Origin of the sequence: Streptomyces sp. NPDC006544 (assembly GCF_040611715.1) — a bacterium.
Taxonomy (GTDB): domain Bacteria; phylum Actinomycetota; class Actinomycetes; order Streptomycetales; family Streptomycetaceae; genus Streptomyces.
In genome coordinates this window covers 1-56,486 of record NZ_JBEXOV010000050.1, presented here as the reverse complement: position 1 = coordinate 56,486, position 56,486 = coordinate 1, and the positions used below count along the sequence as shown (strand labels likewise).

Genomic DNA, 56,486 nt, shown 5'->3' with positions numbered 1-56,486 from the left:
CCTTTGTGAAGGGCGTGTTGCCCGAGTGCGAAGGATTCCGGCCGTTGTCGGTGCCGGGGGTTATGGTCGCTCATACGTACGTTCAGGTGACGGGGGTGAGGTGCGGATGGCCGGGCAGAGCTGCCTGGTGGCGAACGACTGGATCTGCTGGGAGTACGTCACGTCCCGGTCCCAGGAGCTCACCGACGCCACCCTCGAACACGTCTGGATCACGGCCGTGTCGGTGCTGATTGGCATCGCCGTGTCCCTCCCGCTCGCGCTGCTGGCCCGCCGCGGACGCCGCTGGGCGGCCCCCGTCCTCGGCCTCACCACCCTGCTCTACACGGTCCCCTCGCTCGCCATGTTCTCCCTGCTGCTCCCGGTGTTCGGACTGTCGGCGGCGCTGGTGGTGACCGGCCTGGCGCTGTACTCGCTGACCATCCTGGTCCGCAACGTGCTGGCCGGTCTGGAAGCCGTACCCGAGGAGGTGCGGGAGGCGGCGCGCGGGATGGGGTACGGCGCGGGCCGGCTGCTGTGGCAGGTCGAACTGCCGCTGGCGCTCCCCGCCCTGCTGGCCGGGGTCCGGATCGCGACGGTCTCCACGGTCGCGCTGACGACCGTCGGGTCCATCGTCGGCAAGGGCGGCCTCGGCAACCTCATCGCACCCGCCGTGAACAGCTCCTTCAAGGCCCAGGTGCTCACTGCCTCGGTGCTGTGCGTGCTGCTCGCGCTGGTCGCCGACCTGCTGCTGCTCGGCCTCCAGCGGCTGCTCACGCCCTGGACCCGCGCCACCCGCGGCGGCCGGGGCGCGCGCGCCGCGCGCGTGCTCCGCACCGCCCGCGTCGCCGAGGTGACCTGATGGGAGTCCTCGGGCAGGCCTGGGACTGGCTGGCGGACGGCGCCAACTGGTCGGGGGAGAGCGGCGTCTGGCACCGGCTCGGCGAGCACGTGTACGTCAGCGGGGTCGCCCTGGCGCTGGCCTGCGCGGTGGCGCTCCCGGTCGGGCTGGGGCTCGGCCACCTCGGGAAGGGCGGCGGCCTCGCCGTCAACGTCTCCAACGTCGGCCGTGCCGTTCCGGTCTTCGCGGTGCTGGCCCTGTTCATGGTCTCGCCGCTGCGCAATGCGGGCTACGTGCCCACCATCGCCGCGCTCGTCCTCTTCGCCGTACCGCCGATGCTGACCAACGCGTACGTCGGCGTGCGCGAGGTCGACCGTTCGGTGGTGGAGGCGGCGCGGGGCATGGGCATGTCCGGAAGCCAGCTCTTCTGGAGGGTGGAGCTGCCGCTCGCACGCGGCCTGGTGATGACGGGTCTGCGCTCGGGCGCCGTCCAGGTCGTCGCCACGGCCACCATCGCGGCCATGGTCGGCCAGGGCGGCCTCGGCCGGATCATCACCGCCGGCTTCAACACGTACAACACCCCGCAGGTCGTGGCGGGCGCCCTGCTGGTCGCCGCGCTGGCCCTGCTGGTGGAGGGCGCACTGATCGCGGCGGACCGGCTGCTGCCGGGCGGGGCCGCTCGCTGACCCCGTGACCCCGGCCCCGCGGCGCACGCCCTGGCGGCTTCCCCCATCCCCTCGAAGGAGCAGACACATGAGCAAGTCCACGCGCGTCCTCGGCGCGGCCCTGGGTGCGGTCGCCCTGACCGCCTCGCTCACCGCGTGCGGCGGCGACAGCCTGGAGAAGTCCAAGGACGGGGACTCCTCGGCGTCCGCGCCGGGCGCGGCCGGCGGCAAGGGCGGCAAGCTGGTGATCGGCGCGGCCGGCTTCACCGAGTCCAACGTGCTGGCCGAGCTGTACGCACAGGTGCTGGGGGACGCCGGCTACTCGACCTCGATCACCACGGTCAACAACCGCGAGCTGTACGAGCCCTCGTTGGAGAAGGGCGAGATCGACGTCGTCCCGGAGTACGCGGCGACCCTCGCGGAGTTCCTCAACGCCAAGGTGAACGGCTCGCAGGAGGCCACCGCCAAGCCGGTCGCCTCGAGCGACGTGGCGGCGACGGTGACGGCGCTGGAGAACCTGGCGGGCCCCCTGGGTCTGAAGGCGCTCGCGGCGGGCTCGGCGGTCGACCAGAACGCCTTCGCGGTGACCAGGGAATTCGCCACGAAGAACAATCTCAAGACCCTTTCCGATCTCGGCACGTCCGGGCTCAAGGTGAAGATCGCGGCGAGCGACGAATGCGCCGTGCGGCCGTTCTGCGCACCGGGCTTGAAGAAGACATACGGAATCGACATTTCCGGTATCGACCCCAAGGGTGTCGGAACCCCGCAGGCCAAGCAGGCGGTCAAGGACGGCGTCGACCAGGTGGTCCTCACCACCACCACGGACGCCACCCTCGACGCCTACGGCCTGGTCCTGCTGGAGGACGACAAGAAGCTCCAGAACGCCGACAACGTGCTCCCCGTGCTCCACGCCAAGGACGCCGGCGCTCCCGAGATCGCGGCCGCCCTCGACAAGATCACCAAGGCGCTGACCACGGCGGACCTGGTCGAGTTGAACCGCAAGGTCGACGCCGAACGGGCCAAGCCGGCGGATGTGGCGAAGGCCTATCTCGAGTCCAAGGGCCTCGTGAAGAAGTAAGAGGTCCGCCTTGGGTGAGGAAAGGACGGTAACTGCTCGGAAACAGATTGCCGGGCGGTTACCCCACACCCTGTCCACGCCCTGTAAATTTCAGGCCATGCCCCGTGGACGCCACCGCAATCCCGAACCTCTTCACCGGCTCCTCACGCCGTCGGCCGTTGCCGGTGTGTCCGTCGCCGCCGCCGGCGCGGCCTGGCTCCTCGCCGAACCGCTGCCGCTGCGCCTGCTCGTGGCCCTGACCGCGGCCGCGGGCGTCACCGGCTCCGTCGTCATGCGGTCCTGGGACCGCGCGGCCGGGCGCCGGGTCGCGGAGCTCGGGCGCGAACGGGTCAAGGACGAGTGGCGCACCGACGAACGGATAGCCGAGCTGGAATCCGACCTTGAAGAGGCCCGGATGCTGCGCGGCAAGCTCGACGCCAAGCTGCGCGCCAAGCGGGTCGAACTCGCGGGCCTGCGCGGCGAACACGCGGCGCTGCTGCGGCGCTACGCGACCGCCGAGACCGAGCGCGCGAGCGCCTTGGAACGCCGGCGCCTGCTGGCCATCGAGGCCGCCGCGGCCCCGGCCGCCCCGGCGCCCAAGGAACTTCCCGCCGTCTCCGAGGAGCGCACGGCTTCCGGCGCGCCCACGCCGGTCGGCTTCGCCCGCGCCCACGCCGCGCTGGGGGCCCTGGCCCGCAGGGCGGAGGCGTCGCCGCAGGGCACGCCCGGGCCGGGATCCGGACCGGGATCCGGGCCGGTGAGGTCCGCCTCCACGAAGTCCGCGTCCGCGAAGCCCGCGTCCGCGAAGTCCGCCTTCGCGAAGTCCGCGTCCGCGAAGCCCGCGCCGGAGGCGCACGCCCGGCCCGCGCTGGCCGCGCTTCCCGCGCGCCGTCCCGCCGCCGCGGTGGCCCCGTACTCCCAGCAGCGCCGCTCGGCCTCGCGAGTCGAGGGCGGCTTCGACTTCTTCGGCACGAAGGCGGGTGCGCAGGCCCGCGCGGCCATCGAGTCCGTCCAGAACGAGGACCTGGCCGACGTGGTCGGCGCGGAGGTCCTCGCCGCACACAAGGCGGAGTCCGACCGGGGCGGCGCGGAGCCGGAGTTCAAGCAGGCCACCGCCGAGCACCGCGCCGTGGGCCAGGTCATCGACCTGACGGCCCACGACGAGACGGAGCCGATCGACGTGGCGCAGCTGCGTACGGCGATCTCCTAGCCGTCCGACCCCGCTCCGCCGGCCACGCCCCGGCCGAGCGAGTCGAACCAGCGGACGGCCTGGGGCGCCGAGCGGATCGCCGAGGTGAAGTGGTCGGCGTCCGGGCCCTGGTCGACGATCCTCGCCCGGACTCCGTGGCGAGCCAGGTCGGCCGCGCAGGCACGGGTGTTGGCGAGGGGCACGTCGGTGTCGCCGGAGCCCGCGTAGAGGCGGACGGGTGCCGGGGGCTTCCAGTCGCAGGAGCCGTCGACGGCCTTCAGGGCCGTGAGCAGGGCGCCGTGCGGGTCGCGGACGTTCTCGGCCCACCGGGGCGTGAGCAGCTCCTCGGGAGTCGCCGGGAGCGCGGCGGCGATCTCCTCCACCCCGTGGTTCCCGTCGAACAGGGTTTCCACAGCCTGTGCATAAGGCGCGCGGAACACCTCGGCCGGGTCCTCGTAGAGGGGGTGCAGCCGGTTCTGCGCGGTGAGGAAATAGGAGAGGTAGAAGACGGCGGTGCGCGGTGCGACCCGGCCGTCGGTGATGCCGGGCAGCTCGGAGCCGGTCAGGTCGTACGGGCCGGCGATCGGGGCGAGCCCGCGCAGCCGCAAGCCGTCGCGGCCGAGCGAGAGTTCGCGTCCCAGCGCCATCGCCACCTGGCCGCCCTGCGAGAAGCCCGTGCCGTAGACGTCCCGGGTGACGGTCCGGCCGAGCCGGGCGGCCGCGGCGCGCGTGGCCTTCAGCATGTCCACGGACGCGGTGACGGAGGAGGCGGTGTCCATGTACGGGTGGCTGCCCGGCCCGCCGCCGAGGCCGAGGTAGTCGGGCGCGGACACGGCGCGGCCGGCGGAGGCGTGCAGGTACGGCGTGAGCCGGTTGGAGCCCGCGCCCCCGGACGGGGCGTCGTCGCGGGTGGCGATCGTGCCGTGGGTGTCGGAGACCAGGTCGAGGCGGTACACGCCCTGGCGGGGGAGGACGGGGAGGACGAGGAGGCCGGTGGCGGTCGTCGGGCGGCCCCGGGGGTCGACGGTGGCGTAGGCGAGGCGGTAGGCGGCGACGCCGTACCGGACGGTGGAGGTGTCGAAGCCGAGGGCGGCGAGCCGGGCGACGACCTCGCCGCGGCCGATGGTCTCCAGGGGGGTGACGCCGATGAGGGTGCCGCGGGCGCTCCGCGCGGCGGACGCGGCGGAGGTGCCGGACGTGGCGGGCGCGGCGAGGGCCACGGGTGCGGTGATCCCGCCGAGGACGGCCGCGAGGGCCACGGCGGCAGCGCCGCGTCGGAGCAACTGGCGCGGGCGGACGCTCTGTTGGATCGTCATGGCCCGAAGCTACGGCCGCTCCGGGCGCCCCGACATCCGGCCGCCCCGACCCTGTGGGGGGTGCTACCCCCCCAGGCCTACTTGTCGATGTCACCGACGACGAAGAACAGCGAGCCGAGGATCGCCACCATGTCGGCGACCAGCTGCCCCGGCAGCAGGACCGCCAGCGCCTGGATGTTGTTGTACGAGGCGCTGCGCAGCTTGAGCCGGTACGGGGTCTTCTCGCCCTTGGAGACCAGGTAGTAGCCGTTGAGGCCGAGCGGGTTCTCGGTCCACGCGTACGTCTCGCCCTCGGGGGCCTTCAGCACCTTCGGGAGGCGCTGGTTGACCGGCCCGGGCGGCAGCTCGGCCATCCGGTCCAGGCAGGCGACGGCCAGGTCGAGCGCGTTGTGGGTCTGCTCCAGCAGGACCTCGAAGCGGGCCAGGCAGTCGCCCTCGGTGCGGGTGACGACCTCGAGCACGTCCTGGAGCTCGCCGTAGGCGAGGTACGGCTCGTCGCGCCGCAGGTCGAAGTCGACGCCGGAGGCGCGGGCGATCGGGCCGGAGACCCCGTACGCGTGCACGGCCTCGGCGGACAGGATGCCGACGCCGCGCGTGCGGCCCCGGAAGATCTCGTTCCCGCGGACCAGCTTGTCGTAGACGTCCATGCGGGTGCGGACGTCGGCCACCGCCTCGCGGGCACGGCCGAGCCAGCCGGCCGGAAGGTCCTCCTTCAGGCCGCCGACCCGGTTGAACATGTAGTGCATGCGGCCGCCGGAGATCTCCTCCATGACGGCCTGGAGCTCCTCGCGCTCGCGGAACGCGTGGAAGATCGGGGTGATCCCGCCGAGTTCGAGCGGGTACGAGCCGAGGAACATCAGGTGGTTCAGCACCCGGTTCAGCTCGGCGAGCAGGGTCCGCATCCACACGGCCCGCTCGGGGACCTCCATGCCGAGCATCCGCTCGACGGCCATGACGACGCCCAGCTCGTTGGAGAACGCGGACAGCCAGTCGTGGCGGTTCGCGAGCATCACGATCTGGCGGTAGTCGCGGGCCTCGAAGAGCTTCTCGGCGCCGCGGTGCATGTAGCCGACCACCGGCTCGGCGCTGACGATCCGCTCGCCGTCCAGGACGAGCCGCAGGCGCAGCACGCCGTGCGTGGAAGGGTGCTGGGGGCCGATGTTGAGCACCATGTCGGTGCTCTCCGCCGCGCCGCCGATGCCGACCGTGGTCTCCGTCATGGCGGCATTCTCGCAGCCGGGGGGGCCGCTCGGCCCACCCCCCTACGCTGGGGGAATGGAAACGGGGACAACGGGTGGGACGAGCGGACCCGAGTGGGTGGGCCTGCCGGGCGGGCTGCTCACGTTGCGGCGGCTTCTGCTGGTGTTCTGGACGGGGCTGTTCGCGCTGGTGACGGCCCTGGTGCTGGGGCTGGCCGCCGGTCCGGCGTGGGCGGCCCTCGCGGGGGTCTGGCTGCCGGTCCTCGCCTGGGGCTGGTGGCTGCTGGGCCGCAACTGGCTGTCCTGGCGCTACGCGGAGCGCGCCGACGACCTGCTGATCAGCCGGGGCGTGATGTGGCGCCAGGAGACCGTGGTCCCGTACGGGCGGATGCAGCTGGTCGAGGTGGCCTCGGGGCCGCTGGAGCGACGCTTGCGGCTGGCCTCCCTCCAGCTGCACACGGCCGCGGCGGCGACCGACGCGAAGATCCCCGGGCTCGCGCCCGCGGAGGCCGAGCGGCTGCGGGACCGGCTGACCGAGCTCGGCGAGGCAAGGTCGGCGGGCCTGTGACCGCCGAACCCGCGGCGGCCTCCGCCGACCTTGCGGCGGCCTCAGCCGAGCGGCGGCTGCACTTCCTCACGCCCCTGCGCCGCGCCTGGGTGCCGATCGCCGCGACCATCGGCGTCGCCGCCCAGCAGGGCGAGAACGTGGCGGAGTGGGTCACCGGCCTCTCCACCCTCCTGCGGGCCCTCGCGCTGGCCGCGCTCGTCCTCGTCTTCGGGGCGTACGGCTTCCTCAGCTGGTGGTTCACGCACTACGCCGTCACCGACGCCGAGCTGCGCATCCGCAGCGGGCTCCTCTTCCGCCGTACCGCCCACATCCGCCTCGACCGGATCCAGGCCGTCGACGTCACCCGCCCGCTGCTGGCCCGGCTCGCCGGCGTGGCCAAACTCCGCCTCGACGTCATCGGCACCGAGGACAAGGACGAACTGGCCTTCCTCGGCGAGGACGAGGCCGTCGCGCTCCGCGCCGAGCTGCTGGCCCGCGCGGCCGGCTTCGCCCCGGCCGAGGCCGTCACGCTGGGCGAGGCCCCCGAGCGGCAGCTGCTCCGGGTGGGCCCGCGCGACCTGGCGATGTCGCTGGTGCTGACCCTCTGGGCCCCGGCGGCCGTGGCCGGGGGGCTCGCCGCCCCGTTCGCGGTGTGGTGGTTCAGCTCCAGCCCGTGGGTGGCCGCCTTCACCCTCCTCCCGGTCCTGGGCGCGGTCTGGAAGGGCACCGCCGGCCGGTTCCTCGCCGAGTACGACTGGACCGTCGCCGAATCCCCGGACGGGCTCCGCCTCGACCACGGGCTGCTGGACCGCGCCCACGAGACCGTGCCGCCGGGGCGCGTGCAGACCGTACGGATCGTCGAGCCGCTGCTGTGGCGACGGCGCGGCTGGGTGCGGGTGGAGCTGGCGGTGGCCGGCTCGAAGAACGACGTCCTGGTCCCGGTGGCCACCCGCGCCGCCGCCCACGCCGTCGTCGCGCGCGTCCTGCCCGGCGTCGACCTGACGGGGCTGGCCTTCGTCCCGTCGCCACGGTCCGGATCCCGCTGGGTGGTGCCGGTGTGGTGGAAGGGGTACGGGCTGGCCGTCTCCGAGGACGTGTTCGCGGCGCGCCGCGGCCGCCTGTGCCGGCGGACGGAGATCGTCCCGCACGCCAAGGTGCAGAGCGTGCGCCGCTCCCAGGGCCCCTGGGAGCGGGCCCGCGGCGTGGCCGACGTCCATGTCGACACCGGCGCGAACGCCACGGTCACGGCCCGCCTGCGCGGGACGGCCGAGGCCGCCGAGCTGCTCGACGCGCAGGCGGCCCGCTCCCGCACCTCCCGCGCCGCGGCCCGCCCCGACCGCTGGATGACCGGAGGCCCGGCCGCCGGCCAGGCCTGAGGCCCGGCGCGCCGGCCCGGCCGCCGACCGGCCGCCGACCGGCCGGCGGTGCGTCCGGTCCCGGTCGGGTCAGGCGCCGCCGCCGCCCGCGCGGACCAGGCCCGTCTCGTACGCGAGGACCACGACCTGGACGCGGTCGCGCAGGTTCAGCTTGGTCAGGATGCGGCCCACGTGGGTCTTCACCGTGGCCTCCGAGAGGACCAGGCGGGCGGCGATCTCGCCGTTGGACAGGCCCTGGGCGACCAGCATCATGACTTCGCGCTCGCGTTCCGTCAGCCGCTCGACGTCCTTGTTCCGCGGCTCGGACGAGGTCGCCGGGAGCATCGGCGCGAAGCGGTCCAGGAGCCTGCGGGTCGTGGACGGGGCGACGACCGCGTCGCCGCTGTGCACCGAGCGGATCGCGGCCAGCAGCTCGCCCGGCGGGACGTCCTTGAGCATGAACCCGCTCGCGCCCGCCTTCAGACCCGAGAACGCGTACTCGTCCAGGTCGAAGGTGGTCAGGATGATGACCTTGGGGTGCTCGGCGGGCTCACAGATGCGGCGCGTGGCCTCGACCCCGTCGAGCCGGGGCATGCGGACGTCCATCAGCACCACGTCGACCTTGGTGGCCCGCAGCACCTCCAGCGCCTCCAGGCCGTCGCCGGCCTCGGCGACCACCTCCATGTCGGGCTGGGCGGCGAGCACCATCCGGAAGCCGGTGCGCAGCAGCACCTGGTCGTCGACCAGCATCACGCGGATGGAGGAGCCGGTGGGGAAGGACATCGATCACCTTTTCTTGAGCGGGAGCAGGGCACTGATCCGGAAGCCGCCACCGGGCCGAGGGCCCGCGTCCAGGGTGCCCCCGACCATACCGATGCGTTCGCGCATGCCGATGAGTCCGTGTCCGGCACCGTCGGCTCCGCCGTCCTGGTACAGCTCGTGGGCCGCGCCGCGGCCGTCGTCCTCGACGAGCAGGCCGAGTCCGTCGTCGAAGTAGACGAGGCGCACGCTGGCCCTCGCGTCCGGGCCGGCGTGCTTGCGCGTGTTCGTCAGCGCTTCCTGGACGATCCGGTACGCCGTCAGCTCCAGGCCGCTGGGCAGGGGGCGCGGGGTGCCCTCGACTTCGAAGTCCACCGCGAGTCCGGCCGCCCGCACCTGCTCGACCAGCACGTCGATCTGCTCCACGTCGGGCTGCGGCACGTAGTCCTCGGACTCCTGCGGCTCGCCGGTGCGCAGGACGCCCAGCAGCCGGCGCATCTCGGCCAGCGCGAGGCGCCCGGTGCCGGAGATGGTCTGGAGGGCTTCCTTGGCCTGCTCGGGGGCCGAGTCCATGACGTAGGCGGCGCCGTCGGCCTGGACCACCATCACCGAGACGTTGTGCGCGACGACGTCGTGCAGCTCGCGGGCGATCCGGGCGCGCTCGGCGGCGACGGCCACCTGGGCCTGGGCCGCCCGTTCCTTCTCCAGGCGCTGATTGCGCTCGACGAGCTGGGCGTAGTAGGCGCGCCGGGTGCGCAGGGAGTCGCCCAGCACCCAGGCGAGCGCGAAGGGGACGATCATGAAGAGGGAGTAGGCGAGGGTCTCGAAGCCCGTGGTCCCCTTGTCCACGCCGAAGCGCAGGAAGTAGAGCGGGGCGGCCGCGAGCCCCCAGCCCAGGGCGGTGCGCGACACCAAGCGAGGGACGTCGCTCGCGGCGACCGTGAAGAGGAGCGCGAACATCGCCAGGTCCCACGTGCCGGCCGTGACGGCCAGGGCCAGCTGGTAGATCCCGGCTCCGAGGACGAGCCAGAACATCTGCTGGGTCCACTTGCGGCGCAGTGCCACGGCCGTGCTCAGCGCGACGGCCAGGGGTACGGCGGCCAGCTTGAGCCCGGTGTCCAGGGCGGGCTCGCCCACGACGTTCGTCATCGACACCCCGAACAGGAGGACAGCCCAGAAGCTGTCGACGCCCGTCGGGTGTCTGCGGAGGAAGTCGTAGAGACGCTGCACGTAACCCAGAGTAGGGACAGCGGATAGGTGCTGGAGTCAACCAGAGGGGCGATCCGGATGCGGGGGGAGTACTACCGGAGGTGGAGGCGCCATAACCTTTCCGCGATGAGCACTCAGGGTGAACGCACGGCAGACGGAGCGGAACGGGCGCGGCCCGTCCGCTGGCGGACGGCGATGGAGCGCGCGCTGTACGGGCCCGGGGGGTTCTACGTCCGCCCCGGCGGGCCCGGTCCCGCCGGGCATTTCCGCACCTCCGTGCACGCCTCCCCGCTCTACGCGCGCGCCGTGGCCCGGCTGCTGCTGTGGGTGGACGAGGAGCTCGGCCGCCCGCAGGAGCTGGACCTGGTCGATGTGGGGGCCGGGCGGGGGGAACTGCTGGCCGGGGTGCTGGCGCAACTGCCGGCGGGTACGGCGGCGCGGGTGCGGCCGTACGGGGTGGAGCGGGCCGGGCGGCCGGACGGCCTCGACGGGCGGATCCGGTGGACCGACGAGCCGCCCGGGGGGACGCGGGGGCTGCTCTTCGCCAACGAATGGCTCGACAACGTCCCGGTGGACCTCGCCGAGGACGGACGGTACGTCGAGGTCGCGCGGGACGGTACGCAGAGCGCGGGCGGCCCGGTGGACGGCAGGGACCGGGCCTGGCTGGACCGGTGGTGGCCCGGCGCGGGCCGGGCGGAGATCGGCAGGCCGCGCGACGAGGCCTGGGCGGCGGCCGTCGCGACGGTGGACCGGGGTCTCGCGGTGGCGGTGGACTACGCCCACACCCGGGACACCCGGCCGCCGTACGGCACGCTGACCGGGTTCCGGGCCGGGCGGGAGGTCGCGCCCGTCCCCGACGGCAGCTGCGACGTCACCGCCCACGTGGCGCTGGACGCGTGCGCGGGGCCGGGGGCCGCGCTGCTGACCCAGCGCGAGGCACTGGGCGCCCTCGGCGTCTCGGGGGCGCGGCCGCCGCTCGCGCTGGCCTCGAGCGACCCGGCGGCGTACGTCCGCGCGCTGTCCCTGGCGGGGGAGGCCGCCGAACTCACCGCCCGCGGCGGGCTCGGCGACTTCGGCTGGCTCGTCCAGCCGGTGGGCGTCGGCCGCTGGCCGGGCTAGGCACACTGCCCCGGGCGGCTGGGGTCGCCGGGCCGCACGGGACGGGATCCTCCGCCCGCGCCGCCCGCACCGCCCGCACCGCGTGATCGTCGAATCGCGGCCGGCCCTCCCGTGTCGGACCAGCCCTTAGGCTGCCCCGCATGACTTCCGGCATAGCCGACGCCTACTCGGCCTACCTGCGGCGGCTCGGTATCACCGAGCCCCCCGGCGCCCCCTCCGCGGAGGGGCTGTTCGCCCTCCAGCGGGCCCACCTGGAGCGCATCGCGTACGAGAACCTCGACATCCAGCTCGGCCGGCCGGCCGGGATCGACCCCGAGTTGTCGGTGCGCCGCTTCGCCGCCGGCCGCGGCGGGTACTGCTTCCACCTCAACGGCGCCTTCGCGGCGCTCCTCGGCCGCCTCGGCTACGACGTCACCCGCCATCTCGGCGGCGTGTACAAGGAGTCCGAGTCCGCGTCCGCCGAGCGGGGCGTGAGCGGCGACCACCTGGTGCTCACCGTCCGGGTCGACGGGGCGGAGTACTACGTGGACGCCGGCCTCGGCGACGGCCCGCACGAGCCGCTGCCGCTGCGCGAAGGCTCCTACGGACAGGGCGCGTTCGGCTACTCCCTGGAGCGGCCGGAGCCGGCGGGGGGCGAGGACCGGCCGGCGTGGGTCTACCGCCACCCGGGCAGCTCCGCCCCCGTCGTGAGCTTCCGCGCGGAACCCGCCGGGACGGCCGACTTCGAGGCCGAGCACGTCCGGCTGTCGACCTCCGAGGACTCCGGATTCGTACGGGCCTTCGCCGTCCTGCGGCGCGACGCGGACGGCATCGACGCGCTGCGCGGGCGGGTGCTGAGCCGGGTCGACCCCGTGAAGGGGAACACGGAACGGGTGCTGGACGGCCCGGAGGAGTTCTACGCCACCCTGGAAGGCCTCTTCGGACTGGAACTCGACGACCTGACCCCCGCCGACCGCGCGGCGCTGTGGGCCCGGGTGAGCCGCGCCCACGAGACCTGGCTGGAGACTCGGCGCGGCTGACGGGGCGCGAGCGGGGGCGAGGGCGGGGCCGGGGAGAGGGGCGGGACGAGGAGGAGCGCGGCCGGAGGGCGGCCCGGACGTCACGACGGAGGGCAGACTGGGGGCATGTCCCACTCCCCGCGCCGAGCCTGTCCCTCCTGCGGCCGCGACTGCGCCGTGACCGCAGGGCGGATCGCCCGCCACGACCCGCCGGCCGGGCGGGGGCGCGGAGACCTGGTCTCCTGCCCCGGTTCCCGGGCCCGTGTGATGCTCGGCGCGGCCGCCCCGACGCTCGACGGCTTCACGCTGGGCCCGCATCCCGGCCAGCTCCCGCTGTTCTGAAACACGCGGGTGGGGGCGGCCGGTCCGTACCCGGCCGCCCCCACCCGTACCGCCCGTCGGCTGCCCCTACGGCCCGACGGTCACCGCCCGTCGACTACGAGGTGGCGTCGTGGTCGTGGCCGGGGCGCAGGCCGCCGCCCGTGCCGGATCCGGTGCTGGGCTTCGACACCACCGGCTGCGCCAGCGGCGCCAGGTCGTACGCGTAGTGGCCGACCGCGTTCGCGATGACGTCGACGTTGATGTCGAGCGCCTTCTGGTCGATGTTCGCGATCGTGTCGCCCTTGCCGTGGTAGTTCACGTCGTACGCGACGTCCGCCTGACCGCCGAACTTGGCGGCCTGCGCGGCCGTCTTGATGCCCTCCGCGCCCGTGTCCGTACCCCCGGACGGGATGCCGGCCTCGATGAACGGGCCGTAGTCCGAGCGGCCGGTGAAGTCGGAGCCCTCGTGCGGGATGCCGCGGCCGTCGAGGAAGTCGGTGATGCCCTTCTCCAACTGGGCCGAGCCCTCCGGGCCGGGGCCCGAGCCGACCTTGTCCGAGTCGTCGCCGTCGTAGACGAAGTACGCGGCGTTCGGCGAGGCGATCATGTCGAAGTTCAGGTAGAGCTTGATCTGCTTCTTCTGCGCGTCGCTCAGCCCGCTGACGTACGCGTCGGAGCCGAGCAGGCCGAACTCCTCCGCCGACCACCAGGCGAACTTGACCTTGTTCTTGATCTTCGTCTGGCTGCTCGCGAGGCGCTGCGCGACCTGGAGGATGCCGGCCGAGCCGGAGCCGTTGTCGTTGATCCCCGGGCCCGCCGCGACGGAGTCGAGGTGCGCGCCGAGGAAGACGGTGTTGTCCTCGTCGCCGCCCCGCGATTCCGCGATGACGTTGAACGTCTTGCGGTCCTCGTGGAACTCGCGGATGTCGAGGGTGACCTCGACGGGTCCGGCCGCGGCCTCGGCGGCGAGCCGCTCGCCGTCCGCCTGGGTGACGCCGCCGGTCGGGACCTTGCCCGCGTCGGCCGCCCCGAGGGTGCCGTTCAGGGCGCCCGCGGTGTTGTTGTAGATGACGGCGCCGACCGCGCCGGCCGTCGCCGCGTTCGCCTGCTTGACCGCGAAGGTGCAGCCGCCGCGCTTGATCAGGGCGACCTTGCCGGTGAAGGCGCCCGCGGCGAAGTCGCCGGGCTCGCAGCCGTTCGTGCCGTCCGCGTCGACGGGGGCGACGGCGACCGGGGCCGTCACGCCGTTCTCCGGGCCGCTGGCGGTGTACGTCATCACCTTGATCGGGACGTCGCGGCCCCCGGCGCCGTTGACCTTGAGGCTCTCGGCGATCGCCTCGACGTACACGAAGTCGAATTCGTTCCTGGTGACCTTGTAGCCGGCCGCGCGCATCACGGCCTCGACGTACTTGGCCGACTGCTCGTGGCCCTTGGAACCCGCCACGCGGTTGCCGTTGTTGTAGTCGGCGATGGCCTGCAGGACCTTCAGGTGGTTGTTGGCTCCCTTGCCGGTCGCCTCCTTGACCAGCTTCCTGGCCAGGGCGTCACCCTTGGCGGCGTCGCTCTGCGGGTTGCCGGTGGCACCGGCCGGACCGGCGAGCAGCAGAGGGGAGACGAGTGCCGCGGCTGCCAGGGCGGCGGTGGCTGCGGCTATACGGCGTGAGGGCATGCAAGGTCCTTCCACGACGGGTGCGAGAGCGAGTGCTGGTGCGGGTGCTGAGGCAGTTCGGGCGCGTTGCGTGGGGGGAGTGGTGGACGCACGTTAGACAGCAAGTAGCGGCCGTGGCCAGAGTTTTCGCTGATTCCGGTTTGTGAAATCCGTATATCGGTGCATCCGAGCCGTCGAAATCCGGCCAATGACCGCTGTGGGTACCGCCGCGGGACTACCGCAGGATGCCCTCGATGAAGTCGGAACCGATACGGGCGACCGCAGCCAGCTCCAACTGGTGCTGTACGTAACGGCCTTGCCGGCGCGTCTGGAGCAGCCCGGCCTTCTTCATCACCGCCAGATGGCGCGACACTTCCGGCGCGGTGATCCCGTACGCGGCCGCCAGCTCGCCGGTCGTGTACGGGGCACGTGCCAGGCTGCGGCACAGCATCATCCGCATCGGATGGGCCAGAGCCTCCATGCGCCGCTGGAGCAGCTCCACCGACCCCGGGGACGAGGCCAGTTCGGGAGAGCCGAGCGGGTAGTGGACGACCGGCCGCCAGCCGGGGGCGTGCAGCACCAGCAGGTGCGGCCAGCCGAAGTTCGTCGGGACGAACAGCAGGCCGTCGCCTATTCGGGGATCGGTGGCGGTCGTGGAGCCGTGCACCATCTTGTCCACCGAGAGGGTGGTCAGCCCCTCGTCGAGGCTCAGCGCCGAGGAGACCTCCTTGAGCGTGGCCGGGAGCCCCTTACGGCGCAGCAGCTCCGTCTTGTGGCGGGCGTCCGCGCTCTGCCGGGGCTCGATCCGGTTCCAGGTCTCCGCGAAGAAGGCCTCGTCGCAGTCCTCCAGCAGCCGGCGCAGCCACACCCGGACGCCGGCGGTGTCGTCGAGCACCCGCACGGCGAAGGCGAGCTGCTGCGGCCCGCGCGCCGAGGCCGACTCCAGCGCCTTCGCGCGGGCGAGCGGATCCGCGAGCGGCGAGTGTGCGACGCCGCCGTCGTACATGGTCAGCCGGCAGTGCTCCAGGGCGGCCGACACGAACCGCTCGTCGTCCAGCCGGTCCAGCAGGTCGAGCTCCTCGGCCAGCGTCGCGCCGGGCCGGCCGGAGCCGCCGGGGATCCCGGCGAACGGCATGAAGATGTCGGCGAAGGAGCTGCGCCACATGAAATCGCCCTCCAGCAGCCGGTCCGCGATGCAGGGGTCGAGCGCGGCCGTGGTGGCGGAGGTCCAGGAGGCCAGCCCGGGGTGGTGGCCGGGCTGTGAGAGCGCGTGCAACGCCATGCAGAGCTCCGCGAGCGGCGACGGCGCGAAGCCGATCCGCTCCGCGGGGAGCCCGGTGATGTCGATGGTGACGCTCATCGCATCATTCTGCCCGGGCGCGGGCCACGCGGTTGACGGGACCGGGCGGCCGGTGCAGGGGGCCTCTCCCGTACGGGTGACGGGCCGCTGCTCCCGTACGGGTGACAGGCAGCCCCGTCCGGACGGGTGACCGGGAGCGGGGGTCACGGGCGGCGGGGACGAGCCGCCGGCGCGTCGGGCGCCGGATCCCACCGGCCCGCGGACGGGCTCCGCGGCGGCGCTCCGCAGTACGCCGGTTGACGGGCTCGGCCGACCGGTGCGCCCGGCGCGGCCGAGGGGGTGAGTCCGCGCCTTGCGCCGTCGGCCGCGCCCGTCCGGGCCGCCGGGCCGGCGTCACCGGATGCGGGCCACGAAGTCGGTGACGGCCCTGGTCACGTCCGCCTCCGTCCACGACAGCCCCGGCTCCGTCACCTCCACCTCCGTCACCGAGAGGCCGGGCGGGCCGTCGGGGGACCAGCGGCGGAAGAGGACCGTGCCCGTCTCCTCCGCCAGCCGGACGCCCGCCTCCGTGAGGCGGTCCGCGTCGTACGGGAGCCAGACCTGGAACTGGTGGGTGTGCGGAGCCCGCGGGTTGACCCGGAACCAGGGGACCTCGCAGGCGGCCAGGGCCGCGGACAGCGCGGCCGCGACCCGCCGCGCCTGGGCGACGTAGGACGGGAGCTTCGGCAGTTCCCGCTCCAGCCCGGCCAGGGCCGAGAGCGCGGCGGGGAACTGGCGGAAGACCTGGCCGCCGTACCGGTGGCGCCAGACCCTGGCCTCCGCGACGAGCGAGGCCGGACCGGCGAGGGCCGCCCCGCTCAGGCCGCCCAGCGATTTGTAGAAGGAGACGTAGACGGAGTCCGCCAGCGCGGCGATCTCGGGCAGGGACCGCCCGAAGTGCGTGGTCGCCTCCCACAGCCGGGCGCCGTCGAAGTGGACCACCGCGTCCCGCTCCCGGGCGGTGGCCACCAGCGCCGACAGTTCCTCCCAGGTGGGCAGCAGGAAACCGGCGTCGCGCAGGGGCAGCTCCAGCATCAGCGTCCCGAACGGCTCCGCCAGCTCGGCGATCTCCGAGGCCGTCGGCTGGCGCGGCTCGCCCGTGGGGTGCACGGTCCGCAGCCCGGAGACGACCGACACCGCGCCCCCCTCCCAGCGCTCCGGATGGCTCATCGGATGCAGGGCGACCACCGGGTTCCCGGTCCGCCCGGCCCAGCAGCGCAGCGCGATCTGCTGGGCCATGGTCCCGGTCGGGAAGAACGCCGCGTCCTCGGTGCCCAGGAGCTCGGCGACCCGGCGCTCCAGCCGGGCCACGACCGCGTCGCCGTAGACGTCGGCCGGCTCGTCCGGGTCCGGGGCCAGCGCGCCCAGCTCCGCCAGCAGCCCGGCCATGGTCGCCTCCCGCAGGCTGTGCGACAGCTTCCGCCGGGCGGCCCGGCCGGCGGCCAGGAGCCGCCCGGAGAACTCCTCGGCCCGCTCCTCGGCCGCCCGCGCGGCGATCTCCTCGGCGGCCTCGGCCACGGCCGACTCGTCCGCGGCCTCCGCGGCCTCCTCGGCGCCCTGGCCGCGGGCCTGCGCCGGGGTCCGCTCTGCGGCCTGCTGCGGGGCCTGCTGCGGGGCCGGCTCCGGGGCCGGCTCCGGGGCCCGCTCCGGGTCCCGCCCGGCGCTCCCGTCGGAGTCCCGGCCGGCGTACCGGCCCGCGGCCCCTTCCGCGCCCCGGTCCGCCGTCCCGCCCGGATCCCGCCCGGCCGCCCGACCCGCCACCGCTTCCGTGTCCTCGTTCATGCCCCGATCATCGCCGACCGGCCAACACGCCCAGGGGCTAGCATGGCGACGTATCGTCCGGTACCCCCTGCGGACTGGAACGGAAGGCCTTCCCCGCGTGAACACATCTCCTCAGGCGGAGCGCCCTGCCAGGCTCTCCGTCGGCGTCGTCGGAGCCGGCCGGGTCGGCCCCGCGCTGGCCCGCGCCCTCCAGCAGACCGGGCACCGGCCCGTCGCCGTGTCCGGGGTCTCCGACGCCTCCCGCCGCCGCGCCGAGCGCATGCTGCCGGGCGTGCCGGTCGTCCCGCCCGCGCAGGTCCTCCAGGCCAGCGACCTCGTCCTGCTGACCGTCCCCGACGACGCGCTGCCGCCGCTGGTGCAGGGCCTCGCCGAGACCGGGGCCGTCCGGCCCGGACAGCTCCTCGTGCACACCTCCGGGCGGTACGGGGTCTCCGTGCTCGACCCGGCCCGCCGCGCGGGCGCCCTGCCGCTGGCCCTGCACCCGGCGATGACCTTCACCGGCACCGAGGTCGACGTGCAGCGCCTCGCCGGCTGCTCCTTCGGGGTGACCGCCCCCGACGAGCTGCGGCTCGCCGCGGAGGCCCTGGTCATCGAGATGGGCGGGGAGCCCGAGTGGATCGCGGAGACGAACCGCCCGCTCTACCACGCGGCCCTCGCCCTCGGCGCGAACCACCTGGTCACCCTGGTCGCCCAGTCGATGGAGCTGCTCCACAAGGCCGGCGTGGAGCACCCCGACCGGATGCTCGGCCCGCTGCTGGGCGCGGCCCTGGACAACGCCCTGCGCTCGGGTGACGCGGCCCTGACCGGACCGGTGGCCCGCGGCGACGCCGGTACCGTCGCCGTGCACGTCTCGGAGCTGCGCAAGCACGCCCCGGCCACGGTCGCCGGCTACCTCGCGATGGCCCGCTCGACCGCCGACCGGGCCCTCGCGCACGGCCTGCTCAAGCCCGAGCTCGCCGAGGACCTCCTCGGCGTCCTCGCCGACGGCGCCGAGGACCCGGGCCTCGACGGCCGCGACGGCCCCGGAGGCGGTGACCGGTGATCCTCCTCGACACCGCCGACGAGCTGCACGAGCTCCCCCGCACCGGCCGCCGCGCCGTGGTCATGACCATGGGCGCCCTCCACGAGGGCCACGCCACCCTGGTCCGCGCCGCCCGCGCCCAGGCCGGCCCCGACGGCCAGGTCGTGGTCACCGTCTTCGTCAACCCCCTCCAGTTCGGGGCGAACGAGGACCTCGACCGCTACCCCCGCACCCTCGACGCCGACCTGGCCCTGGCCGAAGAGGCGGGCGCCGACGCGGTGTTCGCCCCCGCCGTGGAAGAGGTCTACCCGGGCGGTGACCCCCAGGTGCGGATCAGCGCCGGCCCGATGGGCGAGCGCCTCGAAGGGGCCACCCGCCCCGGCCACTTCGACGGCATGCTGACCGTCGTCGCCAAGCTGCTCCACCTCACCCGCCCCGACCTGGCGCTCTTCGGCCAGAAGGACGCGCAGCAACTCGCCCTGATCCGGCGGATGGTCACGGACCTGAACTTCCCGGTGGAGGTGGTAGGCGTGCCGACCGTCCGTGAGGACGACGGGCTCGCGCTGTCCTCCCGCAACCGCTACCTCTCCGGCACGGAGCGGCACACCGCCCTCGCCCTCTCCCGCGCCCTGTTCGCCGGTCGCGACCGGCTCGCGGCCCAGGCCGCGCTGCGTGCCCGCGCCGAGGCCCAGGCCCCGCCGGCCGGCGACGAGCGGGCCACCGCTCTGGCCCGGCTCGGCGAGATCCGCGCCTCCGCCGACGCGCACGCCGTCTCCGCGGCGGGCGCCGGACTCCCCGACGCCGTACGTGCCGCCGCGCGGCACGTACTGGAGGAGGCGGGCCGCCACGACCCGCCCCTCGTACTGGACTACCTGGCGCTGATCGACCCCCAGGACTTCACCGAGGCAGGCCCCGGCTTCACCGGGCAGGCCGTGCTGGCCGTCGCCGCGAAAGTGGGCACGACCCGGCTGATCGACAACATTCCATTGGAGTTCGGAGCACACGCGTGAGCACCCCAGGCAGAGGTCCCGCAAAGGCGGGCACCACCACCGGCACCGGCATACGGCTGCACGCCCAGGCCCCCGGCTGGGCCGTCGACGCCGACGTCGTGGTCGTCGGATCCGGAGTCGCGGGCCTGACCGCCGCACTGCGCTGCGCCGCCGCGGGCCGCCGTACGGTCGTGGTCACCAAGGCCCGCCTCGACGACGGCTCCACCCGCTGGGCCCAGGGCGGCATCGCCGCGGCCCTCGGCGACGGGGACACCCCCGAACAGCACCTCGAGGACACCCTCGTCGCCGGTGCCGGCCTGTGCGACGAAGCCGCCGTACGCCTCCTGGTCACCGAGGGCCCCGGCGCCGTACGCCGCCTCATCGAGGCCGGAGCCGTCTTCGACACCTCGGCCGAGACCGGTGAGATCGAGCTGACCCGCGAGGGCGGCCACCACCGCCGCCGCATCGCGCACGCGGGCGGCGACGCCACGGGCGCGGAGATCTCGCGGGCGCTCGTCGAAGCCGTCCACGCGGCCGGCATCGAGACCGTCGAGAACGCGCTCGTCCTCGACCTCCTCCAGGACGAGCGGGGCCGTACCGCCGGCGTCACGCTGCACGTCATGGGCGAGGGACAGCACGACGGGGTCGGTGCGGTCCGCGCTCCCGCCGTGATCCTCGCGACCGGCGGCATGGGCCAGGTCTTCTCCGCGACCACCAACCCGTCCGTCTCCACCGGCGACGGGGTCGCGCTCGCGCTGCGCGCCGGCGCGGAGGTCTCCGACCTCGAGTTCGTGCAGTTCCACCCCACCGTGCTCTTCCTCGGCCCCGACGCCGAAGGCCAGCAGCCCCTGGTGTCGGAAGCCGTGCGCGGCGAGGGCGCGTACCTCGTCGACGCCGACGGCGTCCGCTTCATGACCGGCCAGCACGAGCTCGCCGAGCTCGCGCCCCGCGACATCGTCGCCAAGGGCATCATGCGCCGCATGCAGGAGCAGGGTACGCAGCACATGTACCTGGACGCCCGGCACTTCGGCGCGCACATGTGGGAGCACCGCTTCCCGACCATCCTCGCCGCCTGCCGCTCCCACGGGATCGACCCGGTCACCGAGCCCATTCCCGTGGCCCCGGCCGCGCACTACGCCTCCGGCGGCGTACGCACCGACCTGCACGGGCGCACGACCGTCCCCGGCCTGTACGCGTGCGGCGAGGTCGCCTGCACCGGCGTGCACGGCGCGAACCGGCTGGCCTCCAACTCCCTGCTGGAGGGGCTGGTCTTCGCCGAGCGCATCGCCGACGACATCATCGCGCGGGCCGTGCCCGGCACCGGCCCCGCCGGTCCGGCCGCCCCCGCCCTCCCCGTCCCGGCCACCGGCCCCCTCCAGCCCGCCGAGGCGCGCTACGAGATCCAGCGCATCATGACGGACGGCGCGGGCGTACTGCGCTCCGCCGCGTCGCTGCGCCGGGCCGCCGCCGCGCTCGAGGCCCTGTACGCGACGGCCGCCGGCGAGCTGGAGACCCGGGGCAAGACGGCCGTCCCCGGCACCGAGACCTGGGAGGCCACCAATCTGCTGTGCGTCGCCCGGGTGCTGGTCGCCGCCGCCCAGGAGCGCGCGGAGACCCGCGGGTGCCACTGGCGCGAGGACCACCCCGACCGGGACGACGCCGTCTGGCGCCGCCACCTCGTCGTACGCCTTTCGGAGGCGGAGCGACGGGCCCTGGTCGTCACCCCCACAGAATCGGCGGACTTCCCGTCCGTACAGATCCCCCTGAGCAACGACAGCCTGGAGCAGTAACCGTGAGCACGCACGAGCACGACCACAACGAACTCCCCCTCGCCGGCCAGAACGAGGGCGGCTGCGGCGACGACTGCGCCTGCGGCGAGGGCGAGGAGTCCGGCCTCGACCCGGCCCTCGTCGAGCTGCTCGAGGAGGCGGGCCTGGACGCCATCGAGGTCGAGGACATCGCGCACATGGCGCTCTCCGAGGACCTCGACGGCGGAGAGGACGTCACCACCGTCGCCACCGTCCCCGAAGAGGCCGAGGCCATCGCCGACTTCGTCGCCCGCGAGGACGGCGTCGTGGCGGGCCTGCGCATCGCCGAGGCCGTGTTCTCGGTCGTCTGCACCGAGTCCTTCGAGGTGGAGCGCCACGCGGAGGACGGCGACGTCGTCAAGGCCGGGCAGGTGCTGCTGTCCGTGCGCTCGCGCACCCGCGACCTGCTGACCGGCGAGCGCAGCGCCCTCAACATCGTGTGCCGCCTGTCGGGCATCGCGACGGAGACCCGCCGCTGGGTCGACGCCCTGGAGGGCACCGCCACCAAGGTCCGCGACACCCGCAAGACCACCCCGGGCCTGCGCTCCCTGGAGAAGTACGCGGTGCGTTGCGGCGGCGGTACCAACCACCGCATGTCGCTGTCGGACGCGGCGCTGGTCAAGGACAACCACGTGGTGGCGGCCGGCGGCGTCGCCCAGGCCTTCAACGCCGTGCGGGAGGCCTTCCCGGAGGTCCCGATCGAGGTCGAGGTCGACACCCTGGAGCAGGTCGGCGAGGTCCTGGAGGCCGGCGCGGGTCTGATCCTGCTGGACAACTTCACCGTGGAGCAGACCGCTCAGGCCGTCGCCCTGGTCGCGGGCCGCGCCGCACTGGAGTCCTCGGGCCGCCTGGTCCTGGACACCGCCCGCGCCTACGCCGAGACGGGCGTCGACTTCCTCGCGGTCGGCGGGCTCACCCACTCCGCCCCGATCCTGGACATCGGTCTCGATCTGCGCGAGGCGGTGTAGCCGATGCTCCTCACCATCGATGTGGGCAACTCCCAGACGGTGCTGGGCCTGTTCGACGGTGACGAGATCGTCGAGCACTGGCGCATCTCGACCGACCCGCGCCGCACGGCCGACGAGATGGCCGTGCTCATGCAAGGGCTGATGGGCATGCACCCGATGCTCGGCACCGAGCTGGGCGACGGCATCCACGGCATCGCGATCTGCTCCACGGTGCCGTCGGTGCTGCACGAGCTGCGCGAGGTCACCCGCCGCTACTACGGGGACGTGCCCGCGGTCCTCGTGGAGCCCGGGGTCAAGACCGGGGTGCCGATCCTCACGGACAACCCGAAGGAGGTCGGCGCGGACCGCATCATCAACGCGGTCGCCGCCGTCGAGCTCTACGGCGGCCCGGCGATCGTCGTCGACTTCGGTACGGCGACCACCTTCGACGCGGTGTCCGCCAAGGGCGAGTACGTGGGCGGGGTGATCGCCCCGGGCATCGAGATCTCCATGGAGGCCCTCGGCGTACGCGGCGCCCAGCTCCGCAAGATCGAGCTGGCCCGCCCCCGCAACGTCATCGGCAAGTCCACGGTCGAGGCGATGCAGTCGGGCGTGGTCTACGGTTTCGCCGGCCAGGTCGACGGGGTCGTCGCCCGGATGGCGAAGGAGCTCGCGGGCCCGAACGGAGATCCGGACGACGTCCGCGTCATCGCCACGGGCGGCCTGGCCCCCATGGTCCTCGGGGAGGCGTCGGTCATCGACGACCACGAGCCCTGGCTGACCCTGATCGGCCTGCGCCTGGTCTACGAGCGCAACGCTCCGCACTTCGCGTAGCGCCGGCCCGCCCGCCGTCCCACGGCCGGCGGGCCCCGCCGTACGCGTCCGGCTCCGGCCGGGACCACGCCCGTACGCGTGGTCCCGGCCGGAGCCCGTGCGGGCCCCCGGAGGGCCTCCGCCCGGCCCCGGCACGGCGGGGGTGCCGCTCCGGCCCGGCCGCGGACGCGCGGGGGAAATTCCGCGGAAACAGGAGGCGGGAGCCCGGCGCGGGGATAACGTCCTTCCACGAGAAACACCGGGAGCTCGTCCACGGCGCCCCACGCGCCCGTGAACGGAGGAGACACCATGACCGAACGGACCGCCTGGCAGAAGTCCTCGTTCTGCGGCGAGGGGGACAACTGCGTGTACGTCAGCGCCGCCCCCGGCACCCTGGTCCGCGTGGCCGACCGCGCGGACCCGGCCCACCTCGTCCTCGCCACCACCCAGGCCGCCTGGGCGGACTTCCTCGGCGTGATCAAGCGGACGGGCTGATTGCTCCACCTGGCCGGTCGCGCCGCGCCGCGTCCGTGTCCAGTCAAGGGATTTTGTCCGATTAGCGCGTATCTTCTGCCCATGCCCACGCCCTACGGATCCCGCGGCGGCATGGCGTTCAGCGCTGATGAGCTTCACGTGCTCAGGCGTTCGCTCGCTCACGCCCTTCAGTCCTCCACGGCCCCTCTGACGGCCATGGAGGTCCAGGAATGCCTGCGCCTGGCGGCGTCGGTGGACGACGCGGTGCAGGAGGCGGGTCGGCTCAGAGCGTTCCTCCTCGCCGACCTCGTGCGGTACAGAGCCGCGCTGCCGGGGAGCCTCTCCGGCTACCTGGAACTGCTGCAGGACGCCCTGGCCGCCGGGTACGAGCCGGTGCCGGACGACCTCGCCGCCCTGCGGGCCCTGCGCGCCAACCCGGTCGCGGCCGCCCTGCTCGAGCGGGCGCAGGCCGTCGCGGAGCGGTCGGTACGCCGCAGGCTGTCCACCGCGCCCGCGCCGCGGACCCGGCTGCTGGCCATCGCCGGCGGCTCGGGTCCGGGAGCCGGCGCGGGGTCCGGCTCCGGCTCGGGTTCCGGCTCGGGCTCGGGCAAGGAGAAGGAGCCCGCGGAGCCGCGGCCCGACGACCGGCCCGCACGGCCCGTCCCGACCCCCGGCGAGGTGTTCCCGCCGCGCCGCAAGCCCGGCCCGCCCCCGGCGGCCGGACGCGCGGCCGGGTAGCTAGGCTTGGGGCATGGACTACGTTTCCGCGCTCGTGCCCCCCTTCGTGATGGCCGTGTTCTTCATTGCGCTCGTCGTGACGATCGTGAAGAGCCAGGGCGGCGCCAACAAGGGCAAGGAGGACGCGGTGGTCGACGCCGTGCTCGCCCGTGCCGAGGCCGCCCAGCAGCAGTCCCCTGCCCAGAAGTAGCCCCCTCCGAGGGCTCTGACGCACACGCGGGGCGTACGGCTTCCGGGCCGTACGCCCCCTGTGCGCGTCGGGACGGCGCACCCGGATTTTTCGCGCGTTGCCGCCCGAATAGCCGGGCAATTCCCGACATCCCGCACTATCGTGCTGATGTGCCTCGCCCCTTGGGAGAACTCGAAGACGCAGTCATGACGCGGGTGTGGCAGTGGAACCGCCCGGTCACCGTTCGCGAAGTCCTGGAAGACCTGCAGCAGGAACGGTCCATCGCGTACACCACGGTCATGACCGTTATGGACAATCTTCACCAGAAGGGCTGGGTCCGCCGGGAAGCGGAAGGCCGCGCCTATCGATATACGGCGGTCTCCACCCGCGCCGCCTACTCGGCCGCACTGATGAACGAGGCCTGGTCCACGAGTGACAACCCCGCCGCCGCCCTCGTGGCCTTCTTCGGCATGATGTCGGCCGAACAGCGGGAGGCCCTGCGGGACGCCGTCCGCATCGTTCAGCCGGCGGAACCCGCGGTGGAGCCCGCCCCCGGGCCGGCGGCGGATACCGCCGCGGATCCCGCGCCCCCTCCCGCCGCGGCGGATCACGGCGCCGAAGGCGACTCCGCCGGGCGGAGCGACGAGCCGGGGCGATAACGTCCGGGCATGGGTGAGTTTTCCGCTGCACATGCAAAAACCGTGACGATCCGCCGAGCGCGCACCGGCGATGTTCCCGCGCTGCGCCGCCTGCTCGACCAGTACGTGCAGCAGCGCATCCTCCTGGACAAAGCGCCGGTCGTCCTTTACGAGGACATCCAGGAGTTCTGGGTCGCGGAACGCGACGACGACGGTCAAGTGGTGGGCTGCGGCGCACTCCACGTGATGTGGGAAGACTTGGCCGAAGTCCGGACTCTCGCCGTCGACCGCGACTTGAAGGGCGTCGGAGTCGGACATCTCGTGCTCGACAAGTTGTTGCAGACAGCCCGTCGGCTCGGTGTGAGCCGAGTATTCTGCCTGACCTTCGAAGTGGACTTCTTCGCGAAGCACGGCTTCGTGGAGATCGGGGAGACCCCGGTCGAGACGGATGTCTACATGGAGCTGCTGCGTTCCTATGACGAGGGCGTCGCCGAGTTCCTCGGTCTCGAACGAGTGAAGCCGAACACCTTGGGCAACAGCCGGATGCTTCTGCACCTCTGACCGATCAAGCGGGATTTTCCCAGGGCCCCCGTACGTGTGGCCTATGTCCGAATCGCGTACGTTTCCCATCCCGTTGCGGACCCGAACCTCTCACGGGGGGTTTGTGTTTTCCAGGCAAAAGCGGTTTCCTTTCCGCGTACTGCTTTTCGATGAAAGGAAATCCCGGTGGCACAGAAGGTTCAGGTCCTTCTTGTCGACGACCTCGACGGCGGCGAGGCGGACGAGACGGTGACGTTCGCTCTGGATGGCAAGACCTACGAGATCGACCTCACCACCGCCAACGCTGAAAAGCTCCGCGGCCTGCTCGACCCGTACACCAAGGGCGGTCGCCGTACCGGTGGCCGCGGCGCCGCGACCGGCCGTACCAAGGGCCGCGCCGCCACTTCGGCGGGTAACCCGGACACCGCCGTTATCCGCGCGTGGGCCAAGTCGCACGGCTACAGCGTGAATGACCGCGGCCGCGTCCCCGCCGAGATCCGCGACGCCTACGAGAAGGCCACGGCCTGATCGGTCCGGCCCGTCCGGACGGTCCGCCCGAGCCGCGTCCGGTGGCATTCCGTCGCCGCCGCCGCGACCAGGCGTACGAGATCGGGCCCGCGCGCGGGCCCGGAGCCCTGCCCGGGAGCGGGCAGGGCGGGCAGGAGTGCCTCACACCCCTGCTCGGGGGGCCGCAGCCACACGGCGGCCCCCCGAGGGCTTCCCTCGGCTTCCACCGGATGCCCGGGAGGCACCGGAGCCGTGATCCTGCCACCCGCACCCAGGGCGGCGAGATCCAGGGCGACCCCGCCCCACTCCAGCCAGTCGAGCAGCCCCTCCAGCTCGTCGGCGGCTCCCGCGGCCACCAGGAACCGCATCCTGCGGCCCGTGACCGCCACCGGACCCGTGGCCACGGGCCGCCGCAGTACGGCGGCCCCGGCGTCGGCCGGCAGCTCCAGTACGTCGAACCGGACCCCGGTCACCAGCTGCCCGGGCGGCCCCCCGGCCACGGTCCAGCCGAGCACGCGTTCGTACCAGGCCGCAGGATCGGACCCTCTTTCGAACGGGGCGCGGGGGAGCGGGACGGTGAAGGGCGGCGCGGTGAGAGCCATGACCGGAGCAACTGCGGAAACGCTCCGGAGTTACGCGCGATGTGACGTACCGCACTCATGTCGATGCGGAACGTAAACATCCGTCAGGGCGGAGTCCCACATTCGGGACGGAGGTCTGTTCGCCCGTAGCGGAGGGATCCGTCGTCCACCGACGTGAACTGGCGCTCCACACGGGTAAGACATTCCTAGTGGACGGGGGCGACACGCTGTTTTTCGGTGTCTGTGACGGGCTTCCGTTCGCCATCGGCGTACACGTGTGACGGGTATCTGCCTGGCCTGCGGGAACATCGTCTCGCACCATCGGGTTGGAGCAGTTGTCGGCACTTACAGCCGGGTTTTCCCACGGACGTGAGGGTGAGCCGCGGACGGATGTCGGCAGTTGGAATGAGCTGTCCCGCCCCGCGGGACTAGCATGCGGAAGGACAGGGCGGGGACCGACCCCGAACTGCCCGACCGCTCTGAGGAGCGATAAACGATGTTCGAGAGGTTCACCGACCGCGCGCGGCGGGTTGTCGTCCTGGCTCAGGAAGAAGCCCGGATGCTCAACCACAACTACATCGGCACCGAGCACATCCTCCTGGGCTTGATCCACGAGGGTGAGGGTGTCGCCGCTAAGGCCCTGGAGAGCCTCGGGATTTCGCTCGAGGCTGTTCGCCAGCAGGTTGAGGAGATCATCGGACAGGGGCAGCAGGCCCCTTCCGGCCACATCCCCTTCACCCCGCGGGCGAAGAAGGTCCTGGAGCTTTCGCTCCGAGAGGCCCTCCAGCTCGGCCACAACTACATCGGCACCGAGCACATCCTGCTCGGCCTCATTCGCGAGGGCGAGGGCGTCGCCGCCCAGGTCCTCGTGAAGCTGGGCGCCGATCTCAACCGAGTCAGGCAGCAGGTCATCCAGCTGCTCTCCGGCTACTCCGGAGGCGGCAAGGAGTCGGCGGCCGCCGGCGGCCCGGCCGAGGGAACCCCCTCGACCTCGCTCGTCCTGGACCAGTTCGGCCGCAACCTCACCCAGGCTGCTCGCGAATCCAAGCTCGACCCGGTCATCGGGCGCGAGAAGGAGATCGAGCGGGTCATGCAGGTGCTGTCCCGCCGGACCAAGAACAACCCGGTCCTCATCGGCGAGCCCGGCGTCGGCAAGACCGCCGTCGTCGAGGGCCTGGCCCAGGCGATCGTCAAGGGCGAGGTGCCCGAGACCCTCAAGGACAAGCACCTCTACACCCTCGACCTGGGTGCCCTGGTCGCCGGTTCCCGCTACCGCGGTGACTTCGAGGAGCGCCTCAAGAAGGTGCTCAAGGAGATCCGCACCCGCGGCGACATCATCCTGTTCATCGACGAGCTCCACACCCTCGTGGGTGCGGGAGCCGCCGAGGGCGCGATCGACGCCGCCAGCATCCTGAAGCCCATGCTGGCCCGTGGTGAGCTCCAGACCATCGGCGCCACGACGCTCGACGAGTACCGCAAGCACCTTGAGAAGGACGCCGCTCTCGAGCGCCGTTTCCAGCCGATCCAGGTGGCGGAGCCTTCCCTCCAGCACACCATCGAGATCCTCAAGGGCCTGCGCGACCGCTACGAGGCCCACCACCGCGTCTCCATCACGGACGAGGCCCTCGTGCAGGCGGCCACCCTGGCCGACCGGTACATCTCGGACCGCTTCCTCCCGGACAAGGCGATCGACCTGATCGACGAGGCCGGCTCCCGGATGCGCATCCGCCGGATGACCGCGCCGCCGGACCTCCGTGAGTTCGACGAGAAGATCGCGAACGTGCGTCGCGACAAGGAGTCGGCCATCGACTCCCAGGACTTCGAGAAGGCGGCTTCCCTCCGTGATTCGGAGAAGCAGCTGCTGGCGGCGAAGGCCAAGCGCGAGAAGGAATGGAAGGCCGGCGACATGGACGTCGTCGCCGAGGTCGACGGCGAGCTCATCGCCGAAGTCCTCGCGACCGCGACCGGCATTCCGGTGTTCAAGCTGACCGAGGAGGAGTCCTCGCGGCTCCTGCGCATGGAGGACGAGCTCCACCGTCGCGTCATCGGTCAGAAGGACGCCATCAAGGCGCTCTCCCAGGCGATCCGCCGGACCCGTGCGGGTCTGAAGGACCCGAAGCGTCCCGGTGGCTCGTTCATCTTCGCCGGCCCGTCCGGTGTCGGTAAGACCGAGCTCTCCAAGACGCTCGCCGAATTCCTCTTCGGCGACGAGGACGCGCTGATCTCCCTCGACATGTCGGAGTTCAGCGAGAAGCACACGGTTTCCCGTCTCTTCGGTTCGCCCCCCGGCTACGTGGGCTACGAAGAGGGCGGCCAGCTGACCGAGAAGGTCCGCCGGAAGCCGTTCTCCGTCGTCCTCTTCGACGAGGTCGAGAAGGCGCACCCGGATATCTTCAATTCCCTTCTCCAGATCCTGGAAGACGGTCGTCTGACCGACTCCCAGGGCCGGGTCGTGGACTTCAAGAACACGGTCATCATCATGACGACCAACCTGGGTACGCGGGACATCTCGAAGGGCTTCAACCTCGGCTTTGCTGCCGTGGGCGACACCAAGACCGGATACGACCGGATGAAGGCGAAGGTCAACGAAGAGCTCAAGCAGCACTTCCGGCCCGAGTTCCTCAACCGCGTCGACGACACGGTCGTCTTCCACCAGCTCACCGAGGAAGACATCGTCCAGATCGTCGACCTGATGATCGCCAAGGTCGACGACCGCCTGAAGGACCGCGACATGGGCATCGAGCTCAGCGCCGAGGCCAAGGCACTGCTCGCCAAGCGCGGCTACGACCCGATCATGGGTGCCCGCCCGCTGCGTCGCACGATCCAGCGGGAGATCGAGGACGTCCTGTCGGAGAAGATCCTCTTCGGCGAGCTGCGTCCCGGTCACATCGTGGTCGTCGGCAAGGAGGGTGAGGGCGAGGAAGCCAAGTTCACCTTCCGCGGCGAGGAGAAGACCCCGATCTCGGACCTTCCCCCGATCGAGGCCACGGGCTCCGGCCCGGACCTGTCGAAGGGCGCGTAGCGGCTAGCCGCGGATCGACCGTGCAAAGGGGCGGCCCCGGAACCGAGAGGTTCCGGGGCCGCCCCCTTTGTGTGACGTGACGGCAGGCCGAGGGGCCGCGGCCGTCAGCCGTAGGTCTGCGGCACCACGTGGAGCTCGGCCTCCGGGAAGCGGCGCCGCAGCCGCTCCTCGATCCCGTCCTCCCACGGTTCCTCGTCGTCGTAGAACATCACGCTCCGCAGCGAGGGCAGGTCCGCGCACTCGGCGAGGCCGGCCAGCACCCCGGGGGACACGGCGATCTCCCGGAGGTTCCTCAGGGCGGAGAGCTCCGCCCACGCGGCGTTCCCGCCGGGGCGCCAGCCGTAGCCGAGCCACAGCCGCCGCAGGCTCTCGAGCCGGCCCAGACCGGCCAGGTCCGGGTCCGCCTCGGTCAGCTCGATCTCCTCCAGGTGCGTCGCGCCGGAGGCGTCGTGGAAGGACCACTGGCCCGCCGCCGCGAACAGGCTGAGCCGGCGCAGTCGGGTCCAGGAGGCGATCGCCGGGCCGAGGGGGAGGGCGCTGCCCAGGTAGAGGGACACGTCCTCCAGCGGCAGCCCGTGCAGCGGTTCCAGGCTCCGCAGCTCGGACCAGTGGTTGACGGTGAGGCGCCGCAGCGCTCTCTGTCCGCGCAGGAACTCCGCGTCGGGCCCTCCCGGGAAGCTCCACAGCGTCAGCCCCGACACCGGCTGGCGGGCCAGGAAGCGGGTCAGGGCGCCCCGGGTCACCCCGTGCCGGACGAACAGGTCGGGCGGGCCGGTGAAGCGCGCCAGCGCGGCGAGCAGGGCATCGGATTCGACGGAGAGGTAGCGGGGCGGGGGCTCCATGCGCGCGAGCACCTCGGCTGCGTACTGGCCCGGGTCGAACAGCCCCCACGAACGGGTCAGCCGCTCGCGGACCCGCTCGTCCGGGTGGCGGGCGTAGCGGGCGAGGTAGCCGACGGCCTCCGGACCCGTCTCCAGGGCCGCGATCACCGACAGGTGGGCGTCGTCGCCGCGGGCCTCCTCGCCGTGCGGCAGGAGGTCCAGGACCAGCGGGCCGATCCGGCCCAGGGCCCGCGCGGCCTCCTCGTCCTTCGGCGGTATGAGCCGGCGGGCCGCCCTGCGGACGTCCGCGCGGAGCTCGGGGTCCAGCTCGGCCGCGTACTCCAGGGACGCGAAGGCCAGCAGGACCGCCCGGTCGGAGTCGCGGACCAGCAGGTCGCCGATGATCGCCGCGCGTTCGAGGGGGCGGCCCTGGGCGACCGCCATGCGGATGACGTCCTCCCACTGGTCGTCGTCCGCGTGCCGGGTCAGTTCGCCGAGGCTGCCCTCGTCCAGGGCCGCCCGTGCACCCAGGAAGTCCTGGAAGGTGCGGTGGACGAACTCGACGGTGTCCGCGGTGGGGGCCCTCAGGAGGCCGCTGCGCTCCAGGAAGTACGTGAGGACGGCCGGGGCGTCGCCGAGGGCCCGCGCGGCGGCCGGTACGGCGGGCAGCGCGTCGGCGATCAGGGACGCGGCCCGGTCCCGGCCCATCGCGGTGCGGCCGTTGCGGATCAGCCAGTACGCGAGCCGCTGGAGCAGCTGGAGCTGGGGCTCTTCGGCGAGGTCGGGCAGGCGCAGCTCCCGCTCCCGGTCGCGGCGGTGCAGCAGCATCGACAGGGCGGCCGAGTAGAGCTCCTTGCGCCCCGACGGCAGGAAGCCCCGGCGCTCGCGGTGCAGGGCGCAGATCAGTCCGCAGAGCAGGGGGTTGGTGGCGAGCCGGGCCAGCTCTCCCTTGGTGCGCAGGGATTCCAGCAGCTGGTCGCGGAGTTCCCCGCCCGCCCCGGTCGCCCGGTGCCAGCGGGTGACGAAGCCGGCCACGTCGGCCCGGTTCATCGGGGCGAGCGTCAGCTCGGTGAACTCCTCGGCGCCGAGCCAGTCCTGGCGGACCGCGGAGGGGCGGGAGGTCACCAGCCAGCGGTTGCCGGGGTAGGCGGTGAGCAGGTCGCAGAGCCAGTCGCGGGCGCGGGCCCGCTCCGTCTCCGGTATCTCGTCGATGCCGTCCACCAGGATCAGGCCGCGCCCCTCGCTCAGGACCCGGCTCTCCCACCCGTCCGGCGCCTGCCCCTTCAGCGCCGTGGCGACCAGGAAGTCCTCCGGGGCGGGAAGCCGCTCGCCGTAGCGGGTCAGGGTCCGCAGGGGCAGTACGTAGGGGACGGGGCCGCCCTCGGCCGCCGCCCGGGCGGCGGAGACGGCCAGCCACTGGATCAGCGTGGTCTTGCCGGAGCCGGCCTCGCCGCGCAGCAGGACGCGGGGCCGGTCGACCAGCAACCGGTCCAGCCCGGCCGCGGGGCCGGGGCCGCTCCCGGGCTCCGGGCCCGTGCCGCCGCTCCAGGCGCCGGGGCGGGGGAGCCGGGCGCCGCCGGTGTGGTGGGGGAGGGGGGTCGCCTCCAGGGTCACGTACGCCGTGTCCAGCGGCCAGTGCGCCGATCCCGGGGGCAGGTCGATCCCGAAGATCGTCAGGCTGCCGTGCCGCTTCTCGAGGTAGCGCAGGTACCGGGTCTCGAAGGCCGCGTCCCGGCCGTCCTCGCGGGTGACCCGGGCGAGCAGGGCGTCGACCTTGGCGATCAGTTCGGCCTGGCGGCGGGCCTGCTCGACCAGCGCGCGCGGGATGAAGGTGGAGCGGGTGGTGAAGAAGTGCAGGATGTGGAGGCAGGTGAGCTCCAGCAGCCGGTCGTGGAAGAGCTCCGCGTCCCGGCCCAGGCCCGTCGGCGGCGCGGCCGCGCGCAGGGCGGCGGCGAAGGCGCGCGGGCCCATCTGGACGGCCTGCGCGTCCTCCATGCCGAGGTCCCCCAGCGCGTGCAGGGTGACGGCCAGGGCGGTCGCGACGCCCGCCTCCTCGCCGGGCGGGAGCGGCTGCTCCCCGGGGGCCCGCAGGGCCCGCGCGACGAGCTTGCCGGCCAGCTCGCGCAGGTCGTCCCTGGTCAGGATCCGCTGCTCGCGCAGGGCGACGTAGGAGGAGACGCGCACGGGCCGGTCCGCGAGGCCGGCGCCCGGTCCCTCCCCCTGGAGGAGTTTCTTCACGAGGGGGGTCAAGACCCCCGAGGCCAGCCGGATCCCCGCCACGGATGCGTCCACGAGGCGTGAGCGTAGTTCCGGGCGGAGCCGGTCGCAGGGCTTTGGCCCCACGGAGTGGCCGCGGAGTTCCCGCGCCGGTGACAAGCCGCACAGGGCAAATCGGACCTACTAGGAACATTCGTAGGGTTTTGTGTCCGATTTGCCCCACCCCGACCTCAGTATCCAGGCGGTCAACAGGTCGGTCAGCCCCCGGCTCTCCTACGACCTCCGGTAGTAAAACCGAGGTTTGGGGAAGCCGGGGGGCCCGGGTTACCAAGGATGAGCAAGCGAGCCCGGCACCCCTGAGCGTGCCGGGTCCTTTCTTGCCCGAAGCACCGGAACACCGAAGCACCCGCCCTTGTCCCCGGCCCCGGAGGTCTCCTTCATGTTCGCGAAGCGCATCAGCACCCGTCGTACCCGTATCGCCATCGGCGCCACCGCCCTCGGTGCGACGCTGGCCCTCGGAGCGGGGACGACCGCCGCCTTCGCCAACGAGACCCCGACCGCCCTGGCCGGCACCGCCGGGCTCGTGTCCGCCCAGAGCGCCGCCCAGGCCGTGACCGTCGCCGCGAAGCCGGCGGTCCTGGGCTGGGAGAAGCCCGTCTCGGGCTACACGCTCTCCGCGACCTTCGGCAAGGGCGGCACCATGTGGTCGCACAAGCACTCCGGCCAGGACTTCGCCGTCCCCGTCGGCACCCGGGTCGACGCCGTCTCGGCGGGCGTCGTCGTCAAGGCCGGCCCGAACGGCGGCGGCGACGGCCCGGCCTACGGCAACGCCATCGTGATCAAGCACGCGAACAACACGTACTCGCAGTACGCGCACCTCTCGAAGATCCAGGTCAAGACGGGCCAGAAGGTCGCCAAGGGCCAGAAGATCGCCCTGTCCGGCAACACCGGCAACTCGAGCGGGCCGCACCTCCACTTCGAGATCCGCACCACCCCGAACTACGGCTCGGCCGTCAACCCGGTCGCCTTCCTGCGCAAGGTCGGCGTCACCGTCTGACCGGACGGCCCCGCCCGCCCACGAAGTACCCGTCCGAAGGCGTAGGTCCGAGAGGGCCTACGCCTTCGGCACGACGGGGAAGCTCCCGGTCGCCGTCGGCGCGTGCTCCGGGAGCCACAGCACCGCCACCGCGCCCGCCGCCGCGCCCTCGCGCACGATGCCGCCCGGCGCCGCCACGTTGCGGAACGTCAGCCGGGCGCCCAGCACCCGCGCCTGCCCCTCCGCGATGGTGAGCCCCAGCCCGTGGCCCACCCCGGCGCGGTCCGTCGACCCGGTCCGGAACCGGCTCGGCCCCTCGCGCAGCAGCGCTTCCGGGAAGCCCGGCCCGTGGTCCCGTACCCGTACGACCCGGCCCTCGACGTCGACCTGGACGGGCGCCCGCCCGTAACGCGAGGCGTTCGCCAGCAGGTTCCCGAGGATCCGCTCCAAGCGGCGCGGATCCGTGCTGACGATCTCGTCCGCGACGATCCGTACGCTCGCCTCCGGCATCAGGGAATGGACCCGGCGCCCCACGAACTCGCCCAGTGCCACGTCCTGGAGTTCCGCCCGCTCGGACGCGCTGTCCAGCCGGGCCACCTCCAGCACGTCCTCGACCAGGGCCCGCAGCGCCTGCGCGCGGTCCCGTACGAGCTCGGTCGGCCGCCCGGGAGGCAGTAGTTCCGCCGCGGTGAGCAGGCCCGTCACCGGGGTGCGCAGTTCGTGCGCGATGTCGGCGGTCACCCGCCGCTCGGCCTCCAGCCGCTGCTGGAGCGCGTCGGCCATCGCGTCGACGGCCCGCGCCAGGTCGTCGGTCTCGTCCCGTACGACGCCCCCGACGGCGTCCCGCACCCGTACCTCGGGATCCCCGTGCGCCACCCGCTGCGCGGCGGCCGCGGCCTTGCGCAGCCGGCGCGAGATCTGGCCGCCGATGAGCACGCCGAGCGCCGAACCGCCGATCACCACGGCGAGCGAGCCGACGACCAGTGCCCGGTCCAGGTCCCGGAGCATGTTGGCGCTCTCCCGGAACGGGGAGTGGAGCGAGAGCACCTGCCCGTTGCCGAGCGGTACGGCGGCCCACACCTCGGGCAGTCCGCGCGGGTTCTCCTGCACGTAGGTGCCGCGCCGTCCGGACCTGGCCTTCTCCCGCAGGCCCGCGGGCAGTTCGGGGTCGTTGAGCTTGGCCCCCATCGAGGGCTTGCGGTTGGCGTCGGCGCTGCGGGAGATGAACTGCACCCGGTCCAGCTGCACCTCGCGGGCGCTCTCCAGCATCGACACGCGGGCAGCGCTGTGCACCACCAGGCTCAGTGCGATGGCGGTGAGCGCGCCCACGGACGCGATGGCGAGCGTGATCTTCCAGCGGATCCCGGTCCGGAGGGTGAACCGTTTCATTCCCGCTTCATCCCCGTGCTCATCCCCCGATTCTCCCCGGCTTCATTCTGTTCAGGGCCCTCAGGCCTTCAGCTTGTATCCGAAGCCCCGGACCGTCTCGATCCGGTCCTGGCCGATCTTGGTGCGCAGCCTCTGCACGTGGACGTCCACGACGCGGGTGTCGCCGCCCCAGTCGTAGTCCCAGACCCGCTCCAGCAGCCGGTCGCGGGAGAGCACCGTGCCGGGGGACGTGGAGAACTCCAGCAGGAGCCGCATCTCGGTGGGGGTCAGCGCCACCGCGGCACCGGCCTTGCGCACCTCCATGCCCTCGGTGTCCACTTCCAGGTCGCCGAAGGCGAGGACCCCGCGCTCGGCGTCGTCGTCCTCGTCGGCCCCGCCGCCCTGCGGGCCGCCGGCGTGGCCGAAGCGGCGCAGGACCGCGCGGATCCGGGCGACGAGGACCGAGCCGTCGAAGGGCTTGGTGACGTAGTCGTCGGCTCCGGCCTCCAGTCCCAGGACCACGTCGATGGAGTCGGCGCGCGCCGAGAGCATGATCACGGGGACGGTGGACTCGTCGCGGATGCGACGGCACAGGCTCACGCCGTCCATACCGGGCACCATCACGTCGAGCAGCGCGATGTCGGGCCGGTCGGCCCGGAAGGACTCCAGGCCGGACAGCCCGTCGGGCATGGCGGTGACCAGGAAGCCGTCGCGCTCCAGCGCCAGGGTGGTGGCCTCACGGATGACGTCGTCGTCCTCCACGAACAGGACATGCGTCTCGGCCATGCGGGAGCCTCGCCTCGTTTCGGTACTCGGTACTTCTTCAGTGCTCGGTGCTCGGTGCTCAGTGCTCGGTGCTCAGTGCTCGGTGCTCGGTGCCGGTGCTCAGCGCCCGCTGCCCGGCGCTCAGCTCTTCGGGCTGACGGCCGGCGCGGGGGCCGCCCCGCCGTCGACCACGTTGCTGTAGTCGGTGTGCACCCGGTCCTGCTCGGTGAACTTCTCCCCGTTCCAGCGGTACGTGATCGTGTCCTCGCCCGAGGGATAGGCGAGCGCGTCGCTCTTCCCGTAGACCGACTTGGTGACGACCAGGTCGCCCCGGTCGATCTCCGCGTAGACGGGCGGCTGCTCGTCCGAGAACACATTCTCGTACTTTCCGTCGTCCGCCCGGTACACGTACGAGCCGCGGCCCAGGGCGTCGGCGCAGGACAGTACGTTGACCACGATGTCGACCGCCGGCCCGCCGGTGACCTTCCCGTAGCTGACGTCGACCGGGTACTCCTTGCCCGTGCAGGGCTTCAGCTCCCGCTTGACCTCGGCGCTGACCTTCGGGTCCGCCTTGATCAGCGCGACCGGGTCGATCTTCTTGCCCGGCGTCCCGGAGGCCCGCGGGGCGTAGGGGACGGCGGCCGTCCCCTGGGGTTCGCCGGAGGGGGCGCCGGTCTTGGACACCGCCTCGGTACGCGCCGGGCCGCCGTCCCGCAGACCGGTGCCTCCGGTGGAGCAGCCGGCCGCGAACAGCACGGTGCCGGCGAGGACGACCGTCCCCGCCGACATGAGTACCACCGAGCTCTTGCCCGCCAGACGTCCTTCGCCCGGCCCCCGGGCGTTCGGTGTCCGACCGTTCAGCTGTGGGCCGTTCAGGCCGCGCACCGCTCACGCCCCTCGTACCGGATGGTGTGGTCGCCGCGATGGTCACCACGCTCCAGCGCGCGCATGTCCAGGTCCCGGCTCTCCAGCTCCTGCCGGAGACGGGCCAGTGCGCGGTGCAGGGTGCTCTTCACGGTTCCCGCCGACATGCCGAGCGCCGCGGCCGTCTCCTCGGTGCTCATCTGCTCCCAGTGTCGCAGGACGACGACGCTGCGCTGCTTGGGCGCGAGCACCTTGAGGATGTCCATCAGCAGGGCGCGGTCGGCGCGCTGGTCGGTGCCGTCCTCGACGGAGGCGTCGGGGAGCTGTTCGGTGGGTACCTCTTCGAGCTTGCGGGCGCGCCACCACTCGGTCCGAGTGTTGATCATGACGCGGCGCAGGTAGGCGTCGGCGAGGGACTTGTCGGCGATCCCGTCCCAGCGGCCGTAGGTGCGGAAGAGGGCGGTCTGCAGGAGGTCCTGGGCGTCGGTCGGGTCCGGAACCAGGCGACGGGCACTGCGCAGCAGCGCGTCCTGCCGGGTGCGTACGTACTCCTCGAACGCGAGTACCTCGCCGTGCGCCATCTCTGACCGCCTCCGCTGCCGTTCATCCGCTGCCTTACGGGCCAGACGTTACGGAGGCGTTGTCACGGGCCTGTGCGGGTCAGCCTTCGGTGGACGCACGGACACCCATAGATTGTGTAACGACGCCCGTGAGCTGCGGGTTTCGCCGGGACAAGCGGAATCCTCCCCTCAGCCCCGAGGGGTCGAGGGGAGTCCTGCGGGAAGCCGGTACATCTGCCCGGCCAGCGGCTCCACCAGCCCGTCCGCGACCAGCCCGTCCAGCGCGCGGGCCCGCTGCACGGGCTCGTCCCAGACGGTGTCCAGGACGGACAGCGGCACCGCGCCGACCGCCTCGCGCAGCACCGCGAGGAGCTTGCCGCGCACCTGACGGTCCGTACCGGCGTACGTCTGCCCGCGCCGGGGAGGCCCCTCGTGCGCGGGCTTCCCGGCGAGCCGCCACGCGCACAGCCCGGACACCGGGCAGCGCCCGCAGTCCGGGCTCTTGGCCGTGCAGATCAGGGCGCCGAGCTCCATCGAGGCCGCCGCCCAGCGGGCCGCGGTGTCCTCGTCCTCGGGCAGCAGGGCCCGTGCCAGGCGGCGCTCGGCGGCCGTCGTGGCATTCGGCGGGTACTCGACCCCGGTCGCGGTGCGTGCGAAGACCCGGCGCACGTTGGTGTCGAGGACGGCGTGCCGCTGCCCGTACGCGAAGGAGGCCACGGCCGCCGCCGTGTACTCGCCGATCCCGGGCAGCGCCAGCAGCTGCGCGTGCTCGCGCGGTACGTCGCCCCCGTGCCGCTCCGTTATCGCGACGGCCGCGCCGTGCAGGCGCAGGGCCCGGCGCGGATAACCGAGCCGCCCCCAGGCCCGTACGGCCTCGCCGGGGGCCTCGGCGGCCAGGTCGGCCGGGCGGGGCCAGCGGGCGAGCCACTGCTCGTACACCGGCAGGACCCGGTTGACGGGGGTCTGCTGGAGCATGAACTCGCTGACCATCACGGACCAGGGGCCGGCCTCGGGGCGCCGCCAGGGCAGGTCCCGGGCGTTCGCCTCGAACCAGGCGATGACGGGGGAGTGCAGCGCGGCCGGGGCCGCCGGGGCCGCCGTGGGCGGCGCGGGCTGCGCGGACGTCGCGGGGTATGTCGGGGATGCAGTCATGGCAGACGGCATCCTGACACGTTTCCCCCCTGCCGCGCCGGGTCCGTGCCGGTGAGCAGGACGGCGGCGCGGACACCGCTCGCCCGCATGGCGGTGACGATCCCGACCGCGGGGCCGGTGAGCGCGAGGACGGTGAGCACGGCGAGGCTCGCGCCCAGCAGCAGGCCGAGGGCCACGTCGTGCGGGTAGTGGACGCCGACGAACACGCGGGAGAAGGCCATCAGCAGCGCGAGCGGCACGGCGAGCAGGGCGAGGCGGCGTACGGCCAGGGCCAGTGCGACGGCGGCGGCGCCGGCGATCGTGGCGTGGTTGCTGGGGAAGGACCAGTCGCCGGAGACCGGGCACGTGAGCAGCGAGTCCGCGGCCCCGGCCACGGCCCGGCAGGGGCGCTCCTCGTGGACGCTGGACTTCACCAGCTCCGAGGCGACGTAGCCGACGGCGGTGGCCAGAGGAGCGAGCACCGCGAGGGCGACCGCGCGGGGGTCGTGCCGCGTCCGGGCGCGCCACCACACGGCGATGAAGAGGACGCCGAAGGCGAACAGGCCGTGCTCCGTCCAGAGCTCGAACGCCGATTGCACCCATGCCGGGGTGGAGTGGGCGAAATCCGTGATGTCGAGATAGAGGTCAGAGCTGTCCATGGTGACTGACAGTACTCAAAGCGGAATAACGACCTCATCAATTCCGGACCGTTCCGGACGTCACCGGGCGGCCCCGGATCACTCCGCAGGATGATCATCGGCAAAACAAGCCGGGTGAGCGGCATGTAGGGCACGGATCGCGCCCTGAACTCTCGTAAAGTTCCCTCCGTGGGATCTCTGCGCAATCCGGTCGGGCCGCTCCCCTCCTCCATCTACTGGCGACGGAGGGCCGTGCTGGCGTCCGTTGCCGCGCTCCTCGCGCTCCTCGCCGTATGGACCGTCAGCTCCGGCGGGGGGAAGCAGGGGGCCGACGGCAAGGGCCAGGGCGGCTCCGATCCCGTCACCCAGATCACCCCCGGGCCGTCGGGCTCCGGCCCGGCGATCAGTCAGGCCCCGGGCGGCCGCGGCGAGTCGGGCACCGGCGGCGGCACGGGCACCGGCGCCGACGCCGGCGCGGGTTCCGGCGGCGCGGGCACGGGCAAGAACGGCGAGCCGGGCTCCGCACCGGGCTCGACGGACGCCGGCGCGGGCACCTCCGGCCAGAACCAGGCCGTCCCGGCGGACTCGCCGGTGCCCACCTGCGCGCCCAGCGCGTTGCAGTGGGAGGTCAAGAGCGTGAAGAACGAGTACGAGGCCAACGAGAAGCCCCGCCTCGAACTCGTCGCGCGCAACGTCTCCGGCACCACCTGCAAGGTCGATCTCGGCCCGCAGCAGGCGGTGCTGACCATCACTCAGGCGAGCAACGCGAAGCCGGTCTGGTCCTCGGCGGACTGCCCGGCGGGCGCCGGCAGCATGTTCTTCCGGGTGCCCTCGCAGGGTGAGACGAAGCAATCGCTCGAATGGGACCGCCACTTCAGCGCGGCGACCCAGTGCCAGTCGCCGCCGCCGGGCGCGGCATCGCCGGACACGTACGTGGTCGAGGTCAAGTCCCCGGGCATGCCGGTGGCCCGGACCTCGTTCGTCCTCAAGCAGGACTGAGGCGGGGGACGACAGCCGGACGGGGCCCGGGCCGCACGCGTCGCACGCGGTCCGGGCCCCGTCCGTCGCGCGTCTCAGACGTAGCGTTCCAGGATCGAGGACTCCGCCAGGCGGGACAGGCCCTCGCGCACGCTGCGCGCCCGTGCCTCGCCCACGCCGTCCACCGTCTGCAAGTCGTCCACACTGGCGGCCAGCAGCTTCTGCAGGCCGCCGAAGTGCTCCACCAGCCGCTCGATGATCGCCCCGGGCAGCCGGGGAACCTTCGCCAGCAGCCGGTAGCCCCGCGGGGACACCGCCGAGTCCAGCGTCTCCGGTGACCCCGTGTACCCCAGGGCCCTCGCCACGATCGCCAGCTCCAGCAGCTCCGGATGCGTCAGCGCGTCCAGGGCCGGCAGCGCCTCCTCCACCGTGCGCGAACGCTTCGGCGTCGGCTCCGGCACGTAGTCGCGGATGACGAGCTCCCGCTCCTGCTCGATCCCGACCGTCAGCTCGTCCAGCTGCAGCGACAGCAGTCGCCCGTCCGTGCCCAGCTCGATGACGTACTCCGCGATCTCCGTCGCGATCCGGCGGACCATCTCCAGCCGCTGCGCCACCGCCGTGACGTCGCGGACCGTCACCAGGTCCTCGATCTCCAGCGCGGAGAGCGTGCCCGCCACCTCGTCCAGGCGGAGCTTGTACCGCTCCAGCGTGGCCAGCGCCTGGTTCGCCCGCGACAGGATCGCCCCGGACTCCTCCAGGACGCGCCGCTCGCCGTCCACGTACAGCGCGATCAGCCGCATCGACTGCGACACCGACACCACCGGGAACCCGCACTGCTTCGAGACGCGGTCCGCCGTCCGGTGCCGGGTGCCCGTCTCCTCCGTGTGGATGGAGGCGTCCGGCACCAGCTGGACGCCCGCGCGCAGGATCTTGGTGATGTCCTTGTCCAGGATCAGCGCCCCGTCGAGCTTGCACAGCTCACGCAGCCGGGTCGCGGTGAACTCCACGTCCAGGACGAAGCCGCCCGTGCACATCGCCTCGACGGACTTGTCCATGCCCAGGACGATCAGCCCGCCGGTGTTGCCGCGGACGATCCGTTCCAGGCCGTCGCGCAAGGGCTGACCAGGTGCGACCGCGCTCAGCGAGGCACGCATCATGGCCTCCTGCTTGGAGCTCGCGCCCGACTTTCCGGATGCTGCTGCCCCGTCCTTGGCTGCCACTGCACTCCTCCGGTCGCGGGTTGTACCGCCTGCGTACGGCCGGGCGGACCATCCCGGAGTCTACCGGCGCGGCCCCGGCACCCGCGGTGCCTTGGCGCGCATCACTGCACGAGGACCCCGTACGGCCCCTCTGACCTGCGGTTCGTCCCGCTGGTCCCGTCCCGCTGGGCCACTCGCCTCCGCCCGGCTCCGGGGACTACCCGGCGTCCCGCTCCTTCGCCGGAGGGCGCGGGCGCCCGCGCGGCAGGACCCGCAGCGCGTCCCCCATGTCGGCGACCTCCGTCACCTTCATCCCGGCCGGCACCTTCCCCGGGTCCACCGGCACCAGCGCGTGCGTGAAGCCCAGCCGGTAGGCCTCCGCGAGCCGCCGCTGGACGCCCGTCACCCGCCGCACCTCGCCCGCGAGACCGACCTCGCCGATCGCGACCAGGTTCTTCGGGAGCGGCACGTCGCTCGCGGCCGAGGCCAGCGCGAGCGCGATCGCCAGGTCCGCGGCCGGCTCGGTGAGCTTCACGCCGCCCACGGTGGCGGAGTAGATGTCCCGCTTGCCGAGCGCCGTGATCCGGCCGCGCTGTTCGAGCACCGCCAGCATCATCGAGACGCGCGAGGTCTCCAGCCCGGACGTGGTCCGGCGCGGCGAGGGGATCTGCGAGTCCACCGTCAGCGCCTGCACCTCGGCGACCAGCGGACGCTTGCCCTCCAGCGTCACCGTCAGACAGGTGCCGGGGACCGCCTCGGCGCGTCGGGTCAGGAACAGCCCGCTCGGATCGGCCAGGCCGTTGATCCCCTCGTCGGTGAGCTCGAAGCAGCCGACCTCGTCCGTGGTCCCGTACCGGTTCTTCACGCCGCGCACCAGGCGCAGGCGCGCGTGCCGGTCGCCCTCGAAGCTCAGGACGACGTCCACCAGGTGCTCCAGCAGCCTCGGGCCGGCGATCGCCCCGTCCTTGGTGACGTGGCCGACGAGCAGCGTCGCCATCCCGCGTTCCTTCGAGGCCCGGATCAGCGCCCCGGCCACCTCACGGACCTGCGCCATGCCGCCGGGCGCGCCGTCGATCTCGGGGGAGGCGACGGTCTGTACGGAGTCCATGATCAGCAGGGAGGGCTTGACCGCGTCGAGGTGCCCGAGCACGGCGGACAGATCGGTCTCGGCCGCGAGGTACAGGTGGTCGCTGAGCGCGTTGATCCGGTCGGCCCGCAGCCGCACCTGGCTCGCCGACTCCTCGCCCGTGACGTACAGCGTGCGGTGCTCGTCGCTGGCCGCCTTAGCCGCGACGTCGAGCAGCAGCGTCGACTTGCCGACGCCCGGCTCGCCCGCGAGCAGCACGACCGCCCCGGGGACGAGTCCGCCGCCCAGCACCCGGTCCAGCTCGCCCACGCCGGTACTGCGCGCGGTCGCCGTCCGGACGTCGACCTGCGCGATCGGCACGGCGGCCGTGGTGACGCGGCCGGCCGCGGTGGTCCGCACGGCGGGCGCGCCGCCGACCTCCTCGACGGTGCCCCAGGCCTGGCACTCGGGGCAGCGGCCGAGCCACTTGGCGGTGGCGTACCCGCACTCGGTACAGCGGTAGGACGGCCGGTCCTTGGCGGATGAACGAGATGTACGGGCAGCCATGCGGCCCACCGTAGCCGCCGCCACCGACAGCGCCCCGGCCGGTGGGGGCCGGGGCGGTGCCTCCGGGGGCGTGCCGGGTCCGTGCCGGGTCCTGCCGGGTCCGTTCCGGGGCGGCGGGGGCGGACGGCGTCAGGGCCGGTGTCAGCACAAGCCCGATCTGTTCACCCGTAAGGGCTAAAACCGGGTAAGGCTTCCGGAGCATCACCGGGGTGCCGCCTACGGTCGCCGAGTGAACAGCAGCAACCAGGGAGACCCCGCTTCGCACACCGGCGCACCCCGGGCGCACGGGCGCACGCTCACCGAAGGGACCGGGGCGGAACAGCAGCAGCCCCCGTTTCGCCACGAGCCCTACCTGGACGGCCTGTTCACGTACTGCCTTTCCGTCCTGTGCGACCACGACACCGCCACTGACGTGCTCGGCGACGTCCTCGCCGTCGCCGAGCGGCATCCGGGCCGCTGCCCCGACGAGGGGGACCGCCGGGCCTGGCTGTACGCCCTCGCGCGCTGGGCCTGCCTGCGCCGCCTGGCCGAGCGGCGCCGTACGCGGCGCGGGCACGGCTACGGCCACGGCTACGCGGGCGCGCATTCCGCCCGGCGCGCACCGGAGCGGGGCGGCCGCGACCGGGTGCCCGGTCCGGCTCCGGTGCACGCCACCGGGACCGCGGCCGCCGATGTGAACGCCGCGTCGAACGCCGCGTGGCCGGCCGGAGCCCCCGCCGGCGGACTCGACGTATCGGCCTACCGCCGCACCGAGCTCGCCCGCCTCGCCTGGCCGGAGGCCGCCGGCACCACGCCCGAGCAGCGCGAGGCCCTCGAACTCGCCGTCCGCCACCGCCTCGGCGTCCCCGAACTCGCCGCCGTCCTCGGCACGCCCCCGGCCGCCGCCCGCGAGCTGCTCTCCGGCGCCGCCTGTGAGGTCGAGCGCACCCGCGCCGCCCTCGCCGTCGTGGAGACCGGCAGCTGCCCGACCGTCTCCCGGCTCACCGGCGACGACGGCGAAGGCGGCGGGGACGGGAACCTGCTGCTGTCCTCCTCCCTGCGCGCCGAGCTCGTCCGCCACGTCGACGACTGCCCGCGCTGCCGCCGCGTCGCCGAGCGCGTCGGCGCCGGGGGACCCTGGCCCGGCTCGGGAGGCATCGACACCGCCGCCACCCTCCCGCTGGTCCCCGCCCCGCGCACCGCCGTCCGCGTCGCGATGCTCCGCTCCGGCAGCGGCCGCCGGGTCCCCGGATCGGGCCCGCGCTTCAACCGCACCGGCTTCCCCATGGATCCCAAGGACCGGGTGGCGCGCCGCGACCGGCTGCGGGCCCGCGCCGTGACCACCACCGTGGTCGCCACCGTCGTGGCGGCTCCGGTGCTGGCCCTGTGGGCGGCGTACCGGGGGGCCCCGAGCACCGGGGAGTCCGTCGGCGGGGGAGCCACCCGCATCTCGGCGAGCGAGGCGGAGCTCCCGCCGCCGCGCACCGACGGCCGCCCGCTGACGGCCTACGAGAACGCGGGCAACACCGCCCCCGTCACCGACGGCCCCGACTTCGCCACCGGCGCCGCCGCCCCGGACGTCTCCGTCGAGGTCATCAGCAGCGGCGCACCGCCGTCCGCCACCCCCGGCGCTCCCGGCCGGCTGACCGCGGCCGCCTCCTCGCACGGCTCGACCACCGTGCTGACCCTCACGGCCTGGGGCGGAGCGCCGGTCTACTGGCGGCTGTGGTCCGACGGCCCGTGGCTGCGGGCCAGCCGGACCGCGGGGCGGCTCGCCCCAGGAGAATCGGTCACCCTGCGGATCGACGTGGACCCGCGGAGCCAGCCCGTCGGGGCCTGGTCGGCCCGGGTCGGCGTGGACCCGGGCGGCGCGGTGATCTCCATCCAGGGCCGCGGCCGCCCCGCGGCCACGCCCACTCCCACGCCGACCCCGACCGACCCGCCGACGCCGACCCCGCCGGCGTCACCGCCCCCCACGCCGACGCCGACCCCCACCCCGACGCCGAGCCCGACCCCCACGCCCACCCCGACACCGTCTCCGGCGCAGTCGCCCGAGCAGAGCCCGGACCCGTCGACGGGAGCGGGCTCCCCGGCCTGACCCCGAACCCCGGCCCGGGGACTAGGCGGGACGGTCCGGATCGGCCGGGTGCGGCGCCATCGGCAGCAGGGAGGACAGCCGCGCCTCGCACAGCCGCACGAGCGCCTCGTACCCCTCCTTGCCCATCAGCTCCGTCAGCTCGGCGCGGTACGACACGTAGACCGGGGAACCGGCGCCGTGGGCGGACGTGGCCGAGGTGCACCACCAGTGCAGGTCGTGGCCGCCCGGACCCCAGCCGCGCCGGTCGTACTCGCCGATCGACACCTGCAGCACGCGCGTGTCGTCGGGCCGGTCGATCCAGTCGTAGGTCCGCCGGATCGGCAGCTGCCAGCACACGTCCGGCTTCGTCTCCAACGGCTCCTTGCCCTCCCGCACGGCCAGGATGTGCAGCGAGCAGCCGGCCCCGGCCGGGAAGCCGGGACGGTTCAGGAAGATGCAGGCGCCGTCCCAGCGCCGGGTCTGCTTCTCCCCGTCGTCGTCGTGCTGCGTCCACCCGGTCTCGCTGCCGACGTCGTGGAACTGCCACAGCTCCGGCGTCAGCCGCGCCACGTGTCCGGCCACCCGCTGCTCGTCGTCCTCGTCGGAGAAGTGGGCGCCGAGCGTGCAGCAGCCGTCGTCCGCCCGGCCGGCCTGGATGCCCTGGCACCCGCTGCCGAAGATGCAGGTCCAGCGCGACGTCAGCCAGGTCAGGTCGCAGCGGAAGACCTGCTCGTCGTCGGCGGGATCGGGAAACTCCACCCACGCCCGGGGGAAGTCGAGCCCCTTCTCGTCGGCGGCCCGGGCGGCCTTCGACAGCTTCGGGGGCTTCACGGACTTCACGGGCTTCGCGGGCTTCGCGGCCTTCGGCTGCTTCCGGGGCTTCGACTCCGGCGGGCTGCCCGCCGGGCTGCCCGCCGGGCTGTCCGGGAGGCTGCCCGACCGGGACGTGGACTTGTTGGCCTTCTTCGTATGGGGCACAAACCCCAGCCTAAGCGCCCCTTACTCCACCCTCACACCTTCGGCCCAGTAGCGTTTCCCCCCATGAGACTCGGTGTCCTTGATGTGGGTTCGAACACGGTCCATCTGCTGGTGGTCGACGCACACCCCGGCGCGCGGCCGCTCCCGGCGCACTCCCACAAGGCGGAACTGCGGCTGGCGGAGCTGCTCGACGAGGACGGCGCGGTGACGCCGGAGGGAGTCGAGCGGCTGGTCTCCGTCATCGCCGCCGCGGCGCAGGCCGCCGAGGACAAGGGCTGCGAGGACGTGCTCCCCTTCGCGACCAGCGCGGTACGGGAGGCCAGGAACGCGGACGAGGTCCTCTGGCGGGTCAAGGCCGAGACGGGCATCGACCTCACCGTCCTCAGCGGTGAGGACGAGGCGCGCCTGACCTTCCTGGCGGCACGGCGCTGGTTCGGCTGGTCCGCGGGGAAGCTGCTGGTCCTGGACATCGGCGGTGGCTCGCTGGAGATCGCCTGCGGCATAGACGAGGACCCCGACGTGGCGGTCTCCCTCCCCCTCGGCGCGGGCCGCCTCACGGCGGGCTGGCTGCCGGGCGACCCGCCGGACCCGGCGGACATCCGCACCCTGCGGCGCCACGTGCGGGCGCAGATCGCCCGGAAGGTCGGCGAGTTCAACCGCTTCGGGACCCCGGACCGGGTGGTCGCCACCTCCAAGACCTTCAAGCAGCTGGCCCGGATCGCGGGCGCGGCCCGCTCCGCCGACGGCCTGTACGTCCAGCGGGACCTGACCCGCAAGTCCCTGGAGGAGTGGGTCCCGCGGCTGGCGGCGATGACCACGGCCCAGCGGGCCGCGCTCCCCGGCGTCTCCGACGGCCGCTCGAACCAGATCCTCGCGGGGGCGCTCGTCGCGGAGGGCGCGATGGACCTCCTCGGCGTCGAGTCCCTGGAAATCTGCCCGTGGGCCCTGCGCGAGGGCGTCATCCTCCGCCGGCTCGACCACCTCCCGACGTGACCGGCTCCGGGGGAGGGACGCCCCGGAGGTTGTCCGCCCCGTAACCTGTCCCCGTGGCACAACCAGTCCGGATCCCGACCGCGAAGGTCGCCCTCTCCACCGCCTCCGTCTATCCGGAGTCGACGGCGACCGCTTTCGAGATCGCCGGGCGCCTCGGCTACGACGGCGTCGAGGTCATGGTCTGGACGGACCCGGTGAGCCAGGACGTCGACGCGTTGCGCCGGCTCTCCGACCACCACAGGGTCCCGATCCTGGCCGTCCACGCCCCCTGCCTCCTGATCACGCAGCGCGTCTGGTCCACCGACCCGTGGACCAAGCTCCAGCGCGCCCAGGCCGCGGCGACCCGGCTCGGCGCGAGCACGGTCGTCGTCCACCCGCCCTTCCGCTGGCAGCGCCAGTACTCCCGGGACTTCGTCTCCGGCATCTGGCGGATGGCGCAGGAGACCGACGTCCGCTTCGCCGTCGAGAACATGTACCCCTGGCGCTACCGCGACCGCGAGATGCTCGCGTACGCGCCCGAGTGGGACGTCACCAAGGACGACTACCGCCACTTCACGGTCGACCTCTCCCACACCGCGACCGCCCGGACCGACGCGATGGCGATGATCGACCGGATGGGCGACCGGCTCGCGCACGTCCACCTCGCCGACGGAAACGGGTCCGCCAAGGACGAGCACCTCGTCCCCGGCCGCGGCAGCCAGCCCTGCGCCGAGCTGCTGGAGCGCCTCGCCGCGACCTCCTTCGACGGTCACGTCGTCATAGAGGTCAACACCCGCCGCGCGATGTCCTCCGCGGAGCGCGAGGCCGACCTCGCCGAGGCCCTGGCCTTCACCCGCCTCCACCTCGCCGCCTCGCCCACGGACACCGCACCCACCCGGCCCACGCCCCCCGCCTCGCCCGCGGCCCGCCCGTGACGGCCCCCGCCGAGCGCCCCCGCCGCGGGCCCGGCCGCCCCCGCCAGGACGAGGCCGACGACGGCCCCGGCACCCAGGAGCGGATCCGGCTCGCCGCCCGCTCCGAGTTCGCGGCGCGCGGCTACGACAAGACCTCCGTGCGCGGGATCGCCAAGGCCGCCGGCGTGGACCCGGCCCTGGTGCACCACTACTTCGGCAGCAAGGACGACCTCTTCGCCGCCGCGATCGAGCTCTCCATGGAGCCCGCCCTCGTCGTCCCGCAGATCATCGGCTCCGGCCCGGACGGCATCGGCGAACGCCTCGCCCGCTACTTCCTGGGCATCTGGGAGAACCCGGCCAGCCGCGCCCCGCTCCTCGCCGTCATCCGCTCCGCCCTCACCCACGAGGCCGCGGCCGCCGTCCTGCGCCGGCTGATCCTGCGCCGCGTCCTGGAACGGGTCGCCGCCGACCTGAACGTCCCCGACCCCACCTTCCGCGCGGAGCTCGCCGCCTCGCACATGATCGGCATCGCGGTCCTGCGGTACGTGGTCCAGGTCGAGCCCCTGGCGTCCGCCGATCCGGAGAAGATCATCGCCCTGGTGGCCCCCACCCTCCAGCGCTACCTGACCGAGGAGTGACCCGGCGGGTACGGGGGAACGGCCCGAAGGGCGGTCCGGGGACGGCCGGGGGCGACCGGAGCGGAACCGCACAGGACCGGGCTCGACCGGGGATGACCGGCGATGACCGCGGCCGTGACCGAGGGCTGATCACCCCGTCCCGCCATCCGGACGGGGCGTCCGCATCGCGGGCGAGGGGCGTAGCCTCGTAACCGAGCCATATCCACAGCGCGGCGGGCCTCGTGGCGCCGCCGCACTCATGGGGAGTGAACCCGATGCCCGAGCTGAGGTCCCGCACCGTCACCCACGGCCGCAACATGGCAGGCGCACGTGCGCTGATGCGCGCCTCGGGCGTAGCGAGTGCGGACATCGGGAAGCCGATCATCGCGGTCGCCAACTCCTTCACGGAGTTCGTCCCCGGCCACACCCACCTGGCCCCGGTCGGCCGCATCGTCTCCGAAGCCATCCTCGCCGCCGGCGCCGTCCCCCGCGAGTTCAACACGATCGCGGTCGACGACGGCATCGCCATGGGCCACGGCGGCATGCTGTACTCCCTGCCCTCCCGCGACCTGATCGCGGACTCGGTCGAGTACATGGTCGAGGCCCACTGCGCCGACGCCCTGATCTGCATCTCCAACTGCGACAAGATCACCCCCGGCATGCTGATGGCCGCCATGCGCCTCAACATCCCGGTCGTCTTCGTCTCCGGCGGCCCGATGGAGGCCGGCCAGGCCACCCTCGTCGACGGCACCGTCCGCAAGCTCGACCTGATCGACGCCATGGTCGACGCCTCCAACGAGAACGTGTCCGACGAGGACGTGCTCCGCATCGAGGAGAACGCCTGTCCCACCTGCGGTTCGTGTTCGGGCATGTTCACCGCCAACTCGATGAACTGCCTCGCCGAGGCCATCGGCCTCGCCCTCCCCGGCAACGGCTCGGTCCTCGCGACGCACACCGCCCGCCGCGCCCTGTACGAGGACGCCGGCCGCACGATCGTCGAGATCACCAGGCGCCACTACGAGCAGGACGACCACTCCGTCCTCCCGCGCTCGATCGCGACCCGCGAGGCCTTCGAGAACGCCATGGCGCTCGACATCGCCATGGGCGGCTCCACGAACACGATCCTCCACCTCCTCGCCGCCGCGCAGGAGGCCGGACTCGACTACGACCTCACGGACATCGACGAGGTCTCCCGCCGGGTCCCGTGCCTGTCGAAGGTCGCGCCGAACGTCGCGCCCGGAGGTACGTACTACATGGAGGACATCCACCGGGCCGGCGGCATCCCCGCCATCCTCGGCGAGCTGCACCGCGGCGGGCTCCTCAACAAGAACGTCACCAGCGTCCACTCCGACGGCCTGGAGGACTGGCTCGCCAAGTGGGACGCCCGCTCCGGCACGGCCTCGGAGGAGGCCATGGAGCTGTGGCACGCGGCCCCCGGCTGCCAGCGCTCCGCCTCCGCCTTCTCCCAGTCCGAGCGCTGGAGCTCCCTCGACCTCGACGCCGAGGGCGGCTGCATCCGCTCCGTCCAGCACGCGTACTCCAAGGACGGCGGCCTCGCCGTCCTGCGCGGCAACATCGCGGTCGACGGCTGCGTCGTGAAGACCGCCGGCGTCGACGAGTCGATCTGGACCTTCGAGGGCCCGGCCGTCGTCTGCGAATCGCAGGACGAGGCCGTCGACAAGATCCTCCGCAAGGAGATCAAGGCGGGCGACGTCGTCGTCATCCGCTACGAGGGCCCGCGCGGCGGTCCCGGCATGCAGGAGATGCTCTACCCGACGTCCTTCCTCAAGGGCCGCGGCCTCGGCAAGGTCTGCGCCCTCGTCACCGACGGCCGCTTCTCCGGCGGCACGTCCGGCCTCTCCATCGGCCACGCCTCCCCGGAGGCGGCCTCGGGCGGCACGATCGCGCTGGTCGAGGACGGCGACCGGATCCGGATCGACATCCCCAGCCGCTCGATCGAACTGCTGGTCTCCGACGAGGAACTCGCGGCCCGCCGCGAGGCCCTGGGCGGCGTCTACGCCCCGAAGAACCGCGAGCGCAAGGTCTCGGCGGCCCTGCGCGCCTACGCGGCGATGGCGACGAGCGCCGACAAGGGCGCGGTCCGCGACGTCTCCCTGCTGGAGCGCTGACCCACCCCGGTTCCTCCCGCCGCCCGGGCCGCGTCACGGTCCCGGGCCCGGGGACCCGGACCCTGCCGGCCCCGCCCGACCCCGTCGGGCGGGGCCGGCCCCGTGTCACCACCCGGCGGGATCCCCGGCCGCCACCGCGAAGACCGTCCCGTCGGGCGCGGAGGCGTACACCCGCCCGCCCCCGACCGAGGGTGCGGGCAGCGTCGCGGCGAAGGTGTCCTTCCCGGCCCCGATCCGAGGCTTCGTCTGTCCCAGCAGGCGCCCGGCGCCCGCGTCGACGGCGATCAGCCGCCCGTCCGACGCGCTCAGGTAGACCCGACCGTCGGCGAACACGGGCCGGGAGGCCAGGGCCACGCCCGTCTCCAGACGCCACGCCTCCCGCGTGGCGTCCACCGCCACGAGCGCGCCGGTGGCCCCGAACACGTACACGACCCCGTCCGGCCCCACGGCCGCCTGCGTCTCGTACAGCGGCGAGCCGAGCTGGACCCTCCGGACGGCCCGGGTGGCGAGGTCGACCCGCACGACCGCCCCGGTCCTGGCCTGTACGTCGTTGTCCAGCAGGTACATCCCGCCGCCCGCCGCACCCACCGGGTGCAGCAGTCCCGGCGACCGGAGCTGCCAGCGCGGCGCCCCGTTCTGCGGGTCCACCGCCGAGAGCTGCGTGCTCCGGCCGTCCTTGTCGGGCGTGGCCACGTACAGCGAGGGGGGCCCGCCCGCCTCCTGGGCGCCGCTCCACCACACGGAACCGACCCCGCCGATCCGCTTCGACCAGCGCTGGGCCCCCGTCGCGGAATCCAGCGCGACGACCGTGCCGTCCACCGCGGCGATCAGTACGCGGCCGCCCGCGGGCAGGGCGTGCGCGCCGCTCGGCAGGGCCCGGTTCCACCGCTCCGCGCCCGTCGCCGGATCCAGCGCCCGGAGCAGTTCGCTGCCCGGGGCCACCGCGAGCACCACCCCGTCCCCGGGCAGGGGCGCGCTGTCGGAGGCGGGCCGGGAGTCCGGCGCGGTCGCCCGTACGGACCACGCCGTCGACCCGTCGGCGGGGTCGAGCCGTACCGCGGCCGACTCAGGCCCCGAGCAGTACAGGGCCGGGGCCTGCCAGGAGCAGGCCGCGCCGCGCTCGCCCAGCCGCACCGACCACGGCGGGGACGGCTGCCCGGCGGGAGCCCGCGGAGCGGCGAGCTGCTCGGAAGCGGTGTCCCCGCTACCGGACGGCGCGTCGGGCGACATCCACAGGTAGCCGCCCAGGGAGCCGCCGGCCAGCAGCAGTGCGAGCCCCGCCGCGACGGCCGGCATCCTTCGCCGCCCGCGCACGGTCGACGTGCCCGTGCCCGTGCCCGTGCGCGCGCCCGCCGCCGCCTCCGCGTCCGTTCCGGCCTCCGCACCCACCGCCGGCGAGGTCCCCCGCAGCCGTCCCCGGCCGCGTCCCGGTCCCGGAAGGGCGATCCGGTCCCGCCGGTGCGTGGTCTGCTCGTCGGCCACCGGCTCCCGCGGCCGCGGAATGAAGGCCTGGGTGTCCTCGTCCGTCGGGTACGCCACCGCCCGCAGCTGCCCGATCAGCTCGTCCGCGCTCGGCCGCTCGGCCGGGTCCTTGGCCAGGCACCGCGCGACGAGCGGGACCAGCCGCCGCGGCACCCCGGTCAGGTCCGGCTCGCTGTGCACCACCTGGTACGCCACGAGGTAGTGGCTGTCGGAGTCGAAGGGCCCCCGCCCGGTCGCCGCGTGCACCAGCACCGCCCCGAGGGCGAACACGTCGGCCGCGGTCCCCACCTCCCGGGGCCGCTGGAACTGTTCCGGGGCCATGAAGGGCGGCGTCCCGATCAGCTTCCCGGTCTCGGTCCGCAGGTCGCTGTCGGCGGGCCGCGAGATCCCGAAGTCGATGACCCGTACCCCGTCCGGGGCCATCAGCACGTTGCTGGGCTTCAGGTCCCGGTGCACGACCCCGGCCCGGTGGATGTCCCGCAGGGCCTCCGCGAGTCCGGCGGCGAGCCGGGCCAGCTCCCGGGACTCGAGCACGCGCTCCCGTACCCGCTCGGCGAGCGTGGGGGCGTCGATGAACAGCGTGGCCATCCAGGGCCGCTCGGCATCGGGGTCCGCGTCCACGACGGGCGCGGTGAACGCTCCGCTCACCCGCCGGGCGGCCGTGACCTCCTGGCGGAAGCGGGCCCGGAACTCGGGATCCACCGCGTGCTCGGCGTGGACGATCTTGACGGCGAGTTTCAGCCCCGACCCGGAGGTGGCCAGGTGGACGACACCCATGCCGCCGGAACCGAGCACGGATTCGAGCCGGTACTGCCCGGCATACTCCGGAAACCCCGCGTAGTCCGCGCGCAGCGAATGCACCGGTCACCACCCCCGCCGGAGCCTAGTCGATGGCCCTGGCGAAACTCCAAGGTCCTGCTACCCTGCGCGAGTTGCGCAGTGCAACGACCAAGGGGGAGATTTCGCATGTCCGTTGAGAGTGATTCCAGCCAAGTCCAGAGCCTCGCGTCGGGGTCGGGATTCCCGCAGTTTCCGGTCGCGCCCGGCTACCGCGTGAACGTCCGCAGCGGACCCGGCACCAATTACTCGGTCACCCGGGTCCTGCCGCTCGGCGCCTACGTCTCGATCCGCTGCCAGTGCGAGGGGACGAACGTCTCCGGGCCGTACGGCACGTCGGACATCTGGGATTGCGTCGGCAACGGCGAGTTCGTCGCCGACGCGTACGTGAAGACGGGCAGCGACGGCTACGTCGCCACCCACTGCGCCTGACGCCCATCCGGACGATCCGGGCGTTCTGACCCGTGAGACACCCCGGGCCCGTTCCGGCCGGCGGGGGATAATCGCTGGTGTGAGCGACGACCAGCGAGACCAGACCCCCGCCGAGCCGGCCGCCGAGGCCCCGGCCCAGGCGCCCGCACCCACCGGCCCGCAGCCCGAGCCGATCCGGTTCTTCGGAACCACCTGGGTGCACCACGACGGCGGCTACGCCCTGCGCCGCGCCGGCATGGCCCTCGCCGCCCTGCTCGCCGCCGTCGCCGGCGCCTACCTGCTCCGCTTCTCCTACGAGGGCCTGGAGATCGGGAACGTCGGCGCGTTCCTCAGCATCTCGGTCGTCGTCCTCTTCGCGATCGCCAGTTCCATCGCCTTCGCCAAGACCTGGGACTCCTTCAGCCGCCGCGCGGCCCCCTCCTCCGACGAGGCCGCCCTCAAGGGCCTCAAGGCGATCGGTTTCATCGGCAGCCTCATCGCGTACTTCATGCGCTGCTTCGTCGAGGCTCCCGGCGAGAGGCTGCGCCGCGCCGAGTACGAGCGCGCCGCGGCCGAATTCGCCCGCCGCCGCAGTTCCCGTACGGGCAACCCGGCCACCCGCCGCCCCAAGCGCAAGAAGTAGCCCGGCCGCGCGCCCCGAAGCTTGCGCGCGGGCACACCCGGGAGCATTATTCATCACATGATGAATAACCAAGGGGCCGCCGCCGTCCACGCCCGCGACCTCACCGTGCGCCGCGGCACCGGCCGCAGCCCCCGCACCGTCCTCGACGCCCTCGCCTTCGACGTCCCCCGGGGCCGCATCACCGGCCTCCTCGGCCCCTCCGGCTGCGGAAAGTCCACCCTCATGCGCGCCGTCGTCGGGACCCAGGCCCACGTCACCGGCACCCTCGACGTCCTCGGCCGCCCCGCCGGGCACCCCGAACTCCGCTCCCGCCTCGGCTACGTCACCCAGGCGCCCTCCGTCTACGACGACCTCACGGTCCGGCAGAACCTCGACTACTTCGCCGCCGTCCTCGACCCCGGCCGGGCCGCCGCGGACCGCCGCCACGCGACCGTCACCCGGGCCATCACCGACGTCGACCTCACCTCCCGCGCCACCGCCCTCGCCGGGAACCTCTCCGGCGGCCAGCGCAGCAGGGTCTCCCTCGCGGTCGCCCTCCTCGGCAGCCCCGAGCTCCTCGTCCTCGACGAGCCGACCGTCGGCCTCGACCCCGTCCTGCGCCGCGACCTGTGGAACCTCTTCCACGACATCGCCGCCACCCGCGGGTCCACGCTCCTCGTCTCCTCCCACGTCATGGACGAAGCCGAGCGCTGCCACGACCTGCTCCTCATGCGAGAAGGCCGCCTCCTCGCACAGGACACCCCCGACGCCCTGCGCACCCGTACGAACGCCGACAGCGTCGAAGAGGGCTTCCTGCGCCTCGTCGACGAAGCCGCCGCCGCCGCGCACGCCGACGCCGCCGCCGGCGCCCGCACCGACACCGCCCAGGGGAGCACCCGATGACCCTCGCCCGCACCACCGCGACCGCCGCCCGCGTCCTGCGCCAGCTGCGCCACGACCCGCGCTCCATCGCCCTGATGCTGCTGGTCCCCCTCCTGATGCTGATCCTGCTGCGCTACGTGTTCGACGGCAGCCCGCGGACCTTCGACAGCATCGGCGCCAGCCTCCTCGGCATCTTCCCGCTGATCACGATGTTCCTGGTCACCTCCATCGCCACCCTGCGCGAGCGCACCTCCGGGACCCTGGAACGCCTCCTGGCCATGCCGCTCGGCAAGGGCGACCTCATCGGCGGCTACGCCCTCGCCTTCGGCGCCGTGGCCGTCGTCCAGTCCCTGCTCGCCACCGGCGTGGCCCTGTGGGTCCTCGGCCTCGACGTCGTCGGCTCCCCGTGGCTGCTGCTGCTCGTCGCCCTGCTCGACGCGCTCCTCGGCACGGCGCTGGGCCTCTTCGTCTCCGCCTTCGCGGCGTCCGAGTTCCAGGCCGTCCAGTTCATGCCGGCCGTGATCTTCCCCCAGCTCCTGCTCTGCGGACTCTTCGCGGCGCGCTCCACCATGCAGCCCGTCCTGGAGGGGATCTCCGACGTCCTTCCCATGTCCTACGCCGTCGACGGCATGACCCAGGTCCTCACCCACACCGACATGACCGCCGACTTCGTCCGCGACGCCGTCGTCGTCGCGGGCTGCGCCCTCCTCGTCCTCGCCCTCGGCGCCGCCACCCTCCGCCGCCGCACTCCCTGACCGGCCCCGCGACCGGACCGTGGACACCGCCCCGCCGTTCGCCGCACGGGTGCGAGGATGACCACGCGGACACCGCACACGCGGCGCGCGTACACGCACCAACAGTTCGGCGAGGTGAATCGGGCATGACCCAGACAGTCGCAGTCCTCGGTACCGGCAAGATCGGCGAGGCGCTGCTCAGCGGAATGATCCGCGGCGGCTGGCCCGCCTCGAAGCTCCTCGTCACCGCCCGCCGCCCGGAGCGCGCCGCAGAACTCGTCGCCCGCTACGGGGTCGAGGCCGTCTCCAACGCCGAGGCCGCCAAGCGCGCCGACACCCTCATCCTCACGGTGAAGCCGCAGGACATGGGCAAGCTCCTCGACGAGCTCGCCCCGCACGTCCCCGCCGACCGCCTGGTCATCAGCGGCGCGGCCGGCGTCCCGACCTCGTTCTTCGAGGAGCGGCTCACCGCCGGCACCCCCGTCGTCCGCGTCATGACGAACACCCCGGCCCTCGTCGACGAGGCCATGTCCGTCATCTCGGCCGGCAGCCACGCCACCGCCGCACACCTCCTGCACACCGAGGAGGTCTTCGGCAGCGTCGGCAAGACCCTGCGCGTCCCCGAGTCGCAGCAGGACGCGGCGACCGCCCTGTCCGGCTCGGGCCCCGCCTACTTCTACTTCCTCGTCGAGGCCATGACCGACGCGGGCATCCTCCTCGGCCTGCCCCGCGCCCAGGCCCACGACCTGATCGTCCAGGCCGCCATCGGCGCCGCCGTCATGCTCCGCGACAGCGGCGAGCACCCGGTCAAGCTCCGCGAGGCCGTCACCTCCCCGGCCGGCACCACCATCAACGCGATCGTGGAGCTGGAGAAGCACGGCGTACGGGCGGCCCTGATCGCGGCCCTCGAAGCGGCACGCGACCGCAGCCGCGAACTCGCCTCCGGCAACAGCTGACGGCCGCATCCCGGCACGGGCGCCGGTACGGGGGCTGCGCGCGCAGCCCCCCGAACCGCCCCCCCCCCCCGGCCCCCAAGGGGGGGGGCCCCCCCTGGGCCCCGAAGCCCGGTGGAAGA

General features: G+C 73.4%; 52 protein-coding genes. 33 read left to right on the top strand and 19 right to left on the bottom strand.

All coding sequences use genetic code 11. From position 1 onward, the window contains the following. The first annotated feature begins 106 nt into the window (after positions 1–106). The 4 genes from ABZY44_RS22735 (at position 107) to ABZY44_RS22720 (ending at position 3,749) form a co-directional block, all read left to right on the top strand. Positions 107–838 carry an ABC transporter permease gene (locus ABZY44_RS22735; protein WP_356656611.1) on the top strand — a complete coding sequence of 244 codons (732 nt, stop codon included), beginning with the start codon at positions 107–109 and terminating at the stop codon, positions 836–838. Continuing rightward, positions 838–1,503 (top strand): ABC transporter permease, encoded by a 666-nt coding sequence (locus tag ABZY44_RS22730; protein WP_356656609.1) that lies wholly within the window; start codon positions 838–840, stop codon positions 1,501–1,503. Before ABZY44_RS22735 ends, ABZY44_RS22730 begins: the two co-directional genes overlap by 1 nt. 67 nt (positions 1,504–1,570) lie before the next feature. Beyond that, positions 1,571–2,560, top strand: coding sequence for an ABC transporter substrate-binding protein (locus ABZY44_RS22725; protein WP_356656607.1), 990 nt, complete (start codon positions 1,571–1,573; stop codon positions 2,558–2,560). Positions 2,561–2,657: 97 nt separating this feature from the next. Then, positions 2,658–3,749 carry a hypothetical protein gene (locus tag ABZY44_RS22720; protein WP_356656605.1) on the top strand — a complete coding sequence of 364 codons (1,092 nt, stop codon included), beginning with the start codon at positions 2,658–2,660 and terminating at the stop codon, positions 3,747–3,749. Here ABZY44_RS22720 and ABZY44_RS22715 read toward each other — a convergent pair. After that, positions 3,746–5,044: an alpha/beta hydrolase gene (locus tag ABZY44_RS22715; RefSeq protein WP_356656603.1), complete on the bottom strand. Its 1,299-nt coding sequence runs from the start codon at positions 5,042–5,044 to the stop codon at positions 3,746–3,748. The genes ABZY44_RS22720 and ABZY44_RS22715 overlap by 4 nt on opposite strands. Positions 5,045–5,121: 77 nt before the next feature. After that, entirely contained in the window at positions 5,122–6,264 is a 1,143-nt protein-coding gene (locus ABZY44_RS22710; protein ID WP_356656601.1) for an NADH-quinone oxidoreductase subunit D, read from the bottom strand. Positions 6,265–6,319: 55 nt separating this feature from the next. On the opposite strand from ABZY44_RS22710, the gene ABZY44_RS22705 reads away from it, so the two are divergent. Both ABZY44_RS22705 and ABZY44_RS22700 read left to right on the top strand, forming a co-directional pair. Further along, positions 6,320–6,811: a PH domain-containing protein gene (locus ABZY44_RS22705; RefSeq protein ID WP_356656599.1), complete on the top strand. Its 492-nt coding sequence runs from the start codon at positions 6,320–6,322 to the stop codon at positions 6,809–6,811. Then, positions 6,808–8,166, top strand: coding sequence for a PH domain-containing protein (locus ABZY44_RS22700; protein ID WP_356656597.1), 1,359 nt, complete (start codon positions 6,808–6,810; stop codon positions 8,164–8,166). The genes ABZY44_RS22705 and ABZY44_RS22700 overlap by 4 nt, the downstream gene beginning before the upstream one ends. Before the next feature lie 69 nt (positions 8,167–8,235). Here ABZY44_RS22700 and ABZY44_RS22695 read toward each other — a convergent pair whose 3' ends face one another. Next, entirely contained in the window at positions 8,236–8,928 is a 693-nt protein-coding gene (locus ABZY44_RS22695) for a response regulator transcription factor (protein WP_356656595.1), read from the bottom strand. Positions 8,929–8,931: 3 nt separating this feature from the next. Then, positions 8,932–10,134 (bottom strand): sensor histidine kinase, encoded by a 1,203-nt coding sequence (locus ABZY44_RS22690; RefSeq protein WP_356656593.1) that lies wholly within the window; start codon positions 10,132–10,134, stop codon positions 8,932–8,934. A 105-nt stretch (positions 10,135–10,239) separates the two neighbouring features. Here ABZY44_RS22690 and ABZY44_RS22685 point away from each other — a divergent pair, with 105 nt between their 5' ends. From ABZY44_RS22685 to ABZY44_RS22675, 3 genes are all read left to right on the top strand, one after another. Further along, entirely contained in the window at positions 10,240–11,232 is a 993-nt protein-coding gene (locus ABZY44_RS22685) for an SAM-dependent methyltransferase (RefSeq protein ID WP_356656591.1), read from the top strand. A gap of 140 nt (positions 11,233–11,372) precedes the next feature. Beyond that, on the top strand, positions 11,373–12,251 hold the full coding sequence (locus tag ABZY44_RS22680) for an arylamine N-acetyltransferase (protein WP_356656589.1): 879 nt from the start codon (positions 11,373–11,375) through the stop codon (positions 12,249–12,251). Positions 12,252–12,356: 105 nt separating this feature from the next. Then, positions 12,357–12,572, top strand: coding sequence for a hypothetical protein (locus ABZY44_RS22675; RefSeq protein ID WP_356656587.1), 216 nt, complete (start codon positions 12,357–12,359; stop codon positions 12,570–12,572). A 94-nt stretch (positions 12,573–12,666) separates the two neighbouring features. Here ABZY44_RS22675 and ABZY44_RS22670 read toward each other — a convergent pair whose 3' ends face one another. From ABZY44_RS22670 to ABZY44_RS22660, 3 genes are all read right to left on the bottom strand, one after another. Beyond that, a complete protein-coding gene (locus ABZY44_RS22670) occupies positions 12,667–14,220 on the bottom strand; it encodes a M28 family metallopeptidase (protein ID WP_356656585.1) in 1,554 nt (517 codons plus the stop codon). Between the two features lie 214 nt (positions 14,221–14,434). Further along, on the bottom strand, positions 14,435–15,559 hold the full coding sequence (locus tag ABZY44_RS22665; RefSeq protein ID WP_356656583.1) for a DUF5937 family protein: 1,125 nt from the start codon (positions 15,557–15,559) through the stop codon (positions 14,435–14,437). A 333-nt stretch (positions 15,560–15,892) separates the two neighbouring features. Continuing rightward, the gene (locus tag ABZY44_RS22660; RefSeq protein WP_356656617.1) at positions 15,893–17,035 is read right to left on the bottom strand and encodes a beta-eliminating lyase-related protein; all 1,143 of its coding nucleotides are present in this window, start codon (positions 17,033–17,035) and stop codon (positions 15,893–15,895) included. Positions 17,036–17,417: 382 nt separating this feature from the next. Here ABZY44_RS22660 and ABZY44_RS22655 point away from each other — a divergent pair, with 382 nt between their 5' ends. The 11 genes from ABZY44_RS22655 to ABZY44_RS22605 all read left to right on the top strand — a co-directional run bounded on the left by ABZY44_RS22655 (position 17,418) and on the right by ABZY44_RS22605 (position 25,985). Next, complete coding sequence (locus ABZY44_RS22655) at positions 17,418–18,362, top strand: DUF2520 domain-containing protein (RefSeq protein ID WP_356656581.1); 945 nt, start codon at positions 17,418–17,420, stop codon at positions 18,360–18,362. Further along, on the top strand, positions 18,359–19,351 hold the full coding sequence (panC, locus tag ABZY44_RS22650) for a pantoate--beta-alanine ligase (protein ID WP_356656579.1): 993 nt from the start codon (positions 18,359–18,361) through the stop codon (positions 19,349–19,351). Before ABZY44_RS22655 ends, panC begins: the two co-directional genes overlap by 4 nt. Next, on the top strand, positions 19,348–21,120 hold the full coding sequence (locus ABZY44_RS22645; RefSeq protein ID WP_356656577.1) for an L-aspartate oxidase: 1,773 nt from the start codon (positions 19,348–19,350) through the stop codon (positions 21,118–21,120). The genes panC and ABZY44_RS22645 overlap by 4 nt, the downstream gene beginning before the upstream one ends. Before the next feature lie 2 nt (positions 21,121–21,122). Beyond that, positions 21,123–22,106 carry a carboxylating nicotinate-nucleotide diphosphorylase gene (gene nadC, locus ABZY44_RS22640; RefSeq protein WP_356656575.1) on the top strand — a complete coding sequence of 328 codons (984 nt, stop codon included), beginning with the start codon at positions 21,123–21,125 and terminating at the stop codon, positions 22,104–22,106. Positions 22,107–22,109: 3 nt separating this feature from the next. Next, entirely contained in the window at positions 22,110–22,919 is an 810-nt protein-coding gene (locus ABZY44_RS22635; protein WP_356656573.1) for a type III pantothenate kinase, read from the top strand. A gap of 288 nt (positions 22,920–23,207) precedes the next feature. After that, positions 23,208–23,393 carry a DUF397 domain-containing protein gene (locus tag ABZY44_RS22630; protein ID WP_356656571.1) on the top strand — a complete coding sequence of 62 codons (186 nt, stop codon included), beginning with the start codon at positions 23,208–23,210 and terminating at the stop codon, positions 23,391–23,393. Positions 23,394–23,474: 81 nt separating this feature from the next. Continuing rightward, on the top strand, positions 23,475–24,110 hold the full coding sequence (locus ABZY44_RS22625) for a hypothetical protein (RefSeq protein ID WP_356656569.1): 636 nt from the start codon (positions 23,475–23,477) through the stop codon (positions 24,108–24,110). Between the two features lie 13 nt (positions 24,111–24,123). After that, positions 24,124–24,300, top strand: coding sequence for a hypothetical protein (locus tag ABZY44_RS22620; protein WP_356656567.1), 177 nt, complete (start codon positions 24,124–24,126; stop codon positions 24,298–24,300). 149 nt (positions 24,301–24,449) lie between these two features. Further along, the gene (locus ABZY44_RS22615) at positions 24,450–24,938 is read left to right on the top strand and encodes a BlaI/MecI/CopY family transcriptional regulator (RefSeq protein WP_356656565.1); all 489 of its coding nucleotides are present in this window, start codon (positions 24,450–24,452) and stop codon (positions 24,936–24,938) included. 9 nt (positions 24,939–24,947) lie between these two features. Continuing rightward, positions 24,948–25,478 (top strand): amino-acid N-acetyltransferase, encoded by a 531-nt coding sequence (locus tag ABZY44_RS22610; RefSeq protein ID WP_356656563.1) that lies wholly within the window; start codon positions 24,948–24,950, stop codon positions 25,476–25,478. Between the two features lie 165 nt (positions 25,479–25,643). After that, complete coding sequence (locus ABZY44_RS22605; protein WP_356656561.1) at positions 25,644–25,985, top strand: Lsr2 family protein; 342 nt, start codon at positions 25,644–25,646, stop codon at positions 25,983–25,985. Here the strand turns inward: ABZY44_RS22605 and ABZY44_RS22600 are convergent. Continuing rightward, positions 25,964–26,566, bottom strand: a complete 603-nt coding sequence (locus ABZY44_RS22600; protein WP_356656559.1) for an SCO3374 family protein — start codon at positions 26,564–26,566, stop codon at positions 25,964–25,966. The genes ABZY44_RS22605 and ABZY44_RS22600 overlap by 22 nt on opposite strands. Positions 26,567–27,041: 475 nt before the next feature. Here ABZY44_RS22600 and ABZY44_RS22595 point away from each other — a divergent pair, with 475 nt between their 5' ends. Continuing rightward, positions 27,042–29,567 (top strand): ATP-dependent Clp protease ATP-binding subunit, encoded by a 2,526-nt coding sequence (locus tag ABZY44_RS22595; protein WP_356656557.1) that lies wholly within the window; start codon positions 27,042–27,044, stop codon positions 29,565–29,567. A gap of 104 nt (positions 29,568–29,671) precedes the next feature. On the opposite strand, the gene ABZY44_RS22590 is transcribed toward ABZY44_RS22595, so the two are convergent. Next, complete coding sequence (locus ABZY44_RS22590; protein ID WP_356656555.1) at positions 29,672–32,680, bottom strand: NACHT domain-containing protein; 3,009 nt, start codon at positions 32,678–32,680, stop codon at positions 29,672–29,674. A gap of 364 nt (positions 32,681–33,044) precedes the next feature. On the opposite strand from ABZY44_RS22590, the gene ABZY44_RS22585 reads away from it, so the two are divergent. Further along, positions 33,045–33,662, top strand: coding sequence for a M23 family metallopeptidase (locus ABZY44_RS22585; RefSeq protein ID WP_356656553.1), 618 nt, complete (start codon positions 33,045–33,047; stop codon positions 33,660–33,662). 57 nt (positions 33,663–33,719) lie between these two features. Here ABZY44_RS22585 and cseC read toward each other — a convergent pair whose 3' ends face one another. The 6 genes from cseC to ABZY44_RS22555 form a co-directional block, all read right to left on the bottom strand. Next, on the bottom strand, positions 33,720–35,030 hold the full coding sequence (gene cseC, locus ABZY44_RS22580) for a two-component system sensor histidine kinase CseC (protein ID WP_356656551.1): 1,311 nt from the start codon (positions 35,028–35,030) through the stop codon (positions 33,720–33,722). Positions 35,031–35,090: 60 nt separating this feature from the next. After that, positions 35,091–35,795: a two-component system response regulator CseB gene (cseB, locus tag ABZY44_RS22575; protein WP_356656549.1), complete on the bottom strand. Its 705-nt coding sequence runs from the start codon at positions 35,793–35,795 to the stop codon at positions 35,091–35,093. A 120-nt stretch (positions 35,796–35,915) separates the two neighbouring features. Further along, positions 35,916–36,563 (bottom strand): hypothetical protein, encoded by a 648-nt coding sequence (locus ABZY44_RS22570; RefSeq protein WP_356656547.1) that lies wholly within the window; start codon positions 36,561–36,563, stop codon positions 35,916–35,918. Positions 36,564–36,646: 83 nt separating this feature from the next. Beyond that, positions 36,647–37,219, bottom strand: a complete 573-nt coding sequence (locus ABZY44_RS22565; protein ID WP_356656545.1) for a SigE family RNA polymerase sigma factor — start codon at positions 37,217–37,219, stop codon at positions 36,647–36,649. Positions 37,220–37,387: 168 nt separating this feature from the next. After that, the gene (locus ABZY44_RS22560; RefSeq protein ID WP_356656543.1) at positions 37,388–38,350 is read right to left on the bottom strand and encodes an A/G-specific adenine glycosylase; all 963 of its coding nucleotides are present in this window, start codon (positions 38,348–38,350) and stop codon (positions 37,388–37,390) included. Continuing rightward, a complete protein-coding gene (locus ABZY44_RS22555) occupies positions 38,347–38,988 on the bottom strand; it encodes a phosphatase PAP2 family protein (RefSeq protein WP_356656541.1) in 642 nt (213 codons plus the stop codon). The genes ABZY44_RS22560 and ABZY44_RS22555 overlap by 4 nt, the downstream gene beginning before the upstream one ends. A 168-nt stretch (positions 38,989–39,156) precedes the next feature. Between ABZY44_RS22555 and ABZY44_RS22550 the strand changes: the two genes are divergently transcribed. After that, complete coding sequence (locus ABZY44_RS22550; RefSeq protein ID WP_356656539.1) at positions 39,157–39,966, top strand: hypothetical protein; 810 nt, start codon at positions 39,157–39,159, stop codon at positions 39,964–39,966. A 74-nt stretch (positions 39,967–40,040) separates the two neighbouring features. On the opposite strand, the gene disA is transcribed toward ABZY44_RS22550, so the two are convergent. Together disA and radA are read right to left on the bottom strand one after the other, a co-directional pair. After that, entirely contained in the window at positions 40,041–41,165 is a 1,125-nt protein-coding gene (gene disA / locus ABZY44_RS22545; RefSeq protein WP_356656537.1) for a DNA integrity scanning diadenylate cyclase DisA, read from the bottom strand. Between the two features lie 196 nt (positions 41,166–41,361). Then, entirely contained in the window at positions 41,362–42,777 is a 1,416-nt protein-coding gene (gene radA / locus ABZY44_RS22540) for a DNA repair protein RadA (protein ID WP_356656535.1), read from the bottom strand. Positions 42,778–43,006: 229 nt separating this feature from the next. Between radA and ABZY44_RS22535 the strand changes: the two genes are divergently transcribed. Then, positions 43,007–44,854, top strand: a complete 1,848-nt coding sequence (locus ABZY44_RS22535) for a hypothetical protein (RefSeq protein WP_356656533.1) — start codon at positions 43,007–43,009, stop codon at positions 44,852–44,854. A gap of 21 nt (positions 44,855–44,875) precedes the next feature. On the opposite strand, the gene ABZY44_RS22530 is transcribed toward ABZY44_RS22535, so the two are convergent. Then, positions 44,876–45,673, bottom strand: a complete 798-nt coding sequence (locus ABZY44_RS22530) for a hypothetical protein (protein ID WP_356656615.1) — start codon at positions 45,671–45,673, stop codon at positions 44,876–44,878. 201 nt (positions 45,674–45,874) lie between these two features. Between ABZY44_RS22530 and ABZY44_RS22525 the strand changes: the two genes are divergently transcribed. From ABZY44_RS22525 to ilvD, 4 genes are all read left to right on the top strand, one after another. After that, on the top strand, positions 45,875–46,804 hold the full coding sequence (locus ABZY44_RS22525) for a Ppx/GppA phosphatase family protein (protein ID WP_356656531.1): 930 nt from the start codon (positions 45,875–45,877) through the stop codon (positions 46,802–46,804). A 53-nt stretch (positions 46,805–46,857) separates the two neighbouring features. Then, the gene (locus tag ABZY44_RS22520; protein ID WP_356656529.1) at positions 46,858–47,718 is read left to right on the top strand and encodes a sugar phosphate isomerase/epimerase; all 861 of its coding nucleotides are present in this window, start codon (positions 46,858–46,860) and stop codon (positions 47,716–47,718) included. Then, positions 47,715–48,335: a TetR family transcriptional regulator gene (locus ABZY44_RS22515; protein ID WP_356656527.1), complete on the top strand. Its 621-nt coding sequence runs from the start codon at positions 47,715–47,717 to the stop codon at positions 48,333–48,335. The genes ABZY44_RS22520 and ABZY44_RS22515 overlap by 4 nt, the downstream gene beginning before the upstream one ends. A gap of 254 nt (positions 48,336–48,589) precedes the next feature. Next, entirely contained in the window at positions 48,590–50,443 is a 1,854-nt protein-coding gene (gene ilvD, locus ABZY44_RS22510) for a dihydroxy-acid dehydratase (RefSeq protein WP_356656525.1), read from the top strand. Between the two features lie 105 nt (positions 50,444–50,548). Here the strand turns inward: ilvD and ABZY44_RS22505 are convergent, their stop codons facing one another. Further along, positions 50,549–52,786 (bottom strand): serine/threonine-protein kinase, encoded by a 2,238-nt coding sequence (locus ABZY44_RS22505; RefSeq protein WP_356656523.1) that lies wholly within the window; start codon positions 52,784–52,786, stop codon positions 50,549–50,551. 105 nt (positions 52,787–52,891) lie between these two features. On the opposite strand from ABZY44_RS22505, the gene ABZY44_RS22500 reads away from it, so the two are divergent. From ABZY44_RS22500 to proC, 5 genes are all read left to right on the top strand, one after another. Next, positions 52,892–53,194, top strand: coding sequence for a peptidase (locus tag ABZY44_RS22500; RefSeq protein WP_356656521.1), 303 nt, complete (start codon positions 52,892–52,894; stop codon positions 53,192–53,194). A gap of 79 nt (positions 53,195–53,273) precedes the next feature. Further along, entirely contained in the window at positions 53,274–53,816 is a 543-nt protein-coding gene (locus tag ABZY44_RS22495) for a hypothetical protein (protein ID WP_356656519.1), read from the top strand. A gap of 57 nt (positions 53,817–53,873) precedes the next feature. Then, complete coding sequence (locus ABZY44_RS22490) at positions 53,874–54,698, top strand: ABC transporter ATP-binding protein (protein ID WP_356656517.1); 825 nt, start codon at positions 53,874–53,876, stop codon at positions 54,696–54,698. After that, complete coding sequence (locus ABZY44_RS22485) at positions 54,695–55,432, top strand: ABC transporter permease (RefSeq protein ID WP_356656515.1); 738 nt, start codon at positions 54,695–54,697, stop codon at positions 55,430–55,432. The genes ABZY44_RS22490 and ABZY44_RS22485 overlap by 4 nt, the downstream gene beginning before the upstream one ends. Before the next feature lie 125 nt (positions 55,433–55,557). Further along, complete coding sequence (proC, locus tag ABZY44_RS22480; protein WP_356656513.1) at positions 55,558–56,367, top strand: pyrroline-5-carboxylate reductase; 810 nt, start codon at positions 55,558–55,560, stop codon at positions 56,365–56,367. The last annotated feature ends 119 nt before the right edge of the window (positions 56,368–56,486 follow it).

Bases quoted from the DNA above. Each gene is read 5' to 3' on its own strand.
- ABZY44_RS22565 (WP_356656545.1), bottom strand. From the start codon at position 37,219: ATGGCGCACGGCGAGGTACTCGCGTTCGAGGAGTACGTACGCACCCGG.
- ABZY44_RS22490 (WP_356656517.1), top strand. From the start codon at position 53,874: ATGATGAATAACCAAGGGGCCGCCGCCGTCCACGCCCGCGACCTCACC.
- ABZY44_RS22675 (WP_356656587.1), top strand. From the start codon at position 12,357: ATGTCCCACTCCCCGCGCCGAGCCTGTCCCTCCTGCGGCCGCGACTGC.
- ABZY44_RS22720 (WP_356656605.1), top strand. From the start codon at position 2,658: ATGCCCCGTGGACGCCACCGCAATCCCGAACCTCTTCACCGGCTCCTC.
- ABZY44_RS22705 (WP_356656599.1), top strand. From the start codon at position 6,320: ATGGAAACGGGGACAACGGGTGGGACGAGCGGACCCGAGTGGGTGGGC.
- ABZY44_RS22625 (WP_356656569.1), top strand. From the start codon at position 23,475: ATGCCCACGCCCTACGGATCCCGCGGCGGCATGGCGTTCAGCGCTGAT.
- ABZY44_RS22670 (WP_356656585.1), bottom strand. From the start codon at position 14,220: ATGCCCTCACGCCGTATAGCCGCAGCCACCGCCGCCCTGGCAGCCGCG.
- ABZY44_RS22665 (WP_356656583.1), bottom strand. From the start codon at position 15,559: ATGAGCGTCACCATCGACATCACCGGGCTCCCCGCGGAGCGGATCGGC.
- ABZY44_RS22630 (WP_356656571.1), top strand. From the start codon at position 23,208: ATGACCGAACGGACCGCCTGGCAGAAGTCCTCGTTCTGCGGCGAGGGG.
- ABZY44_RS22685 (WP_356656591.1), top strand. From the start codon at position 10,240: ATGAGCACTCAGGGTGAACGCACGGCAGACGGAGCGGAACGGGCGCGG.
- ABZY44_RS22595 (WP_356656557.1), top strand. From the start codon at position 27,042: ATGTTCGAGAGGTTCACCGACCGCGCGCGGCGGGTTGTCGTCCTGGCT.
- ABZY44_RS22610 (WP_356656563.1), top strand. From the start codon at position 24,948: ATGGGTGAGTTTTCCGCTGCACATGCAAAAACCGTGACGATCCGCCGA.
- radA (WP_356656535.1), bottom strand. From the start codon at position 42,777: ATGGCTGCCCGTACATCTCGTTCATCCGCCAAGGACCGGCCGTCCTAC.
- ABZY44_RS22730 (WP_356656609.1), top strand. From the start codon at position 838: ATGGGAGTCCTCGGGCAGGCCTGGGACTGGCTGGCGGACGGCGCCAAC.
- ABZY44_RS22635 (WP_356656573.1), top strand. From the start codon at position 22,110: ATGCTCCTCACCATCGATGTGGGCAACTCCCAGACGGTGCTGGGCCTG.
- ABZY44_RS22620 (WP_356656567.1), top strand. From the start codon at position 24,124: ATGGACTACGTTTCCGCGCTCGTGCCCCCCTTCGTGATGGCCGTGTTC.
- cseC (WP_356656551.1), bottom strand. From the start codon at position 35,030: ATGAAACGGTTCACCCTCCGGACCGGGATCCGCTGGAAGATCACGCTC.
- ABZY44_RS22585 (WP_356656553.1), top strand. From the start codon at position 33,045: ATGTTCGCGAAGCGCATCAGCACCCGTCGTACCCGTATCGCCATCGGC.
- ABZY44_RS22525 (WP_356656531.1), top strand. From the start codon at position 45,875: ATGAGACTCGGTGTCCTTGATGTGGGTTCGAACACGGTCCATCTGCTG.
- ABZY44_RS22560 (WP_356656543.1), bottom strand. From the start codon at position 38,350: ATGACTGCATCCCCGACATACCCCGCGACGTCCGCGCAGCCCGCGCCG.
- cseB (WP_356656549.1), bottom strand. From the start codon at position 35,795: ATGGCCGAGACGCATGTCCTGTTCGTGGAGGACGACGACGTCATCCGT.
- ABZY44_RS22710 (WP_356656601.1), bottom strand. From the start codon at position 6,264: ATGACGGAGACCACGGTCGGCATCGGCGGCGCGGCGGAGAGCACCGAC.
- ABZY44_RS22715 (WP_356656603.1), bottom strand. From the start codon at position 5,044: ATGACGATCCAACAGAGCGTCCGCCCGCGCCAGTTGCTCCGACGCGGC.
- ABZY44_RS22680 (WP_356656589.1), top strand. From the start codon at position 11,373: ATGACTTCCGGCATAGCCGACGCCTACTCGGCCTACCTGCGGCGGCTC.
- ABZY44_RS22500 (WP_356656521.1), top strand. From the start codon at position 52,892: ATGTCCGTTGAGAGTGATTCCAGCCAAGTCCAGAGCCTCGCGTCGGGG.
- ABZY44_RS22725 (WP_356656607.1), top strand. From the start codon at position 1,571: ATGAGCAAGTCCACGCGCGTCCTCGGCGCGGCCCTGGGTGCGGTCGCC.
- ilvD (WP_356656525.1), top strand. From the start codon at position 48,590: ATGCCCGAGCTGAGGTCCCGCACCGTCACCCACGGCCGCAACATGGCA.
- ABZY44_RS22735 (WP_356656611.1), top strand. From the start codon at position 107: ATGGCCGGGCAGAGCTGCCTGGTGGCGAACGACTGGATCTGCTGGGAG.
- ABZY44_RS22695 (WP_356656595.1), bottom strand. From the start codon at position 8,928: ATGTCCTTCCCCACCGGCTCCTCCATCCGCGTGATGCTGGTCGACGAC.
- ABZY44_RS22485 (WP_356656515.1), top strand. From the start codon at position 54,695: ATGACCCTCGCCCGCACCACCGCGACCGCCGCCCGCGTCCTGCGCCAG.
- ABZY44_RS22600 (WP_356656559.1), bottom strand. From the start codon at position 26,566: ATGGCTCTCACCGCGCCGCCCTTCACCGTCCCGCTCCCCCGCGCCCCG.
- ABZY44_RS22570 (WP_356656547.1), bottom strand. From the start codon at position 36,563: ATGTCGGCGGGGACGGTCGTCCTCGCCGGCACCGTGCTGTTCGCGGCC.
- ABZY44_RS22555 (WP_356656541.1), bottom strand. From the start codon at position 38,988: ATGGACAGCTCTGACCTCTATCTCGACATCACGGATTTCGCCCACTCC.
- proC (WP_356656513.1), top strand. From the start codon at position 55,558: ATGACCCAGACAGTCGCAGTCCTCGGTACCGGCAAGATCGGCGAGGCG.